This window comes from Rhizobium bangladeshense (assembly GCF_001662075.1).
In the GTDB taxonomy this organism is placed as follows: Bacteria; Pseudomonadota; Alphaproteobacteria; order Rhizobiales; family Rhizobiaceae; genus Rhizobium; species Rhizobium bangladeshense_B.
In genome coordinates this window covers 1-42404 of the sequence record NZ_LYPL01000025.1, presented here as the reverse complement: position 1 = coordinate 42404, position 42404 = coordinate 1, and the positions used below count along the sequence as shown (strand labels likewise).

The 42404-nt window shown below is 61.6% G+C and carries 39 protein-coding genes, 1 tRNA gene and 1 pseudogene; 18 read left to right on the top strand and 23 right to left on the bottom strand.

The window, feature by feature from the left end:
- The first annotated feature begins 478 nt into the window (after positions 1-478).
- Positions 479-2419, top strand: coding sequence for a M23 family metallopeptidase (locus tag A7X77_RS29980; protein WP_064686450.1), 1941 nt, complete (start codon positions 479-481; stop codon positions 2417-2419).
- Between the two features lie 69 nt (positions 2420-2488).
- Here the strand turns inward: A7X77_RS29980 and clpB are convergent, their stop codons facing one another.
- The 6 genes from clpB to A7X77_RS29950 all read right to left on the bottom strand — a co-directional run bounded on the left by clpB (position 2489) and on the right by A7X77_RS29950 (position 11986).
- Positions 2489-5089, bottom strand: a complete 2601-nt coding sequence (gene clpB, locus A7X77_RS29975; RefSeq protein ID WP_064686449.1) for an ATP-dependent chaperone ClpB — start codon at positions 5087-5089, stop codon at positions 2489-2491.
- A gap of 252 nt (positions 5090-5341) precedes the next feature.
- On the bottom strand, positions 5342-6049 hold the full coding sequence (locus A7X77_RS29970; protein ID WP_064686448.1) for a DUF4167 domain-containing protein: 708 nt from the start codon (positions 6047-6049) through the stop codon (positions 5342-5344).
- A 343-nt stretch (positions 6050-6392) separates the two neighbouring features.
- Positions 6393-7253 (bottom strand): peptide chain release factor N(5)-glutamine methyltransferase, encoded by an 861-nt coding sequence (prmC, locus tag A7X77_RS29965; RefSeq protein ID WP_064686447.1) that lies wholly within the window; start codon positions 7251-7253, stop codon positions 6393-6395.
- Complete coding sequence (gene prfA, locus A7X77_RS29960; protein WP_064686446.1) at positions 7250-8329, bottom strand: peptide chain release factor 1; 1080 nt, start codon at positions 8327-8329, stop codon at positions 7250-7252. Before prfA ends, prmC begins: the two co-directional genes overlap by 4 nt.
- A 25-nt stretch (positions 8330-8354) precedes the next feature.
- Positions 8355-10622, bottom strand: a complete 2268-nt coding sequence (gene ptsP / locus A7X77_RS29955) for a phosphoenolpyruvate--protein phosphotransferase (RefSeq protein ID WP_064686445.1) — start codon at positions 10620-10622, stop codon at positions 8355-8357.
- Between the two features lie 89 nt (positions 10623-10711).
- Complete coding sequence (locus A7X77_RS29950) at positions 10712-11986, bottom strand: aspartate kinase (RefSeq protein ID WP_064686444.1); 1275 nt, start codon at positions 11984-11986, stop codon at positions 10712-10714.
- A 295-nt stretch (positions 11987-12281) separates the two neighbouring features.
- Here A7X77_RS29950 and ubiG point away from each other — a divergent pair, with 295 nt between their 5' ends.
- Entirely contained in the window at positions 12282-13028 is a 747-nt protein-coding gene (gene ubiG, locus A7X77_RS29945) for a bifunctional 2-polyprenyl-6-hydroxyphenol methylase/3-demethylubiquinol 3-O-methyltransferase UbiG (protein ID WP_064686443.1), read from the top strand.
- Between the two features lie 57 nt (positions 13029-13085).
- On the opposite strand, the gene A7X77_RS29940 is transcribed toward ubiG, so the two are convergent.
- The 4 genes from A7X77_RS29940 to A7X77_RS29925 are packed head-to-tail and all read right to left on the bottom strand — an operon-like array spanning position 13086 to position 15444.
- A complete protein-coding gene (locus tag A7X77_RS29940; RefSeq protein WP_012485361.1) occupies positions 13086-13514 on the bottom strand; it encodes a DUF1178 family protein in 429 nt (142 codons plus the stop codon).
- Positions 13511-14368, bottom strand: coding sequence for a carbon-nitrogen hydrolase family protein (locus A7X77_RS29935; RefSeq protein WP_064686442.1), 858 nt, complete (start codon positions 14366-14368; stop codon positions 13511-13513). The genes A7X77_RS29940 and A7X77_RS29935 overlap by 4 nt, the downstream gene beginning before the upstream one ends.
- A 10-nt stretch (positions 14369-14378) precedes the next feature.
- Positions 14379-14636: a glutaredoxin 3 gene (grxC, locus tag A7X77_RS29930; protein WP_010002303.1), complete on the bottom strand. Its 258-nt coding sequence runs from the start codon at positions 14634-14636 to the stop codon at positions 14379-14381.
- A 31-nt stretch (positions 14637-14667) separates the two neighbouring features.
- Positions 14668-15444, bottom strand: coding sequence for a ComF family protein (locus A7X77_RS29925; protein WP_064686441.1), 777 nt, complete (start codon positions 15442-15444; stop codon positions 14668-14670).
- A 77-nt stretch (positions 15445-15521) separates the two neighbouring features.
- Here A7X77_RS29925 and A7X77_RS29920 point away from each other — a divergent pair, with 77 nt between their 5' ends.
- Entirely contained in the window at positions 15522-16406 is an 885-nt protein-coding gene (locus tag A7X77_RS29920; protein WP_064686453.1) for a methyltransferase domain-containing protein, read from the top strand.
- Positions 16407-16481: 75 nt separating this feature from the next.
- Here A7X77_RS29920 and A7X77_RS29915 read toward each other — a convergent pair whose 3' ends face one another.
- From A7X77_RS29915 to A7X77_RS29890, 6 genes are all read right to left on the bottom strand, one after another.
- Positions 16482-16649 carry a Flp family type IVb pilin gene (locus A7X77_RS29915; protein WP_004671794.1) on the bottom strand — a complete coding sequence of 56 codons (168 nt, stop codon included), beginning with the start codon at positions 16647-16649 and terminating at the stop codon, positions 16482-16484.
- A 69-nt stretch (positions 16650-16718) separates the two neighbouring features.
- Complete coding sequence (locus A7X77_RS29910) at positions 16719-17036, bottom strand: hypothetical protein (RefSeq protein ID WP_064686440.1); 318 nt, start codon at positions 17034-17036, stop codon at positions 16719-16721.
- Positions 17037-17162: 126 nt separating this feature from the next.
- Positions 17163-17576 carry an 8-oxo-dGTP diphosphatase MutT gene (mutT, locus tag A7X77_RS29905; RefSeq protein ID WP_064686439.1) on the bottom strand — a complete coding sequence of 138 codons (414 nt, stop codon included), beginning with the start codon at positions 17574-17576 and terminating at the stop codon, positions 17163-17165.
- Positions 17573-18379: a GNAT family N-acetyltransferase gene (locus tag A7X77_RS29900; RefSeq protein WP_064686438.1), complete on the bottom strand. Its 807-nt coding sequence runs from the start codon at positions 18377-18379 to the stop codon at positions 17573-17575. Before A7X77_RS29900 ends, mutT begins: the two co-directional genes overlap by 4 nt.
- The gene (gene argJ / locus A7X77_RS29895; RefSeq protein WP_064686452.1) at positions 18360-19601 is read right to left on the bottom strand and encodes a bifunctional glutamate N-acetyltransferase/amino-acid acetyltransferase ArgJ; all 1242 of its coding nucleotides are present in this window, start codon (positions 19599-19601) and stop codon (positions 18360-18362) included. The genes A7X77_RS29900 and argJ overlap by 20 nt, the downstream gene beginning before the upstream one ends.
- A gap of 114 nt (positions 19602-19715) precedes the next feature.
- A complete protein-coding gene (locus A7X77_RS29890; protein WP_064686437.1) occupies positions 19716-20597 on the bottom strand; it encodes a peptidylprolyl isomerase in 882 nt (293 codons plus the stop codon).
- A 246-nt stretch (positions 20598-20843) separates the two neighbouring features.
- Here A7X77_RS29890 and secA point away from each other — a divergent pair, with 246 nt between their 5' ends.
- From secA to A7X77_RS29875, 3 genes are all read left to right on the top strand, one after another.
- Entirely contained in the window at positions 20844-23558 is a 2715-nt protein-coding gene (secA, locus tag A7X77_RS29885) for a preprotein translocase subunit SecA (protein ID WP_064686436.1), read from the top strand.
- Positions 23559-23737: 179 nt separating this feature from the next.
- Positions 23738-25153: a lipopolysaccharide biosynthesis protein gene (locus A7X77_RS29880; protein WP_064686435.1), complete on the top strand. Its 1416-nt coding sequence runs from the start codon at positions 23738-23740 to the stop codon at positions 25151-25153.
- Positions 25154-26431 (top strand): GNAT family N-acetyltransferase, encoded by a 1278-nt coding sequence (locus tag A7X77_RS29875; protein WP_064686434.1) that lies wholly within the window; start codon positions 25154-25156, stop codon positions 26429-26431.
- Here the strand turns inward: A7X77_RS29875 and A7X77_RS29870 are convergent.
- Positions 26428-28056: an AMP-binding protein gene (locus A7X77_RS29870; protein ID WP_064686433.1), complete on the bottom strand. Its 1629-nt coding sequence runs from the start codon at positions 28054-28056 to the stop codon at positions 26428-26430. The two genes, A7X77_RS29875 and A7X77_RS29870, sit on opposite strands and share 4 nt — an antisense overlap.
- Positions 28057-28255: 199 nt before the next feature.
- Between A7X77_RS29870 and A7X77_RS29865 the strand changes: the two genes are divergently transcribed.
- Positions 28256-29236: an aldo/keto reductase gene (locus A7X77_RS29865; RefSeq protein WP_064686432.1), complete on the top strand. Its 981-nt coding sequence runs from the start codon at positions 28256-28258 to the stop codon at positions 29234-29236.
- Positions 29237-29425: 189 nt separating this feature from the next.
- On the opposite strand, the gene A7X77_RS29860 is transcribed toward A7X77_RS29865, so the two are convergent.
- The gene (locus tag A7X77_RS29860) at positions 29426-30004 is read right to left on the bottom strand and encodes a TetR/AcrR family transcriptional regulator (RefSeq protein WP_064686431.1); all 579 of its coding nucleotides are present in this window, start codon (positions 30002-30004) and stop codon (positions 29426-29428) included.
- A 131-nt stretch (positions 30005-30135) separates the two neighbouring features.
- On the opposite strand from A7X77_RS29860, the gene A7X77_RS29855 reads away from it, so the two are divergent.
- Both A7X77_RS29855 and A7X77_RS29850 read left to right on the top strand, forming a co-directional pair.
- On the top strand, positions 30136-31431 hold the full coding sequence (locus tag A7X77_RS29855) for an MFS transporter (protein ID WP_064686430.1): 1296 nt from the start codon (positions 30136-30138) through the stop codon (positions 31429-31431).
- Between the two features lie 128 nt (positions 31432-31559).
- Positions 31560-31644: transfer RNA gene (locus A7X77_RS29850), tRNA-Leu, on the top strand.
- 115 nt (positions 31645-31759) lie between these two features.
- Here the strand turns inward: A7X77_RS29850 and A7X77_RS29845 are convergent.
- Positions 31760-32047, bottom strand: coding sequence for a hypothetical protein (locus A7X77_RS29845; RefSeq protein WP_064686451.1), 288 nt, complete (start codon positions 32045-32047; stop codon positions 31760-31762).
- 422 nt (positions 32048-32469) lie between these two features.
- On the opposite strand from A7X77_RS29845, the gene A7X77_RS29840 reads away from it, so the two are divergent.
- A complete protein-coding gene (locus tag A7X77_RS29840; protein WP_064686429.1) occupies positions 32470-34218 on the top strand; it encodes a cation:proton antiporter in 1749 nt (582 codons plus the stop codon).
- 67 nt (positions 34219-34285) lie between these two features.
- On the opposite strand, the gene A7X77_RS29835 is transcribed toward A7X77_RS29840, so the two are convergent.
- Entirely contained in the window at positions 34286-34576 is a 291-nt protein-coding gene (locus tag A7X77_RS29835) for a hypothetical protein (protein WP_064686428.1), read from the bottom strand.
- 196 nt (positions 34577-34772) lie between these two features.
- Between A7X77_RS29835 and A7X77_RS29830 the strand changes: the two genes are divergently transcribed.
- On the top strand, positions 34773-35363 hold the full coding sequence (locus A7X77_RS29830; RefSeq protein WP_064686427.1) for a YqaA family protein: 591 nt from the start codon (positions 34773-34775) through the stop codon (positions 35361-35363).
- A 24-nt stretch (positions 35364-35387) separates the two neighbouring features.
- Complete coding sequence (locus tag A7X77_RS29825; protein WP_064686426.1) at positions 35388-35903, top strand: disulfide bond formation protein B; 516 nt, start codon at positions 35388-35390, stop codon at positions 35901-35903.
- A gap of 111 nt (positions 35904-36014) precedes the next feature.
- On the opposite strand, the gene A7X77_RS29820 is transcribed toward A7X77_RS29825, so the two are convergent.
- A complete protein-coding gene (locus A7X77_RS29820; protein WP_010031546.1) occupies positions 36015-36572 on the bottom strand; it encodes an HNH endonuclease in 558 nt (185 codons plus the stop codon).
- A gap of 111 nt (positions 36573-36683) precedes the next feature.
- Positions 36684-37328 (bottom strand): DNA-3-methyladenine glycosylase family protein, encoded by a 645-nt coding sequence (locus tag A7X77_RS29815; RefSeq protein WP_064686425.1) that lies wholly within the window; start codon positions 37326-37328, stop codon positions 36684-36686.
- Positions 37329-37375: 47 nt separating this feature from the next.
- On the opposite strand from A7X77_RS29815, the gene gluQRS reads away from it, so the two are divergent.
- Complete coding sequence (gene gluQRS / locus A7X77_RS29810; RefSeq protein WP_064686424.1) at positions 37376-38257, top strand: tRNA glutamyl-Q(34) synthetase GluQRS; 882 nt, start codon at positions 37376-37378, stop codon at positions 38255-38257.
- Here gluQRS and A7X77_RS29805 read toward each other — a convergent pair.
- Positions 38222-39145 carry a YihY/virulence factor BrkB family protein gene (locus A7X77_RS29805; protein WP_064686423.1) on the bottom strand — a complete coding sequence of 308 codons (924 nt, stop codon included), beginning with the start codon at positions 39143-39145 and terminating at the stop codon, positions 38222-38224. The two genes, gluQRS and A7X77_RS29805, sit on opposite strands and share 36 nt — an antisense overlap.
- 76 nt (positions 39146-39221) lie before the next feature.
- Here A7X77_RS29805 and A7X77_RS29800 point away from each other — a divergent pair, with 76 nt between their 5' ends.
- The 5 genes and pseudogenes from A7X77_RS29800 to A7X77_RS33260 all read left to right on the top strand — a co-directional run.
- Positions 39222-40055, top strand: a complete 834-nt coding sequence (locus tag A7X77_RS29800) for an SDR family oxidoreductase (RefSeq protein ID WP_064686422.1) — start codon at positions 39222-39224, stop codon at positions 40053-40055.
- Between the two features lie 18 nt (positions 40056-40073).
- Positions 40074-40277, top strand: coding sequence for a twin transmembrane helix small protein (locus A7X77_RS29795; RefSeq protein ID WP_064686421.1), 204 nt, complete (start codon positions 40074-40076; stop codon positions 40275-40277).
- Between the two features lie 414 nt (positions 40278-40691).
- Entirely contained in the window at positions 40692-41270 is a 579-nt protein-coding gene (locus A7X77_RS29790; RefSeq protein WP_064686420.1) for a cob(I)yrinic acid a,c-diamide adenosyltransferase, read from the top strand.
- A 32-nt stretch (positions 41271-41302) separates the two neighbouring features.
- Positions 41303-42091: a rhomboid family intramembrane serine protease gene (locus tag A7X77_RS29785; RefSeq protein ID WP_064686419.1), complete on the top strand. Its 789-nt coding sequence runs from the start codon at positions 41303-41305 to the stop codon at positions 42089-42091.
- Between the two features lie 186 nt (positions 42092-42277).
- Positions 42278-42404 (top strand): annotated as a pseudogene (locus A7X77_RS33260) (electron transfer flavoprotein subunit beta/FixA family protein); the annotation flags it as partial.

Here is a 42404-nt window from a genome sequence, read left to right as displayed (position 1 = left end):
GAACACAAACCAGCATCAGCCAATCCGCTTGAGTTTCTTTAGAGCGAGAGACTTCGTCGCCAGCAGCGCCGCCGCCCTCGTTCAGTGAGTGGGCTTATAGAACCAACCCCTTTTCCAAGTCAACAGCGCTTTTCGAAAAAAATCATTTTTCTTTCAAGTGATTGTTTTTGCAGATGAAATTTCGAACGTCTCGCAGACGCGGTCGTTTCCCGGATTCCGACCGGCCTCACGGCGCGGGAGAAGTGAACATTCTTCGACTTTTCGCGGGAAAGAACGCTCTTTCGTCTCCCGCGCCCCGACATCATCACAATCTGCTGGTCTTAACAGACACACGATTCATACGGGCAAAGGCGGGCAAACTGCCCCTCACTGCGTGATTTGACTTCCATGCCTAAAATATGCACATCTTTCGCCCAGCCAGGATGGTCAAGAAAATGCTCCCAGAGACGTCAAATGCAAGGACGCGGACCCGACTGCCATGATGACGGAGAAAATGATGATCCGCTCGTTGGGCAACGAGCCTCCGCTTCTGGCCGACGGCAGGCGCGCTCCCGACCGTCGCGAGGTTTCTCTGCGCTGGCTTTCGGGCACGTTTCTCACCGGCATTACCTCTTCCGTCCTGATGGGCGTCGCCCTGTTTGCCGCCCTTGATGGCCGCCAGCAGCTGGCGATCCCCGCCGAAGCCTATGCGAGTGCTGTCGCAGACGCGCATGAGGATACGACCGTCGTCCGCGGCGGCCGGCTGATCGCACCCGCCATCGCCGCAAAACCGTCCGACCGGGCGATCATGGAAGTTTCGACCGTCGTCCACGACGGTGAAAAAGAGGTCGTGCGCCGCCAGCCCTTCGCGCATGTGAAGATGATGTTGGCCGCCAACCATGTCGCGACCGAGGACTATCCCGATTTCGATCCACTGGCGATCTTCTCCGCCGACGAGCCGCAGCCCGCCCCGCAAAGCCGCACCGGCGCGCTTTATGGCTCCGACGTTGAATCCGAAGTCAGCCTGAAAACCATTGCCTTCCCGACCGGCAAGACCGGTATGAAGATGGCCTCCGGCCTGTCACTCGAGGAGGTCGAAGAAAATGTGCGCTCCAACGGTTCCGTGCTGACCGACGGCAATACGCAGCTCGCAGCGCTTTATTACGTCGACCCGCGTCGTTTCTCCAACGAGGATGCCGATGTCGATCTGACCGCGGGTCTCTCCGCCCGTGTGCTTGAGCAGAACATGACGGTCTCCGCACCGGAATCGATCACGCCGCAAACCGAAGAATTCGCCGATGACATCCTGCCGGTGCGCGTCGACGCACCCATCGCCAAGGCGCTGACAGATTCCGGCTATCCGCAGCAATATGCCGATGGCATTGCCGGCATCATTGCCCAGCAGTTGGGAGTCAGCGACCTCGAAAAAGGTGACGTGCTGCGGATCGGCATCATCCAGAAGGGCGAACAGGCAAAGATCATCCGGGCCAGCGTCTATCGCGGCACGCGCCATCTGGTCACCGTGGCTCTCGACGACAAGGGCAAATATGTGTCCGGCAGCGAGCCGCCGATGCTGGATGCTATCGCCACAGCCTTTGATGACAATTCCTTCGCGCCGGCGCCCGGCCAGAACCTGCCGCGCGTCTATGACGGCATCTTTCGCGCCGCCCTTTCCTACGGCATGACCAAGGATATGACCGCGCTGATCATCAAGCTGCTCGCCAGCAATGTCGATTTCCAGGCGCAGCTGAGACCGACGGATACGCTCGAGGCGTTCTTCTCCGTCGCCGACAGTGCCGGCCAGGCAACCGAGGATTCCGAACTTCTCTACGTCAACGCCCGTTTCGGCGATACGCAGACGCGGTTCTACCGCTTCCAGGATCCCGAGGACGGCACGGTCGATTATTTCGACGAGAACGGCAAGAGCATCCGCCAGTTCCTGCTGCGCAACCCGGTTCCGAACGGCATATTCAAATCCGGCTTCGGCATGCGCCGGCACCCAATCCTCGGTTTTGCCCGCATGCATACAGGCGTCGATTGGGCGGCACCCCGCGGTACGGCGATCATCGCTGCCGGTAACGGCACGGTCGAGAAAGCCGGTTGGGATTCCGGCGGCTATGGCAACCAGACGATCATTCGCCATGCCAACGGTTATGAATCCTCCTACAATCACCAAAGCGCCATCGCCAAGGGCGTAGTGCCCGGCGCCAAGATCCGCCAAGGCCAGGTGATCGGCTGGGTTGGCACGACGGGCGAATCCACCGGCCCGCATCTGCATTACGAGCTGATCGTCAACGGCACCAAGGTCGATCCCCTGCGCATCCGCCTGCCCGGCGGCAAATCGCTGCAGGGCGAGCCGCTGGCGAAATTCGAGGATGAGCGCAAGCGCATCGATACGCTGTTGAACAACCAGACACCGGATCAGGTGGCGAGCAAGTAGTCGCCGTGTCCGGGCGCCTACAAAAATGGCGGCCAAGGCCGCCATTTCTCATTCATCCGACAGCTCAAGCTATGCCGCTTCGCTAACAGTCTGCCGTGTCCGGAACTGCAGCCGGTCCGACCCGTTTGTCACCTTCACCGTCGATCCATCCGGCACCTGGCCGGACAGAATCTGCTCGGCCAGCGGATCCTGCACGAATTTCTGGATCACCCGCTTCAGCGGCCTTGCGCCGTAGACCGGGTCATACCCCTTGTTCGCCAGCCAGTGGCGGGCGTCCTCATCGAGATCGATGACGATCTTGCGCTCCGACAGCAGAGCCACCAGCCGCTTCAACTGGATATCGACGATAGCGCCCATTTCCTCGCGCTTCAGGCGGTGGAAGAGGATTATCTCGTCGATACGGTTCAGGAATTCCGGCCGGAAATGCCCGCGCACGACCTCCATCACCTGTTCGCGAACCGTGTCGCTGTCGTCGCCGTCCCTGAGCTGAGTCAGGTATTCGGCACCGAGGTTCGAGGTCATGATGATCATCGTGTTGCGGAAATCGACCGTCCGGCCCTGGCCGTCAGTGAGACGTCCGTCGTCCAGTACCTGCAGCAGGATGTTGAAGACATCAGGGTGCGCCTTCTCGATCTCGTCGAACAGCACGACCTGATAAGGCCTGCGGCGCACGGCTTCCGTCAGCGCTCCACCTTCGTCATAACCGACATAGCCGGGAGGGGCGCCGATCAGCCGGGCAACGGAGTGTTTCTCCATATATTCCGACATGTCCATGCGCACCATCGCCGTTTCGTCGTCAAACAGGAAGCGGGCGAGCGCCTTGGTGAGCTCCGTCTTGCCGACGCCGGTCGGGCCGAGGAAGATGAACGAGCCGATCGGCCGGTTCGGATCCTGCAGACCGGCGCGGGCGCGGCGAACCGCGCGCGACACGGCCTGAACCGCATCGCCCTGGCCGATCACCGATTTCCCCAGCTCGTCTTCCATCCGAAGCAGTTTGTCGCGTTCGCCCTCTAGCATCTTGTCGACCGGGATGCCGGTCCAGCGGGACACGACATGGGCGATGTTGTCGGGGATCACCACCTCCTGGACCATCGCGCCGCGCTCGCCATCCTGCTTCTCGGCTTCGACGAGCTGCTTTTCGAGATCCGGAATGACGCCATAGGTCAGCTCGCCGGCGCGCTGAAACTCACCCTTACGCTGGGCGATCGCCAGTTCGTTGCGGGCATCGTCGAGCTGCTTCTTGAGATCGGCGGCAAGGCCGAGCTTCTGCTTTTCCGCCTGCCAGCGGGCCGTCAGCGCATCGGCTTCCTCTTCAAGAGTGGCAAGTTCGGTCTCCAGCCGCTTCAGCCGATCGGCGGAAGCAACGTCGGTTTCCTTCTTCAGCGCCTCGCGCTCGATTTTCAGCTGGATAATGCGGCGGTCGAGCTCGTCGAGCTCTTCCGGCTTGGAATCCACCTGCATGCGCAACCGCGCTGCCGCCTCATCCATCAGATCGATCGCCTTGTCGGGCAAGAAACGATCGGTGATGTAGCGGTTGGACAGCGTCGCGGCGGCGACAAGCGCCGCATCGGCGATGCGCACCTTGTGATGCTGCTCGTATTTTTCCTTGAGGCCGCGCAGGATCGAGATCGTGTCTTCGACCGTCGGCTCGTCGACGATGACGGGCTGGAAGCGTCGGGCAAGCGCCGGGTCCTTCTCGACATGTTTGCGATATTCGTCGAGCGTGGTCGCGCCGACGCAATGCAGCTCGCCGCGGGCAAGAGCAGGCTTCAGCAGGTTGGAGGCATCCATTGCCCCATCGGCCTTGCCGGCGCCGACGAGCGTGTGCATCTCGTCGATGAACAGGATGATCTCGCCGTTTTCCGCCTGCACTTCGTTGAGCACGGCCTTTAGCCGCTCTTCGAATTCGCCGCGATATTTCGCGCCGGCAATCAGCGCGCCCATGTCGAGCGCCATCAGCTTCTTGTCCTTGAGCGATTCCGGCACGTCGCCGTTGACGATACGCAGCGCCAGCCCTTCTACTATCGCCGTCTTACCGACGCCGGGCTCGCCGATCAGCACGGGGTTGTTCTTGGTGCGGCGGGACAGGACCTGGATAGTGCGGCGGATCTCGTCATCGCGGCCGATGACCGGATCGAGCTTGCCCTCACGAGCCTCGCCGGTCAGGTCACGTGCGAATTTCTTCAGAGAATCGAAGCCCTGCTCGGCGTTGGAAGAATCGGCCGTCCGACCCTTGCGGATATCGTTGATGACCTGGTTGAGGCCCTGGGCCGTGACGCCGGCATTCTTCAGAGTCGAAAAGGTCGACGCCGAGGATTCGATCGCCAGCGCCTGCAGCAGGCGTTCAACGGTGACGAAGCTGTCGCCAGCCTTCTTCGCCGCCTCTTCGGCGGTCGAAAGCACCCTGGCAAGCGGCTGCGCCAGATAAATGTTGCCGTTGCCGCCTGAGATCTTCGGCATTTTGGCAAGGGCGGCGTCATTGGCAAGGCGGGCAGCCTTGGGATCGCCGCCGGCGCGCTCGATCAGCGATGCCGCCATGCCCTGATCATCATCGAGCAGGACTTTCAGCATGTGCTCAGGCGAAAATTGCTGATGACCCTGCGCCAGCGCATAGGTCTGCGCCGACTGGATGAAGCCGCGCACCCGCTCCGAATATTTTTCGATATTCATATTCCACCTCCATGGATCGCCCTGCCCTTACAAGGCGCAGACCGATGATTGAGATCGACCCCCTGAAAAGGCAGGCCGCGCTTGCCCGTCTCTCGGTTTGGGCGAAGCAGTTCGAGGAGAATATGGTAGCCTGTTCCAGCAGTTTAAAGAGCCCGTAAAATGAAAATCCCCGGCACAAGGCCGGGGATTTTCAGGCAAATCCGCGCAGATGGTATGAACGTCCGCCTCTTCTCGAAGGAAAGGCGAAATCCTTCACTCCGATGTGGCGTCCGCCAGAACAGGCGCCTCTGCGGAAGCGCCCTCGCCTTCCGAGGCGGCGTCGCCTTCTGCGCCACGACGCGGGCGACGGGGACGGTTGCCGGCGCTGCGGCGGCGGGGCTGGCGTTCGCGCGGCTGGCCGGCGGAACCTTCCTCGTCCATGGCGACCTCGGCAGGAATGCCTTCGATCTCCGGCTGCGGGCCGGTTCCATCGATGACCTCGGGCTGAGGTGCCGGAGCGGGAGCCGGCTGCGCCTGTGCCTGCGGCTGGTGCTGCCTGCTCTGCGGCGGCTGGACGACAACGACATCATCGCCGTCATTGTCGCTGTTATCAATATCGTCGCTGTCGCGATCCGCCGCATCGCGGTCATTATAGTCGCCACGATCGTCGCGCTGGAAACGCTCCTGCATCTGCGCCTGGGCGCTGGCGATGATCCGATTGTAATGTTCGGCGTGCTGAAGATAGTTCTCGGCCATCACGCGGTCGCCGGAGCTCTGGGCATCACGGGCAAGTTGAGCATACTTCTCGGCGATATGCTGGGCGGTGCCGCGGATCTTCACATCGGGGCCGGAACTGTCATAGGTCCGGGTCAGCGGATTGCCGCCCTTGCGGTTGAAATTGTTGTTGTTATTTCCGCCGCCGCCATTGTTATTGTTGTTACCACGCCCTCGACCGCGCTTGTTTTGCTGTCCTGGCCTCATAGATCGTTCACCTGAATTCTCTGTTTGTGATGGATACATGGCACCAACCGCCATGACCGGAAAACCGGGTCAGGACCTTTGTGCCGCGAGCATACTGCGCCTCTGCGCCGACCTGCCGCTTGGTTCTCAAGTCAGTTTGACTGATTCACGCGTTGGATCGTGTTCAACCGTTGAAACTCTCGTTTAAAAGAGCGGACCCCCGAGGCAAACCAAGTACCGAACGAATCTCGTTCATTCCTATCTGCCCAACACGTGTCCGCAACCTATATTGCTTCCCTGGGAAATCCAAGCCTTTTCTTCGCAATAACAATAATGCCCCGCCCAACGCCGCAATTATCGCCTCTTACGCGAGCGCGAACATGAGCGCCCTGTCATTCTGACCATAATCTTTCACGGATTTGAGGCAGCTGAAGCCTTTCGCTTCGAAGATCGCCGTCACATCGTTTCGCTGATCGTAGCCGATTTCCAGCCCAAGAACCCCGTCGGGTCTCATGAACCTTGCCGCATCCTTGGCTATGGCTTTATAGGCGTCAAGCCCATCGGGGCCGCCATCCAGAGCCGCAACCGGATCAAATTTCGTCACTTCGGGAGCGAGATCGTGAATGACATTGGAGGCAATATAGGGCGGATTTGAGACAATCGCGTGAAAGGAGCCCTGGATATCCTCGAACCATCTCGACTGTACGGCCTGAAAGCGATCCTGCAACCCGTTTCTTTCTGCGTTTGATCTTGCCGTTCCAAGGGCATCCGCCGATATGTCGCTGCCGATGCCTGACGCCTCAGGACACTCGCTCAACAGCGCAAGGCATATCGCCCCCGTCCCGGTTCCGATATCAAGAATATGGAGATGGCCGTGCACCTTTGCAAGATCCTTGAGATAGGGAAGCACCGTATCGACCAGGATTTCCGTATCCGGCCGCGGCTCCAGGGTTTCCGCCGAGAGCTGCAGCGGCAGACCGTAAAATTCCCGCTCGCCAAGAATGCGATGCACCGGCTCATGGCCGAGCCGCCGCTCCAGCGCCTTGGAAATCACCGCGAGCTGATCAGCAGAAAGCTTCTCGGCCGATCGCGTCAACAGTTCGGTCGATGACTGTTTCAGAAGGCCTGCGACAAGCAGACGCGCATCGGTTGCCGGATCGGCGACGCCTGCCTCCGTGAAGCGGCGGCGCGCTTCGGCTAGCATATCGGCGACCGTCTGGCTCATAGCTGCTCGCCGAGCTGCGCCAGCTGGCTTGCCTGATAATCGGCCATCAGCGCATCGACGACCTCCTCGATCTCACCCTCCATCATCCGGTCGAGCTTATAGAGCGTCAGATTGATGCGATGGTCCGTCACCCGCCCCTGCGGGAAATTATAGGTACGGATACGTTCCGAGCGATCGCCGGAGCCGACCTGGCTCTTGCGATCGGCCGAGCGTTCGCTGTCGGCCCGTTGCCGCTCGGCGTCGTAGAGCCTGGAACGCAGCACCTGCATTGCCTTAGCGCGGTTCTGATGCTGCGATTTTTCCGAGCTGGTGACGACGATGCCGCTCGGCAAGTGGGTGATGCGCACCGCCGAGTCCGTCGTATTGACGTGCTGGCCGCCGGCGCCGGAGGAGCGCATCGTGTCGATGCGGATGTCTTCCGGCCGGATTTCGATGTCGATCTCCTCTGCCTCCGGCAGCACCGCCACCGTCGCGGCTGAGGTATGGATGCGCCCGCCCGCCTCGGTTTCCGGCACACGCTGCACCCGGTGGACGCCGGATTCGAATTTCAGCTTGGCAAAGACGCCTCGCCCGGTGATCGTCGCAATGATTTCCTTGTAGCCGCCGGCTTCGCCCTCGCTTGCCGAGAGCACCTCCACCTTCCAGCTCTTTTCGGCCGCGAAACGCTCGTACATGCGAAAGAGATCGCCGGCGAAAAGCGCTGCTTCCGAGCCGCCGGTTCCGGCGCGAATTTCCAGGATCGCGCTTTTTTCGTCCGCCGCATCCTTCGGCAGAAGCAGGATCTGCATTTCCTGCTCCAGCGCCTCGATCCGCTCCTTCACCTCGGGCAGTTCGAGTTCGGCAAGATCACGCATCTCGCGATCCACCGACTTGTCTTCGAGCAGCGTGTCGAGATCGGCAAGCTCGGCGACCGCCTTCTCGTAGGCGCGGATCTTCGTAACGACAGGCTGCAGCTCGGAATATTCGGATGCAAGCTTCACATAGACGTCGGCGGTCGGGCCTGCCGACATGCGCGCTTCGATCTCGTCGAAACGGCGTTCCAGCTCGCGCATCTTTTCAACGGGAAGCTTCGCCACCCTTCACTCCGATTCTTAATATAGGCTAAAGGGGAATATTGTGGCTCTCGGCGAAGCGGGCAAGCACCTCGCGCATCGGCACCGTGGCGCTGTTATCGTCCAGCACGTCATCCATCACCTTGGCCAGCGCGCCGACATCGAGCCCGAGCAGCATCGCTTTGACAGGCCCGATCGAGGCCGGCGACATGGAGATCGAACGGAAGCCGATGCCGAGCAGCGCCATTGCCGAGAGCGGCTTGCCGGCAAGTTCGCCGCACAGCGTCACCGGCGTCCTGTTCCGGTCCGCCCCACGCACGATGTCGCGCAGGATCCGCAAAAACGGCTTGCCCAGCGGATCGAAGCGGTCCGACACACGCGCATTGCCGCGGTCAACGGCCATCGAGAACTGGAAGAGGTCGTTCGAGCCGACCGAAACGAAATCGACCGCCTCCATCAGCTCGTCAAGCTGCCAGAGCAGCGCCGGCACCTCCAGCATCGCACCGAATTGCAGCTTGCGCGGCAGTCCGTGGCCGAAGCGCGAGAGATGCTGCACTTCCTTCTGCAGGAGCTCGCGCACAACCCTCAGCTCGGAAACCTCGGTCACCATCGGCACCATCAGCTTCAACTCGGTATCGGCCGACGCCTTCAGCAGGGCGCGCAGTTGGGTGCGCAACAGTCCCGGCCGGTCGAGCGACAGCCGGATGGCGCGCCAGCCGAGTGCGGGGTTTTCCTCCTCGTGGCCGCGGAAATAGGGCACGACCTTGTCGCCACCGATATCAAGCGTGCGGAAGGTGACGGCGCGGCCGGCCGCCTGTTTGATCACATTGCGGTAGAACTGCTCCTGCTCGTCCGCCTTCGGCATGGTGGAGGCGATCATGAATTGCAGCTCGGTGCGGAAGAGACCGATGCCCTCCGCACCCGATTCCGACAGCTGCGGCAGATCGACCAGCAGGCCGGCATTCATCATCAGGGAGATCCGCTGGCCGTCTTTGGTGACCGGCTCGATGGCGCGCAGTGCCCGGAACTGCTCCTGCCGTCTGGCGCGGAAGCGGACCTTTTCCTCGTAGGAACGGCGATGATCGGCCATCGGCCGCAGGTGCACATGCCCCTCGTCGGCGTCGATGATCACGGCATCGCCATTCTCGGCGAGCGCCACGACACCCGCCGCCTGGCCGATAACAGGAATGCCCATGGCACGCGCGACGATCACCACATGGCTCGTCACCGCCCCTTCCTCCAGCACCAGCCCGCGCACATTGGCGCGCGGATAATCGAGCAGTTCCGCCGCCCCCATGGCACGCGCCAGGATGACCGCGTCGTTGGGGAAACCTTCGGCGGTCGTCCGCCCGGTATAACCGGTCAATTGCCGAAGCAAACGGTTCGCCAGATCCTCGAAATCATGCATGCGTTCGCGCAGATAGGGGTCGGTCAACCGCATCATCCGCGCCTTGGTGTCGCTCTGCACCTTCTCGACCGCCGCTTCCGCCGTCAGGCCGTTGCGGATCGCCTCCTCGAGCTTGCGCACCCAGCCCTGGTCATGTGCGAACATCCGGTAGGTTTCGAGCACCTCACGATGCTCGCCCTCCATCGACACGTCGCGACGCGACAGCATGTCGTCGATCGAGATCCTCAGCGAACCCATGGCTTCAGCCAGCCGCCGGATTTCCTTCTCGGCATCCTCGTTGAGCAGGTTGGTAACGACGATGCGCGGCTCGTGCAGCACGACATAGCCGAGGCCGATGCCGTCATTATAGGTGTCGCCGTCGACAGTCACAGAGCGGGTCAGGTCGAGTTCGAGGCCCGGCTTGGTAATCTTCTTCAGCTCGCCGGTGGCGATCATCTCGGCAAGCACCATTGCCGTCGTCTCGAGCGCTTCCACCTCTTCCTCGCGATAGGTGCGGCTCGCCTTGTTCTGCACGACGAGAACGCCGAGCGAGCGCCCGGTCCTCAAGATCGGCACGCCGAGGAAGGAATGGTAGATTTCTTCACCCGTCTCCGGCAGGTATCGGAACGCCGGATGCGACTGCGCGTCGGAAAGGTTGAGCGGCTGCGCTGAAGCCGCGATCGTACCGACGAGGCCCTGCCCCATCTTCAACTGCGCCAGGTGCACGGCCTCGCGGTTGAGGCCTTCGGTTGCGTAGAGCTCAAGCACGCCGTCGGCACGCAGCACGTAGACGGAGCAAACCTCCGCCACCATGTTGCCGGCGATCTGCCGGACGATCCGGTCAAGACGATCCTGCGGCTCCAGCGGCTCTGCCATCAACTCGCGCAGCCGCCTGAGCAGCACGCGCGGACCGCCGGAAAGGTCTCTCATGACGTCTCAAGCTCCCGAAACAACGCATTCTGTCCCGGCCGGCCTGCCGTCGTCTCCTCAACCTGAAGGAGCAGGCCGCCCGCTGGGAATCAATTCTTATCCAGACCGTAGCAGGAATGCAAAGTCCTGACAGCGAGTTCTGCATAAGGACCGTCGATCAGGATGGAAATCTTGATCTCGGAGGTGGTGATCGCCTTGATGTTGATGCCTTTTTCGGCAAGTGCACGAAATGCGGTAGCAGCAACGCCGGCATGGCTGCGCATGCCGATCCCGATGACCGAGACTTTCACCAGCCCCGATTCGTTCTGCACGACGTCGTAGCCGATCTTCTCCTTATGGTCGCCGAGCACCTTGATCGCCTTCTCGACGTCGCCAGACGGCACGGTGAAGGTCATATCGGTCTTCGATCCGTCCTCGGAAATATTCTGGACGATCATGTCGACATTGATATGGGATTCGGCAAGCGGCCCGAAGATCGCGGCGGAGACGCCCGGCCGGTCGGCAAGACGGCGAAGCGAGATCTGAGCCTCATCCTTGGCATAGGCGATGCCGGTGACTACTTCCTGTTCCACGATTTCATCCTCGTCACAAATCAGCGTTCCGGGCGGGTTCAACAGATCGCCCATGCCCGGAGCATCGGGATCTTCGAAAGACGAGCGCACGAAGGTACGCACCTTGTGCACCATGGCAAGTTCGACCGAGCGCACCTGCAGCACCTTGGCGCCGAGCGAGGCCATCTCAAGCATTTCTTCGAAAGCGATCTTCTTCAGCCTGCGCGCCTGCGGCACGATGCGCGGATCGGTCGTGTAGACGCCGTCGACATCGGTATAGATATCGCAGCGATCCGCTTTGACAGCGGCCGCGATGGCGACGGCCGATGTATCCGATCCGCCGCGTCCGAGTGTGGCGAGGCGGTTGTCCGGTCCCAGCCCCTGGAAGCCGGCGATGACGGCGACCTGCCCCTCGCCCATGCGCTTGATGATGTCGGATCCGTCGATCTCGAGGATGCGCGCCGCGCCATGCGCATTGTCGGTGCGGATCGGGATCTGCCACCCCTGCCAGGAGCGCGCATTGATATCCATCGCCTGCAGCGCAATCGCCAGCAGCCCCGAGGTCACCTGCTCGCCAGAGGCGACGACCGCATCATATTCGCGCGCATCGTAAAACGGAGAGTTGGCGCCGATCACCTTCGGCATGCCCTGCACCCAGCCGACCAGTTCGTTGGTCTTGCCGGACATGGCCGAAACGACCACCGCCACCTCGTGGCCGGCATCGACTTCACGTTTCACATGGCGGGCAACGTTCTTGATACGGTCCAGGTCAGCGACGGACGTGCCGCCGAATTTCATTACGATGCGTGCCATATGCCTCTACCACCACTGGCGCCGGAAAACGGAAACCCGGACCCGGCATCACGAAAGCTCTGGGGCGGACCGCTTGGCGAAAGAGCCGAGTTACAATTTCTGGAACCGCTCTAAAAGCCCAGGCCTTTAAGGCCCCAAGTTGCGGCGTCTCTTAGCGAGTTTGGCGGGGGGAGGCAAGCGCGCGCGATAAAAGCAGTTGCCGGGCGGCTCGACGCCTGTCGGTCTCCTGCTTCGCGCCCCTTGACTTATGCCTGTGATCATCCGACTTCACATCTGACGAACGAAGGAGTGGACGATGACGGAAGGCGCCAGAAGCACGATCGACCAGGGCGAAGTGGACCGCTTCTCGGCGATGGCGGCGGAATGGTGGAGCCCGACCGGCAAGTTCAAACCGCTGCACAAATTCAATCCCGTCCGGCTCGCTTATATAAGAGACAAGGCCTGCGAGAATTTCGGCCGCGATCCGAAAAGCCCTCGGCCGCTCGAGGGTCTGCGCGTCCTCGATATCGGCTGCGGCGGCGGCCTGTTGTCCGAGCCGGTCGCCCGCATGGGTGCCTCCGTCACCGGCGCGGACCCTTCCGAGAAAAATATCGGCATCGCCTCGACCCATGCGAAAGCCTCCGGCGTTTCGGTCGACTACCGCGCCGTCACCGCCGAGGAGCTCGCCGAGGCCGGCGAAACCTTCGATATCGTGTTGAACATGGAAGTGGTCGAACACGTCGCCGACGTCGAGTTCTTCATGACGACCTGCGCGAAAATGGTCCGCCCCGGCGGCCTGATCTTCGTTGCCACCATCAACCGCACGATGAAGGCGGCAGCGCTTGCCATCTTCGCCGCCGAGAACATCCTGCGCTGGCTGCCGCGCGGCACCCACCAGTATGAAAAGCTGGTGCGCCCGGAAGAGCTGGAAAAGCCGCTTGCCGCAAGCGGCCTCGACATCACCGACCGCACTGGCGTCTTCTTCAATCCGCTGTCGAACCAGTGGAATCTGTCGAGAGATATGGACGTGAACTATATGCTGCTGGCGAAACGGCCGGCTTGATCCGACATTCATAGTCCGGCTACATTTCGGCATTGGGGCCAATGCGCCGGCTGAATTTCAGTGCACATCCTCCGGCAGAACCGGAATAGCAGCGATCTCGATGCCTTCTTCCACCAGCGCCTGCGCCTCGTCCAACGTCGCCTGGCCGATGATGCCGCGGGCATCCGCCTCGCCATAATGGATCTTGCGGGCCTCCTCGGGAAACTTCGTGCCGACATCCTCGGAATTGGCTTTGACAGCCGCGACGGCCTCTTTCAGTTTTTGCAGGGCCTCCTGCCGCATCGCATCCATCGCCAGGGTCTGCCTCTCGTCCTTCTTGCGCGCCGTCGAAACGGAAGGCGCCATCAGAAGCTTGGAGACGGCGGCGGAATGGCAGACTGGGCAGGTCAGGAAACCGGTCGCGACCTGACGGTCGAAGTCGGCGCTTTCCGAAAACCAGCCTTCGAATTCATGCGCATTGTCACAGGTGAGAGAATAGCGGATCAAGCGGCGACGCCTCCTGCGACTGCCCCCGCAATCTTTTCGACCGAGTATTCCCGGCCGTTCTTCAGGTTCGGGATCTTGTCATGCGCAGTCTTGACCGCGCCGGGATCGATCTCGGTGAGGATGACCGCCTCGCCGGCGGCGCCGGCCGAGGCCAGCACCGTGCCCCAGGGATCGATAATCATCGAATGGCCGAAAGTCTCGCGCCCATCCTCGTGCCGGCCGGCCTGCGCCGCGGCGATGACGAAGACACCGTTCTCGATCGCGCGGGCGCGCAGCAGGATCTCCCAATGCGCTTCGCCGGTCTGCCGGGTGAAGGCGGCGGGAACCGTCATCACTTCGGCGCCGGCAATCGCCTGGGCACGGAAAAGAGCGGGAAAGCGCACGTCGTAGCAGATCGCAAAACCCATTTCGGCAAAGGGCAGCGACAGGACGCGCGCCTCCGAACCGGCCGTATAGGCGGCACTTTCACGCCAGCTCTCGCCATTGTCGAGATCGACATCGAACATATGGATCTTGTCGTAGCGATTGAGGATCCTGCCGTCGGGACCGAACAGGAAACCGCGATTGGCGAGCTTGCCGTCGGAAAGCGCAATCGCCGTCGAGCCGACATGCATGTAGATGCCAAATTCCCGAGCAAGCTCCGAACCGGTCTTGACGATGATATCATGCGTCTCGTCGGCGAGCGCGGCAAGCGCCGCGGCGCGGTCGCGCTGCAGCATGCCGGTCATCTCGGGCGTCTGCACATAGGTCGCGCCCTGGGCGGCGGCCTCGCGCACCAGCCGCGCCATGGCGGCGGCATTCTTGACCGGATCGACTCCGGAGCACATCTGGATGGCGGCAGCCTTGAAACTCATCGGTTCCTCCTCAGGCCGCCAGCATCGGATCGAGCTTGCCGGCGCGGTCGAGCGCAAAGAGATCGTCGCAGCCGCCGACATGTTCGGCGCCGATGAAGATCTGCGGGAAGGTGGTCCGCCCGTTCGACTTGCCGATCATCTCCTGACGAAGGTCCGGGGAATAGGTCGCGTCGTGCTCGACGTAGTCGACGCCCTTTTCTTCGAGCAGGGACTTGGCGCGGCTGCAATAGCCGCAGAACTGTCGTGTATAGATCGTGACGGGTACCATAATATCTCCAGACGGATGCCGGGTATTTCTGTCATATAGGCTCGGAGAGAGCCCTTGCAAAGGTCAAAACCGTGATCTCGGCCGCACCCGCCTTGCGCAGCGTCCGGCTTGCGGCGGCAACCGTCGCCCCCGTCGTGTAGACGTCGTCGACGAGCACGATACACTTGCCGAAAACCTCGTTCTCGCAGCCTCTGGCAATCGCGAAAGCACCTCTGACATTGTCCTCGCGCGCCTTGGCGCCGAGACCGACCTGCTGGCTGGTGCGCTTGACGCGGATGAGTGTGGCCGCAAGCAGCGGTTTTCCCGATAGGCTCGCCATATGGCGGGCAAGCTCGGCAGCCTGGTTGAACTTGCGGGTCAGCATGCGGGTGCGGTGCAGCGGCACCGGAATCAGCGCATCGCAGCTTTCGACCGTCCCATCGGAAGCGCGCAGCATCCAGCCGGCCATCATCGGCGCCAGATCGGTGCGATCACGATATTTCAACCCATGAACGAGATCCCGCACCGCATGATCGTGCGTTGCCGCCGACCGCAACCGGTCGAAAGGCGGCGGATTGGCGATCGCCTCGGCACTGAGAATGCCGGCGCCGAGATCGTGCGAGAACGGAATGCCGAGCACCTCGCAATAGGGCCGTTCGATGAAGCGGATGCCGGACCAGCATTTCGCGCAAAGCCCGCGATGGCCGCCGGTCGAAATACCGCAGACGGAACAGGCCGGCGGATAGAGAAAATCGACAACCTCCGAAAACGGCCGCAAGAGCCGCGTCCGCAAAAACTCCGCCGGTCTTTCGAAAAGGATCGGTCTCATGCCAACGAGACTAGCCTGTTCTCATCCAAAGGAAAATCGTCTTGCCGCGTCAGCGAGGCGGGACTATGGACATCGCCATGGAAACGATCTTCGACAGAGACCTGATCGCCGCACATCGCCATCGCGCGCTTGTCAACAACGACCCGAAAGCCGCTTTCCTGCTGGACATCGCGGCAGAGGAAATGGCCGAGAGGCTGGCGGTCGTCGAGCGGCGTTTCGAAACCGCCGTCGAATTGCATGGTACGACCGGTGCAGCGGCCCGCGCGGCGATGGCGACGGGCAAGATCGGCACGATGATCCGCGTTGAGAGCGAGAAGGCCTATGCGGGCCTAGGCGAAACCCTGATCGAAGCGCCTTTCGAAGACGTGCCGCTCGAGCCGCAATCGACCAATCTCGTCCTTGCGCCGCTCAGCCTGCATCTGACCAACGACACGCCGGGCGTTTTCATCCAGATTCGCCGTGCCTTGAAACCGGACGGCCTGTTCCTGGCGGCCATTCCCGGCGCCGGCACGCTGCAGGAACTGCGCGACGCCCTCCTGACCGCCGAGGTTGAAATGACCGGCGGCGCCAGCCCGCGCGTGATCCCCTTCGCCGATGTGCGTGATGTCGGCAGTCTCATGCAGCGCGCCGGCTTCACCCTGCCGGTGATCGACGCTGAGACCTATACGGTACGATATGATTCTCCCTTTCCGCTGATGCGCGATCTCCGAGCCATGGGCATGAGCAATCCGCTCGCAGCCCGAGGCCGCATGCCCCTGACCCGCGCCTTCTTCTTGCGCGCCGCAGAGATCTATGCCGAGCGCTATTCCGATCCCGACGGACGCATTCGCGCGACCTTTTCGATCATCTATGTCTCGGGATGGGCGGCTCACGAGAGCCAGCAGAAGCCGCTCCAGCCGGGTTCGGCCAAGGCACGCCTTGCCGATGCGCTGAAAGTGGACGAGCACAAGCTCAGGCAATAACGGATGATATCGAAAAGTGTTAGCTGTTAGTGCAGCTCATCATGCTGCAGCTCGTCAAAAGTAGCGGCCGCCTCTTCAATTGACGGTGATATTGTTGCTGACGACGCTGAAGACGTTCTGAAGGCTGCCGGTAAAGAAGCCGAGGCCCGAGACGAGCGCCGTGCAGATGACGGCGGCGATCAGGCCGTATTCGACCGCCGTCGCACCTGTGCCGTCCGCAAAAAATGCTTTCAAAAGACGCATTACCCCCAACCCTTTGCGTGAATCGACCGCAATAACCAATTGCTGGCCATCAGGCGATGGCCAGCATTTTCAGCAACCGGCACCGACGCCGTATCCCTCGACGACGCAGACCGAGCCGGGCGTCTCCTGCAGGACGCTGCGGCGGATCGTATAACGCTTGCCGCCTTCGTTGTTCGGGATCGATCCGGTGGTGATCGTGTCGAAATCCACCGGCGCGCTGGCAAAGACGCTTTTCTTCGAAGGATCGGCAAGCATCGGCGTCAGGATGAGTGTCAGGGCGACCACCGCCGTACCAAAGAGAAGGGCGATATTGAGCGCACCCGTCCTGCGCGAGGCAGACGAAGCCCGTTCCTTTTCCCGGACTGCTTTCCAGAAATCATCGTCCATGACGTCAAGCCTTTTACTACACGCACGCCAGATGCTTGATTGAGGCCGATCTTTGGCAGAAGGTGTTAAACGATCCATTAATATCCACAGCCGAAAACGCCGCGGCACAATAATAATCAGCTAACGCTAAAGTAAATCCTGCAGCATCGGGATAAGCGGCTCGTCGGCCGGCGGCATAGGGTAATCGCGCAGCGCCTGCGCACGCACCCATTTCAAAGCCTGACCCTCACGGCCCTGGGCAATCCCTTCATAGCGCCGACAGATATAAAGCGGCATCAACAGGTGGAACGTCTCGTAGGAATGGCTGGCAAAGGTGAGCGGCGCCAGGCAGGCGACCTTGGTCTTGACACCAAGCTCTTCCTCGAGCTCGCGCACCAGCGTCTCCTCCGGCGTCTCGCCGGGCTCGACCTTGCCGCCGGGAAACTCCCAGAGCCCGGCAAGCGATTTTCCCTCGGGACGCTGTGCCAATAGAATACGCCCATCGGCATCAATCAGCGCGCAGGCGGCGACCAGCAATATCTTCCGGCCTGCCTCGCTCATCGCGTCTCCCGCTGCCAGTAGCAATAATGATAGGCGTCGCGAAAGCCGAGGCGCTCGTAGAGCGCGATCGCCGGGCGGTTGGAAAGCTTGACCTGCAGCCAGGCCGAGCGGGCGCTGCGCATGCGCGCCCAACGCAGCGCCGAAGTCAGGATTTCGGTGCCTAATCCTTCGCGCCGCCGCGTTTCGCAGACCGAAAGCGACATGATGCCGGCAAGATCATTGTCCTGGACGCAAAGCACGGTCGCGAGCGGTCCCTCTACTGCATTTTCGATCATGAAGAGGCCCGACGGCGGCTTGATCGCTGAAATGATTTCGGCAAGCGCCGGCTTCAAGCTCAGCGGCGCCCTCTCGACCGTCAGATTGGCATCGACGAAACGGCCGACGTCATGGGTCGGCAGATGATCGAGCGTATCCGGCAGTGCAGCCTCGGCGAGATCGCACGTCATGACCACGGTCTCGTCGAACCGCGTCCAGTTCTGGGCGCTGAGAAGCTCGATCAGCACCGGCGAAGCGAGCGGCGTCTGGCGGACGACGGCGGCGCGGCCATAGGCCTCGAACTTGCGGCTCGCCTTTTCCAGGCGGATCTCGACGTCGCGATGGTCCGAGGGATCGAGCGGCACGATGGAATTCAGCCGATTGGACGGGTGACCGGCCGTCAACCGGACCTGCCAGCTGCCGTCATATTGCACGGATGCCGCCGGCCAGGCGCGAAAACCGACAGCCTCCAGCCTGCGGACCAGCGGCAAATTCTGCGAGGAAATAGATGCCTGCTCCAACGAACGATCAGCTCCGATAGTCGCCATTGATCGCAACATATTCCTTGGTGAGGTCGCAGGTCCAGACCGTTGCCGAACCAGAGCCGAGGCCGATATCGACTTTGACGGGGATATCCTGCGCCTTCATCACATTCGAGGCGGCTTCCTCGGAATAAGCGGGATCACGCTCGCCATTGACCGCGACCCTGACGTCGCCGAACCAGATGGCCAGCCGGTCGCGGTCGGCCATCTCGCCGGATTTGCCGACGGCCATGACGATCCGGCCCCAATTGGCGTCTTCGCCGGCGGCCGCCGTCTTGACCAGCGGCGAATTGGCAATCGACATGGCGATGCGCTTGGCGGCGGCGTCGCTCTCGGCACCCGTCACGGTGATTTCGAGCATCTTGGTGGCGCCCTCGCCGTCACGCACCACCTGCAGCGACAGATCCTTCAGCACTTCGTTGAGAGCGGCGCGGAAGGCAGCAAGCCGGGGATCGTCGGCGCGTTCAATGCGGGTCTGGCCGTCTTCGGCCGCCGCACCCGTCGCAAACAGCATCAGCGTGTCGGACGTGGAAGTGTCGCTGTCGACGGTCATGGAGTTGAAGGTCGGGCCGACGCCGTCGGACAGCAGCACCTGCAGCGCGGCCGGCGCGATGTCGGCATCGGTCACGACGAAGGAGAGCATCGTCGCCATGTCGGGCGCAATCATGCCGGCACCCTTGGCGATACCGTTGATCGTGACGGCAACGCCGCCGATCTCGGCGCTGCGGGTCGAAACCTTCGGATAGGTGTCCGTCGTCATGATCGCCTTGGCGGCTTCGAACCAGAAATCGCTGGTGGCCTCGGCCTGCATCTTATCCAGGACGCCGACAAACTTGCTGGCATCGAGCGGTTCGCCGATGACGCCGGTCGAGGCCAGGTAGACCTCGTTCTCGCCGCAGCCGACGGCGGCGGCTGCCGATTTCGCCGTCAGCGCGGTCGCCTGGCGGCCCTTCATGCCGGTAAAGGCATTGGCATTGCCGGAATTGACGACAACGGCCCGGGCGCTGCCATGGGGCAGGTTGGCGCGGCAAAAATCGACCGGCGCCGACGGGCACTTGGAGCGGGTAAACACCCCCGCGACGGCGGCCGGCTTGTCGAAGACCATCATCAGCACGTCGGTACGGTTCTTGTATTTGATGCCGGCGGACGCCGTCGCCATGCGCACGCCGCGCAGCGAAGGCATCTGGACGAAGGATTTCGGTGCGAGCGGAGAAACGGAACCGGACATGATGAAACCTGCCAATGAGCATTTCCCGGCGAAATGGAAACCGGCTCGCCGTCCGGAAATGCAACAACAACAACGATAAGGAAGGGCCCGGAAGAACCGGGCCCGATGCGAATATTACTGCTGCGGCGCCGGCTGGGCGGGCTCACTGCCCGGTTCCGGCTGCTTGTTGGCCTGATCATAACCCTTGCGCAGCGTCTCGTCCGTGATCTCGATCTTGGCGGACGTCTTGGCCTGGTTAAGGAGGGCAAGATACTTGTCGCGCATGACGAGCTGACGAACCTGATCCTGAACCTGATCGAAAGGCGGCGGCGGAGCGTCGCGCTTGTCCTCGACCTTGATGACATGATAGCCGAAGTCGGTCTTCACCGGGGTCTTGGAATAGGCGCCCTTCTCGAGCGCGAAGGCTGCGTCCTCGAATTCCTTGACCATGCGGCCGCGCGAGAAATAGCCGAGATCGCCGCCTTCCGACTTGTTCGGATCAGTCGATTTTTCCTTGGCGAGTTCGGCGAAATCCTTGCCGGCGTCAAGCTGCTTGATGATCTCCTTGGCTTCGTCTTCGGTTTTCACCAGGATGTGGCGGGCGTGGACTTCCTCCTGCTTCGGCAGGGCTGCGACTTCCTTGTCGTAACGAGCCTTGATTTCGTCAGGCGTGACGGTGTCGACGACGTGCTTCTTGAAATAGGCATTGTGAAGCTCGCGATCCGTGAGGTACTGCATGCGCTTCTTGAATCCGTCGGTCTGATCGAGCTTCTCCGTCGTCGCGCCGGCCGCAAGCAGCTTCACATCGATGGCGGCGGACAGGGCTGCAACCTTCTTCTGGTCGTCGGGAAGCTGCGCCAGCTGCGGATCGAGGTTGGCGACGGCGAGATCGAGTTCAGACTGGTGGATCTCGAGATTGCCTACCTTGGCGACGACGGCGTCCTCCGCACGGGCCGGAGCCTGGAATACAACAAAAGTTGCAAAGGCCAGCACGGCGAATTTATTGGTGCTCAACATCAAATAACCCTTCACAGTTACATCGCCGGCTTCGGCATCGCCTATTCCAGCTCAAAATAGCCATCAACACCGGATTGTGGCCTTTCTGTATCCGCCAAATCCGTTGACATCATTCGACCCCCCTCTTATCTGTCACGCAACCTCGCGTCCAGAACAGTTTCCGGGCGTTTCAAGGCGTGCGCCTGATTTTCGGCTGGGCCGCGGACAAGAAACGTGGCGGATGAATATTGAGAAAGGACCAGTCACATGGTCAGCTTTGGCGGTATAGCCCGCAAGTTATTTGGGTCGTCCAATGATCGCCGCGTGCGGTCCTTCCAGCCGAACGTCACCGCGATCAACTCCATTGAAGAGAAGACGAAGGCTCTGACGGACGAGCAGCTCGCGGCAAAGACCGCGGAGTTCCGCGCTCTTCTGGCCGAAGGCAAGACGCTCGACGACATCCTGATTCCCGCCTTTGCAGTCGTGCGTGAGGCTTCGCGCCGCGTTCTCGGCCTGCGACCTTTTGACGTACAGCTGATTGGCGGCATGATCTTGCACTCGAATGCGATCGCCGAGATGAAGACCGGCGAAGGCAAAACCCTCGTCGCCACCCTGCCGGTCTATCTGAACGCGCTTTCCGGCAAAGGCGTGCACGTCGTCACCGTCAACGATTATCTGGCGCAGCGCGACGCCGCGACCATGGGCCGCGTCTACGGCTTCCTCGGCATGACCACGGGCGTCATCGTTCACGGTCTCTCCGACGAAGAGCGCCGCGCCGCCTACGCCTGCGACATCACCTATGCCACCAACAACGAGCTCGGCTTCGATTATCTGCGCGATAATATGAAGTACGAGAAGAACCAGATGGTCCAGCGCGGCCACAACTTCGCGATCGTCGACGAAGTGGACTCGATCCTCGTCGACGAGGCGCGCACGCCGCTGATCATCTCCGGCCCGCTCGACGACCGTTCCGAACTCTACAATACGATCGACGCCTTCATTCCGCTGCTCGCCCCCAGCGATTACGAGATCGACGAGAAGCAGCGCTCGGCCAACTTCTCCGAAGAGGGCACAGAGAAGCTGGAGAACCTGCTCCGCCAGGCCGGCCTCTTGAAGGGCAACGCGCTCTACGACATCGAGAATGTTGCGATCGTCCATCACATCAACAATGCACTGAAGGCCCACAAACTCTTCCAGCGTGACAAGGACTATATCGTCCGCAACGACGAAGTCGTCATCATCGATGAGTTCACCGGCCGCATGATGCCGGGCCGACGTTATTCGGAAGGTCAGCACCAGGCGCTCGAAGCCAAGGAAAAGGTGCAGATCCAGCCGGAAAACCAGACGCTGGCCTCCATCACCTTCCAGAATTATTTCCGCATGTACGACAAGCTCGCCGGCATGACCGGCACGGCGCAGACGGAAGCGGAAGAATTCGGCAATATCTATAATCTCGATGTCATCGAGGTTCCGACCAACCTGCCGATCAAGCGCATTGACGAGGACGACGAGGTCTACCGGACCTTCGACGAAAAGTTCAAGGCAATCATTGATGAAATCCTCGACGCCCACAAGCGCGGCCAGCCGGTGCTCGTCGGCACGACCTCGATCGAGAAGTCGGAACTGCTTGCCGACCGTTTGCGCAAGCAGGGCTTCACCGACTTCCAGGTGCTGAACGCCCGCTACCACGAGCAGGAGGCCTATATCGTCGCCCAGGCCGGCGTGCCGGGCTCCGTCACGATCGCCACCAACATGGCCGGCCGCGGTACCGACATTCAGCTCGGCGGTAACCTGGAAATGCGCATCGAGCGCGAACTCGGCGAGATCGAAGCTGGTCCGGAGCGTGACGCCAAGATCCAGGCGATCGTCGAGGAAATCAAAAGCCTCAAGGAAAAGGCACTGGCCGCCGGCGGTCTCTACGTCATCGCCACCGAACGCCATGAAAGCCGCCGCATCGACAACCAGCTGCGCGGCCGCTCCGGCCGTCAGGGCGACCCCGGCCGTTCGAAATTCTACCTTTCGCTTCAGGATGACCTGATGCGCATCTTCGGCTCCGACCGCATGGACAGCATGCTGACCAAGCTCGGCCTCAAGGAGGGCGAGGCGATCGTCCATCCCTGGATCAACAAGGCGCTGGAGCGCGCGCAGAAGAAGGTCGAAGCTCGCAACTTCGACATCCGCAAGAACCTCTTGAAGTACGACGACGTTCTCAACGATCAGCGCAAGGTGATCTTCGAGCAGCGTCTCGAACTGATGGAATCGACCAACATTTCGGAGACCGTCTCCGACATGCGCCGCGAAGTGATCGAGGATCTGGTCGCAAAGCATATCCCCGAACGCGCCTATGCCGAACAATGGGATGCGGTCGGCCTGAAGACCGGAGTCACCAATATCCTCAACCTCGATCTGCCGATCGAGGATTGGGTCAAGGAGGAAGGTATCGGCGAGGACGACATTCGCGAGCGCCTGACGGAAGCCGCCAATGCCGCCTTTACGGAGAAGGCCGAGCGTTTCGGCGCCGACATCATGCATTATGTCGAGCGCTCGATCGTCATGCAGACGCTTGATCATCTTTGGCGCGAGCATATCGTCAACCTCGATCACCTGCGCTCGGTCATCGGTTTCCGCGGTTACGCCCAGCGTGACCCGCTGCAGGAATACAAGTCTGAAGCCTTCGAACTCTTCACCGGCCTCCTCAACAATCTGCGCGAGGCCGTCACCGCCCAGCTGATGCGCGTCGAACTGGTGCAGCAGGCACCGGCCGAACCCGAACCGCCGCTGATGCAGGCCCATCATCTCGATCCGATGACGGGCGAGGACGATTTCGCTCCGATCTACCAGGCCTCCGAAGTGATGGTGGCGCCCGAGAACCGCAATCCCGAGGACCCCGCCACCTGGGGCAAGGTCGGCCGCAACGAGGCCTGCCCCTGCGGCTCCGGCAAGAAATACAAGCATTGCCACGGCGCCTTCGAACAGGTCTGAGGCAAATACGACAAGTCTGAAAATGCCGCCTTCGGGCGGCATTTGCATTTCAGCGGCAACGCCGGCCAGCTAGAGTTCCAGGTCCGCGGGCCAAGGGCCGATCCGGAACCGTTTCTTAACCCTGCTCTGTCAAGACTTCGGGGACGATTTGCCTGACCTCAGAGTTTTGCGTGTCCATCATGGCGGTCATAGAAACAGCGGAGAAGATGCTGCCGGCGGGCCTGCGCCCGATCGGCGGCCGTACGCTGCGCATGCTCGCGGCCGTGCTGACCGAAGGCGGCGAGAAGGCCGCCGCCCAGCGCATGGCGCTGACGGCCTTTTCGATCCGCATCCTCAGCGCCGCACTCGCCTTCGTCTCCCAGATCGTGCTCGCCCGGCTGATGGGCGAATATGAATATGGCATATTCGTTTTCGTCTGGGTGCTGATCGTCGTCTTCGGCGACCTCTCCTGCCTTGGCTTCCACACCGCGATCATCCGCTTTCTGCCGCAGTACAAGGCGGCGGGCGCTTTCGAGGAAATCCGCGGCCTGACGGGTACGGCGCGCATTTTCGCGCTGCTGTCCGGCACGGCGATGCTTGCCGCCGGCATGCTCGGGCTGCATTTCTTCGGTGATCTGATCGAGCCCTATTATCTTGTCCCGATCTTCCTCGGCCTGTTTGCCATGCCGATGATAGCGCTTGGCGATATTCTGGAAGGCACGTCGCGGGCGAACCACTGGCCGGTGATGGCGCTGGGCCCGGTCTACATTATCCGGCCGATCCTCATCATCGCCTGCATGCTGATTGCGATTGCGTTGGGCGCGGAGCATACGGCCGTCACCGCCATGCAGGCGGCGCTCGTGGCCACCTTCGTCACCGCACTCGGACAATATGGCGCGACGCTTTACCGCCTACGCCGGCACTATGAGGACGGTCCGCACAAGGTCGATTTTCTCGCTTGGCTCACTGTCGCCTTCCCGATCTTCGTGATCGAGGGCGTCAGCTTCCTGCTGACCAATTCCGACGTCGTCGTCGTCGGCATCTTCCTCGAGCCGCACGACGTCGCCATTTATTTCGCCGCCGCCAAGACCATGGCGCTGGTGCATTTCATCAATTTTTCCGTCAAGGCCGCTTCCGGCCCGCGCTTTTCCTCGATCATCGCCGAAGGCGACCACGCTCAGCTGGCGAGCGCCGCCACCGATGCCGCCCGCTGGACCTTTTGGCCGGCGCTCGGCGTCGGTCTTGCCGTTCTCGCGGCCGGCCACCTGCTGCTGTCACTGTTCGGCGGCGCCTTCACCGCGGGTTATCTTGTCATGGCGATCCTGCTTGCCGGCATCCTCGCCAAATCGCTGGTCGGCCCGGCCGAAACGCTGCTGATGATGGCCGGCAAGCAAAACCTCTGCGTCGCGCTCTATGCCGGCGCATTGGCCGCCAATGTCGGTCTCAACCTCGCTTTGATCCCGCATTACGGCATCGAAGGCACCGCGATTGCCACAGCCTCGGCCATGGCGGTCGAGGCCGTCCTTCTGCATGTCGCCGTGCGCCGCACGCTCGGCATCGTCCTCTTCGCCTTCGCCAGCCCCTCCGCCGCAACGCCAGAAATGAGAGTTCGATAGATGGTGCGTCCGCCCCCCGTTACCGCAAGCACCGACAGCATCACCAACCGCATGATCCATGATCTCGCGTCGCTGCATTTCGAGGCACCACAGGCCGAGGCCCGTGCCGAGATCGGCCGGCCCGGACGTGAACTTTGCCTCTATCCCGGCAAGCTCGGCTACGAACTTCAGGATGAGCTCGACTTCCTCTCCAACCGGGCGATGGAGCCGAACGTCTTTTTCTCCGGCCGCTTCCTCGCGCCCGCCATGCCGCGGCTCGAAGACAGGCAGGTGAATTTCGCCCTGATCCGCGACCACAATGCCGGCCGCAGCCGCATGCGTTTCCTGCTGCCGTTTTCGGTCGACAAGCCGGGCTTTGCCGTTGGTCCTTCGATCATCCGCGGCTGGTCGAACAGCTTCGGCCCACTCGGCACGCCGCTCGTCGACAGCGAGGATGCGGCCGAAACCCTCGACAATTTCTTCGAAGGGCTGACCGTCCCCGATCTCAACCTGCCCAGTACCCTGGTTCTGCCGGATCTCAGATTGAACGGAATTTTCGTGCGTATGCTCAAGGCCGTGGCACTCAGCCGCAATCTGCCGCTCACCGTGACCAATCCCTATCTGCGCCCGATGCTGCAGAGCGAGGAAGAGGCGGCTGCCTATCTCAGCAAGACCATTTCCTCCTCGCATATGCGCGAGATGCGCCGCCAGTGGCGTCAGCTGGAAGAACTCGGGACGGCGGTCTATGCCGTCGCCCGCCAGCCGCGCGAAATCCACGTCCGCTTCGAAGAGTTCCTGGCAATGGAAGCCGGTGGCTGGAAGGGCAAGCGGCGAAGCGCTCTCGTCACCGACCGCTATCACACCGCCTTCGCCCGCGAGGCCGTGTCGAACCTTGCCGCCGTCGACGCCGTGCGCATTCATACGATCGATCTCAACGGCAAGGCGATCGCCGCCATCGTGGTGTTGATGATGGGCGGAGAGGCCTATACGTGGAAGACGGCCTATGACGAAAACTATGCCCGCTATTCTCCGGGCAAGCTTTTGATGAGCGAACTCACCGAGTGGCATCTCGACGACGCCAATATCGTCCGCTCCGATTCCTGCGCCGTCTCCGACCATCCGATCATGAGCCGCTTCTGGCAGGAGCGCGAGGAGATGGGAACTCTGGTGATCGGCCTGACGCAGAATGGCGACCGCGATATGCGCCAGGTCGCCGCCCAGCTTCACATGTATCGCAGCACCCGCAACATGGCGAAGATGCTGCGCGAGAAAATCATGTCGCTCGCCGGCCGGGGCTAACCTTCCGTCGCAGCTTTCTCTCGCAGCAGCCGGCGGATCACCTTGCCGGTGGTCGTCAGCGGCAATGATTCGACGAATTCCACCTCGCGCGGATATTCGTGCATCGAAAGCCGCATCTTCACCCAGTCCCTGATATCGACGGCCAGCACCTCGCTCGGGGCATGGCCCGGCGCAAGCACGATATAGGCTTTGACAATCTCGGTGCGCAGTGCATCGGGCTTGCCGACGGCGGCGGCAAGCTGCACGGCGGGATGACCGATCAGGCAATCTTCGATTTCAGCCGGGCCGATGCGATATCCCGACGACGTGATGACGTCGTCGTCACGGCCTTCGAAGGTGACGTAGCCGTCCGCGTCCTGCCGGCCGATATCACCGGTGAGCAGCCAGTCCTTGACGAATTTTCGCGTCGTCGCCGCCGCGTCATTCCAATAGCCGAGGAACATGACGGGATCGGGACTGGCGATGGCGATCTGGCCCGGCTCGCCCGCCGGCAGTTCATCCCCCTCATCGTTGACGATCGCGACGCGGTGTCCCGGCACCGCCCGGCCGATAGCACCGGCCCTGCTGACACCATAGGCGGCGGCAGACGAGAGCACGAAATTGCATTCGGTCTGGCCGTAAAATTCATTGACGGTAATGCCGAGCGTGCGCCGCGCCCATTCATAGGTCTCGCGGCCGAGCGCCTCCCCGGCAGAGCCGATTGTGCGCAGCACGAGATCATATTTCGAACGGGGATCGGAAACCGAGCGCATCAGCCTCAGCGCCGTCGGCGGGATGAAGGCATTGCGCACATCCATCTCCGCCATGATCCGGTAGGCCATGTCGGCATCGAATTTCTGCGCCGGCGACGAGACGACGGGAACGCCGAGCATCAGGCTCGGTAACAGCGCATTGAGCAGACCGCCCGCCCAGGCCCAGTCGGACGGAGTCCAGACCTTGTCGCCCACCTTTGGAAAGCCCTCATGGGCGAACTGCATGCCGGGAATATGGCCGGGCAAAACACGGTGACCATGCAACGCGCCTTTCGGCGGCCCTGTTGTGCCCGAGGTGAAGATCATCAGCGCCGGATCGTCGGGCGTTGTCTTCTCTCCCTCGAAGACGGGCGCATAGGATACGATGAGATCGGCAAAGGAGAGAGCGTCCGGAGCGCCATCAACGCTGATCACATGCCGCAACTCCGGCAAACGATCGCGGATTTGCCGGATCCGATTGAGGCCGAAATCATTGGTGACGATTGCCGCCGCACCCGAAATCCTCAGCCGATATTCCAGCGCCTCGACGCCAAACAGCAACGCCAGCGGCAAGGCGATCGCGCCCATCTTATAGATCGCGACATGCGCAACCACGGTCTCGAAGGACTGGGGCATCAGCAGAGCGACGCGATCACCGCGCTTGATGCCGAGCGATGCCAGGGCATTGGCGAACATCGAAGACTGGCCGGAGAGCTCGCCATAGGTCAGCGAAAGATGGTCGCCGTCCGGACTGAAATGTTCGAGACAGACACGCTCCGGATCTCGCGCCGCCCAATCGTCGCTGACGGCGCGGCCGATATTAAAGTTTTCCGGAATCCGCCAGGAGAAATCACGATAGAGATCGTCGTAACGATCATGGGAGGGCAGTCGCATAGTCTGGCTTCCGGTGAAATGCTGCAGCAGCTAACACCTTGCGGCGCAGATGCGCAAGCCGGCGACGGACCGACGGCCTTATCACGTATCATTGTACGCATCGCCGCGCCGATTCCGCGTGCGCCTCCCTGCGACTTTGACGGTTTCGCACTAGATCATGAAACGCCGAACGGGGTGTCTCAATTTACGGAGTCGTTTCATGGAATACGTCAAATTCGGAAAGACCGGTCTCGAAGTGTCGAAAATCTGCCTGGGCTGCATGACGTTCGGCGATCCGGGCCGCGGCAACCATGCCTGGAGCCTGCGGGAAGAGGAAAGCCGGGCAATGATCAAGCAGGCGATCGACCTCGGCATCAATTTTCTCGATACGGCCAACACCTATTCCAACGGTTCCTCGGAAGAGATCGTCGGGCGCGCCATCAAAGACTTCGCCAAGCGCGAGGATATCGTTCTGGCGACCAAGGTGTTCAATCGCATGCGGCCGGGCCCGAACGGCGCCGGCTTGTCACGCAAGGCGATCTTCGACGAGATCGACAATAGCCTGCGCCGCCTCGGCACCGACTATGTCGACCTCTACCAGATCCACCGTTTCGACTACACGACGCCGATCGAGGAAACGCTGGAAGCACTGCATGACGTGGTCAAGTCGGGCAAGGCGCGTTATATCGGCGCCTCCTCGATGTATGCCTGGCAATTCGCCAAGGCGCTCTACGTCTCCCGGCTGAACGGCTGGACGGAATTCGTCAGCATGCAGAACCATCTGAACCTGCTCTACCGCGAGGAGGAGCGCGAAATGCTGCCGCTCTGCGAAGACCAGAAGATCGCCGTCATCCCCTGGAGCCCGCTCGCCCGTGGCCGCCTGACGCGCGACTGGGACGAGACGACGGCGCGCAGCGAGACCGACGAATTTGGCAAGACGCTCTACACGCAATCGATCGATGCCGACCGGAGGATCGTCGAGGCCGTTGCCGACATCGCCCGAACTCGCGGCATTTCGCGCGCCCAAGTCGCCACCGCCTGGATCCTGCAGAAGAGCGTGGTGACCGCGCCGATCATCGGAGCGTCCAAACCGAACCACTTGGCAGATGCAGTCGCTTCGCTCACCGTCAAGCTCACTGCCGAGGAAATCGCCGTGCTGGAAGCACCCTATATCCCGCATGCCGTCGCCGGCTTCAAATAGCTGCATCCTCTTCTCGGCGCCCTCATAAAGGCAGATCCTCTCCCGGCCGCGGGAGAGGATCAGTCCTAGCGGTTACCTGAATATCGAGGAATCGGCTGTCATGACCGCCGTTTCTCGCCGCCCTGTCGCCGGATGGTAAATTCACCGAGATCGTTGAGGCCAATGCCCTCATCGCCTTGCGCGACCAAATTATTTCCGGCTACCGGGATCGAGTTGCCGGCGCATCGTCACTAGAAACTGCTCGGCAAGCGCCCGGTCCTCGACCGCACGGGCCAGAATGACCGCGCCCATCATCGAGGAGAGCGTGGTGGCGGCATTGGCGCGGCGCTCCTCGGCGGTCTCGCCGGGAACGATATCGGCAAGCATCTCGACCAGCACCGACAGCCCGTCGCTGAAGACGGCGCGGACAGCGCCGCGGCTGCGGCTGACCTCCTGGATCAGCGTTGCGAAGACGCAGCTGCCGCCCGGATCGTCGACCGTACGCCAATGGATATAATGGTCGAGAAGCGTTTCGAGCGGCCGGTCCGGCGAACTGGCGATATGCTCCTTCCAACGCGTTTCGACCTTGTCGATCAGCTTGCGGCTGACCTCCAGCGCCAGTTCGTCCTTCGAAGCGAAATGACCGTAGAAACCGCCATGCGTCAGCCCCGCCGCCTTCATGATGTCGGCGACGCCAACCCCGTCGAAACCGTTCTCGCGGAAAAGCACGCCGGCAACGCTCAGGATCTTTTCGCGGTTTTCGGCAAATTTTTCGCGGCTGACCCGCATTCTTATCTCCAGAAATAGTCGCTTGACAAAATATATGACGCCCATCATGAATACGCAAGAAATATGATGATCATCATGTAAATCGGCAGTCCCGCAGCGCCCTCAAATTGAATTCGAACGGAATCTTGCCTATGGTTTCCACCGTCCTTGCCTCCACCCTTGCCCGGCGCAACATTCATTACGGTTGGGTCGTCGTTGCCGCCACCTTCCTCACCATGCTGGTGACGGCGGGCGCCATGGGTGCCCCCGGCGTGCTGATCAAGCCGCTGCAGGACGAATTCGGCTGGGAAACCTCGCAGATTTCCTCCGCACTGGCGATCCGCCTGATCCTTTTCGGCGTCATGGGGCCGTTTGCCGCCGCCTTCATGAACTATTTCGGTGTACGCAAGGTCATCGTCTTTGCACTGGCGCTGATCGGCATGGGCTTCGTCGGCTCGCTGTTCATGACGACGTTGTGGCAGCTCCTGCTGCTCTGGGGCATCGTCGTCGGCTTCGGCACCGGATTGACGGCCATGGTGCTCGCCGCGACGGTGTCGACGCGCTGGTTCACCAGGCATCGCGGCCTTGTCGTCGGCATGCTTTCGGCGAGTTCGGCCACCGGCCAGCTCGTTTTTCTGCCGCTAATGGCGGAGCTGACAGAGCGTTACGGCTGGCGCTCGACGGTGTTTTTCGTCTGCGCCATGATCATGGTCGCCGCCCTTGCCGTTCTCGCCTTCATGCGCGACCGGCCGGCTGACGTCAATTTGCCCTCTCTCGGCGAGACGCATGTGACGCCGGCACCGGCCAGGCCGACCCTCGGTGCTGCCCTGATGACGCCGATTGCCACGCTGCGCGAGATTTCGACGACCTCGACCTTCTGGATCCTCTTTGTCACCTTCTTCATCTGCGGTCTCAGCACTAATGGCCTGATCCAAACCCATTTCGTCACCCTCTGCGGCGATTTCGGCATCGTGCCGGTGGCCGCCGCCAGCGTGCTTGCCGTCATGGGCATCTTCGATTTCTTCGGCACCATCGGCTCCGGCTGGCTGTCTGACCGGTTCGACAATCGCTGGCTGCTGTTCTGGTACTACGGCCTGCGTGGCCTCTCGCTGCTCTATCTGCCCTTCAGCGATTTCAGCTTCTACGGCCTTTCGATCTTTGCCATCTTCTATGGCCTCGACTGGATCGCCACCGTGCCGCCGACCGTCAAGATCGCCGCCGACCGCTTCGGCCGTGAAAAGGCCGGCCTCGTCTTCGGCTGGGTGTTTGCCGGCCATCAGCTGGGCGCCGCAACCGCCGCCTATGGCGCCGGCCTCTCGCGCACGGAACTGTCGAGCTATCTGCCCGCCTTCTTCGTCGCCGGCGCCTTCTGCCTGCTGGCCTCGATCCTGGCAATCACGCTGAAGAAGTCGGGCCTGCCGAGTGCCGCCCCTGCCGCAGCCCACTGATCTAAGAGAGGACCCCGGTTTCGAAACAAGGCCCGAGTCTCTCCACCGGATTGCGGTGATAACTTCGTTCGTCCGTCTTGCATGCGCAGGCGCACACATGTTAGACACCCGCCTCGTCGGTATCCGTTGCCCCATTGGCGGAATTGGTAGACGCGCTCGACTCAAAATCGAGTTTCGAAAGAAGTGCTGGTTCGACCCCGGCATGGGGCACCAGCCTCCGCTCGGTGAGCTTGGGCTCGACGAGCCGGAGTTCCGTCAGGAACGAAGGCTGCCTGGTTTCAACGCGCAGCGCCTCGATCCCGACGGAACAATTCGCATCCAACCGAAACTATTTGTTCTTCAACAGCCACATTTTGCCGGCCATGGTGATGCCGTAGACGTCCTTTGATGCGTCGTCGTCCAGATGCCGTCGCACGAGGAAACCCGGCTCTTTCAGTTCACCCAGCGTTTTTGCCGTGACCGATTTCACCTTCTGAGGCCGCTCTTTCCACCGATCGGATTTTGCGTAGGTTACGGTCGCGTTCTGATGCGTCCATTTATTGGCCGGCTGAGGATAAAGGTCTCCATCCTTGGCGAGTTTGAGTCCTGCGATCTGGGACGGGGTAAGCTCAATCATACTGAAAATCCTGTGCGGGTCCTTGCGCTGGGAATGCGCTTCGACCGAAGGCGTGCTCATAACATCGACGGAGGTTTTCCACCACTACATTGCGACAGCACCGCCACGAAAGGTGAGAACCCCTGCTCACGCAGGAACCGGGCCTCGCCCTTCTCTGAGATTTTCATCAGTAACAGCGCCGCCATAGTAACAGTTCAGGATGATCTTCCGCATCTCGTTTCCCCTTCTCGTGATGAAGGCCAAAGACGCAAGCTAAAACCGGTTCCAACTCGGCGGCGCGCCAAGCGTGGCGGGCCTTTGCCGACGACATCTATTTCCGACTGGCCGGTGTCGCGAACGAGGCCCCTAAAACGCAAATCAACTATTTAACTTTGCTTGCGCTTCGTCCAAGGTGGCGGCCGTTACCATCGGCGAGGGCGGACGTGCATCAGGAAGTAGGACTCATCGCGACGGTCGCCGTCAGTTTTGTTTTCGCGGCGGTCCTCGGTTATGGCGCCGACCGGCTCCGGCTGCCGCCGCTCGTCGGCTATCTGATGGCCGGCATCCTGATGGGACCGTTTACGCCCGGCTTCGTCGCCGACACCGCGCTTGCCGGCCAGCTTGCCGAGATGGGTGTCATCCTCCTCATGTTCGGCGTCGGCCTGCATTTTTCCGCCTCCGACCTGCTCGCCGTGCGCGGGCTCGCCGTGCCCGGCGCGATCGGGCGCATCATCGTCGCCACCCTTCTGGGTATTGGTCTCTGCAAACTCTGGGGCTGGAGCCTCGGCGCTGGCCTGGTCTTCGGCCTCAGCCTGTCGGTTGCGAGTACCGTAGTTCTTCTGAAAGCGCTGGAGGAGCGCAATCTCGTCAACGCGGCAAGCGGCCGCGTCGCCGTCGGCTGGCTAATCGTCGAGGATCTGGCGATGGTGCTGGCCTTGGTGCTGCTGCCGGCGCTGGCGGAGCTTCTCGGCGGCCACGCGGTCGATACGACCAATCACGGCCTCGGCGAACTGCCGCTGGCGCTGACGATCGGGCTGACCCTGTTGAAGGTGGCGGCCTTCACCGCCATGGCGATCTTCCTCGGCCCCCGGATCGTGCCCTGGCTGCTGACGATGATCGCCCGCACCGGCTCGCGCGAACTCTTCACGCTGACGGTGCTGGCAATCGCGCTCGGCATTGCCTTCGGCTCAGCGGCGATCTTCGGTGTCTCCTTTGCGCTCGGCGCCTTCTTCGCCGGCGTCATCATGAGCGAATCCCAGCTCAGCCACAGAGCCGCCGCCGATTCGCTGCCGTTGCAGAACGCCTTCTCCGTGCTGTTCTTCGTCTCTGTCGGCATGCTCTTCGACCCCTCGGTCCTGGTGCGCGAGCCGCTGGCGGTAATCGGGGCGCTGGCGCTCGTCATTCTCGGCAAGGCCATCATCACCTTCGCGATCGTCATGCTGCTGCGCTATCCGATCAGTATGGGCCTGACCTTGGCCGGCGGACTTGCTCAGATCGGCGAATTTTCCTTCATCCTCGCCGGCCTCGGCGTCTCGCTCGGGCTTCTGCCGCATGAGGGCCAGGATCTGATCCTTGCCGCCGCAATCCTCTCGATCACACTCAACCCGATCGTGATCTTCGCGAGCGACGGCCTGAAGAAATATATGCATGCGAAATGGCCCCTCCTCTTCGAAAGCTACGGCAGAAAGAAGCAGAAGACGCTCGGCAAGGAACTCGAAAAGATCAGGGCGCTCGGCGAGGAGCGCGAACGCCAGCACCAGCTGAAGATGCAGCAGCTGATCGAAACTTTCCCTCTGTTCTCCCAGGTCGGCGAGGACGCGCAGGAGGAGCTTCTACTGCTCTTCAAGGCAAAGGCCGCCCCGCCTGGAGAACGCGTCATTCGCCGCGGCGATCGCGGCGACAGCATGTATTTCATCTCCTCGGGCGCCGTCGAAGTGCGGCTCGCCAGCGGCGCGATCCGCCTCGAACCGGGCGCCTTCTTCGGCGAGATGGCGCTGTTGAGCGGCGGACGGCGCACGGCCGATGTCATCGCCGTCGACTTTTGCCAGTTCGAAGTTCTCGAGCGGCGCGACTTCAACATGTTCATGTCGCACCATCCCAACCTGCGGGCGATCGTCAGCGAAATGGCCCAGAAGCGCACGGAAATGAACGTGCTGCGCCAGCAATGGGAAAAGTCGATGGATCTGTCCTGACCCGTGGACACCGGAGTTCAGGCGCCAAACAGACCTATCTGCAAACCCGTTGCGTTGTGCGATGCTGTCAGCCTGCCGGCCAATAGCCGTCGGAACGGAAATCCTCCGGGATCGGATCGAGCCGCGACAGCGTTTCGGCTGCGAAATCGATCTGCAGCGACAGGTATTTCAGAGACGCCAGCATCGGCACGCCGGTCGCGAATTCCCGAACGCGGGACAGATGATAACCGCTTTCGTTCAGCCTTCGGGCCGCTTCCCCAAGCACATCGTCTCTGCTCGGTCCCTGTCCCGCTCCGAGCCCGTCATCCATCTGCACGGCCTGAGCGCGGCCGCCTTCGATCACTTTGAACATCCTCATGCCACCCTGCACATCGCCCTCAAACCAGCCTGCCTCACAATGGCCGATTCGCCATCCCATGAAATCTTGGGAGAGGCATCGATGCCCGCATCACGAAATTTTTAGGCGGCGGGTGGCACGAAGGACACGGCCAAGCATTTACAGGGCCGCGCACGGCCCCTAAAGCTCTTTTGCACCGCAACAGGAAGGGAACGGAATGCTCCGCAGACTTTACGACTGGACCATGTCTCTGGCCGCGCGCAAATCGGCCGAAGTCTGGCTCGCCGTCATCGCCTTCGTCGAAAGCTCCGTCTTTCTCGTCCCCGCCGATGTGCTTTTCCTGCCGATGGCGCTCGCCAAACCGGAACGCTCCTATCGCTACGCGCTGGTTGCGACCGTCGCCTCCGTGCTCGGCGGCATCGCCGGCTGGGCGCTCGGCTTTTACGCCTATGAGACGGTGGCGCGGCCAGTTCTCGAATTCTACGGCAAACTTGATGCCTTCGAGCAGATGAAGGCCTATGTCACCTACGAGTGGATCCTGCTGCTGCTCGTCACGTCAGGTCTTGCGCATCTGCCGCCGATCAAGATCGTCACCATCCTGTCCGGCGTCATTCACGTCAATCTGGGCCTTTTCATCGTTTCGGCGATTATTGCCCGCGGCGCGCGTTTCCTCTTCCTCGCCTGGCTGCTGCGCCGCTACGGCGAGCCGATCCGTGACTTCATCGAGAAGCGCCTCGGCCAGCTCGTGGGCATCGGTGCCGCTGCGGCAATTGTGCTATATTTCGGCTACCGCTCTTTCGCTCACTAGACCAAACTTTCGCGGAGCTCCGCCATGACTGCCACCGCCTCGCCGCTCGCCCGTCCCGGCTTCATCTATTCCATATTGCTCGCTATCGGCATGGCGACGGCGGTCGGCGCCGCCCTCGGCTTCCAGTATATCGGCGGCTATATTCCCTGCGCACTGTGCCTGCTGCAGCGCCAGCCCTATTACTACGCAATTCCGATCGCCATTCTCGCTGCGATCTGCGAGCTCGCGGGTCTGCCGAACTGGATTTCCCGCGCAATGATTCTTGCAGCCGGTATGCTGATGCTGGTCACCGCAGGCATGGGCGTCTATCACGCCGGCGTCGAATGGCACTTCTGGCCAGGCCCTGCCACCTGCTCGACCACAGCAAGCAGCATGACCACCAATGCCGGCGATCTGCTCAGCGAACTCAATACGATCAAGGGTCCATCCTGCACCGATGCGGCGCTCAGGGTGTTCGGCCTGTCTTTTGCCGGCTGGAACGTGATTGCCGGGATCCTGCTTGCGGCCCTCGCCTTCACCGGCGTTCGCAAAGCCGCTTGACGCATGTCGCCGCGCCCATGCGCGACGCGCCGCTGATAACGACATGAAAGCAAAGAGCCGAACCGCGGCCTGGGGACCCCAATCGATGCGACGCGCTGTAAACGGGCGCGGTCAGGGCTGCAGTTCGGTATCCCAGTAGAGATAGTCGAGCCAGCTGTCATGCAGGTAATTCGGCGGGAACAGCCGACCGTTGTTGTGCAGGTCCTGCACCGTCGGCTGATAGGGCTTCTGCGCCGGGAACATGCCTGCCTGCTTCGGCAGCTTGCTGCCCTTGCGCAGATTGCAGGGCGAGCAGGCCGCCACGACATTCTCCCAGGTCGTCTCGCCGCCATGGGCGCGCGGGATGACGTGGTCGAAGGTCAGGTCGTCATGAGAGCCGCAATACTGGCACTCGAACCGATCGCGCAGGAAGACGTTGAACCGGGTGAAAGCAGGATTGCGGGATGGCTGAACGTAAGTCTTCAGGCACACGACACTCGGAAGCCGCATCGAAAAGCTCGGCGAGGAAACCGAGTGTTCATACTCTGCGATGATATTCACACGGTCGAGAAATACCGCCTTGATCGCGTCCTGCCAGGACCAAAGCGACAAGGGGTAATAACTCAGCGGCCGGTAGTCAGCGTTCAGAACGAGCGCCGGCAGGGCCTGCGGGGAGACTGCAATCGTCAAGGGACTCTCCTGATCGATTCGGCATCTGCACCTGTATATTAGGCCGGTTGTTACAGGATTGTGAAGTCCAATAAATTCAGAGGATAAAGGCAATTTAAAGAGTGTGGCCGATCAGCCGACCGGCACCATGTCACGTCGCATCTTCGTGGCGTAATAGGCCCAGAAAAGCCGGGCTGCCACCGAGCGCCACGGCGACCAGACCTGCGAAAGCTTGGCAAGCGCCTTCGCTTGCGGCCGCGCTGCAAGTCCGAACGCGGCGCCGACGGCATTCTGCAGCGCGACATCGCCGGCCGGAAAGACATCGGCATGGCCGCCGCAGAACATCAGATAGACCTCCGCCGTCCACGGACCGACGCCCTTCAGCCCCGTCAGTTCGCCAAGCGCTTCGCCCGGCGGCTTCAGGCAGAGCCCGGAAAGATCGAGGCGGCCGGAGGCAACCGCTTCAGCGATCCGCGTCAGCGTTTCGGCCTTGGCGCGCGACAGGCCGAATTCCCGCCATGCGTCGGGGTGAAGCAGCAGGTAAGCTTCCGCCGTCAGCGGGCCATCCGCCGGGAGCATGCGCCGCCAGATCGCCTCGGCGCTGGCGCGCGAGACCATTTGCGATACGATGATATGGGCAAGGCCGGCAAAACCGGCTTCGCGCAGCCGCAGCGGAAGGGGGCCCACATCCGCGGCGATCGGTGCAAGGCGCGGATCGAGGCGAAGCAGCGCTTCGAGCCCCAGGCTGACGTCATCGTCGTTGCGAATGATCTGCACCGCGTCCTCCCAGTGGTTCAAAACCAAAATCCGTGGCAGAAGAAAGCATGACCACGAGCGAGCGTCAAAAACCTGTCTTTCGTTTTGCGCCGAGCCCTAACGGATCGCTGCATCTCGGCCATGCACTTTCGGCCTTTTTGAACCGCGACATGGCCGAAGCCTTGCATGGCCGCCTGCTGCTGCGCATTGAGGATATCGACCAGGCCCGCTGCACCCCTGAATTCGAGGCCGGCATCCTCCGGGACCTCGACTGGCTTGGAATCGACTGGGAAAGTCCGGTGCGGCGCCAGTCGGAGCATTTTCCGGAGTACCAGGCGGCGCTGCATGCGCTGATCGAAGGTAGCCTGGTCTATCCGGCCTTCCTGACGCGCGGCGAAGTGAAGGCGCGTGTCGCCGCCTATGAGGCAACGGGCCAATCCTGGCCGCGTGATCCCGATGGCACGCCGCATTATCCGCCGATTGATCGCGAGCGGCCGGAAACCGAATGGCGGGAGATCCTTTCCTCCGGGAAAAAACATGCCTGGCGGCTCGACATGCGCAAGGCGCTCGACCTGATCGGCGAACTGCTGTTCTGGACGGAAACCGGCGACGGCAGGACAGGCGAGATCGCCGCCGAACCTGGCGTCTGGGGAGATGTCATCCTGTCCCGCTCGGATGCTCCTTCGAGCTACCATCTGTCGGTAGTCGTCGATGATGCCCTGCAGGGCGTCACCCATGTCGTGCGTGGGCTCGACCTTTTCCACGCCACGTCAGTGCACCGGCTGCTGCAGGTGCTGCTCGGCCTGCCACAGCCCCTCTATCACCATCATCGTCTCATTCTTGACGCCGATGGCCGCAAGCTTTCGAAAAGCGAAGGTGACAGCGGGCTTGCCGAATTACGTGCCCGGGGCATGTCAGGGGCCGACATTCGCCGCCTTGTCAGGCTTTGAGCGCCGTTCGACACGCTCTCGACCGACGACGGAAAGCGTATGCGAGAACATCCGGAAGACGCGGAACTTGATCAGCGCCGCATTGATCTCGGCGCCGATAATGAAGATGGCGCCGACCATGTAGAGAAAGATCAGCACGATCATCACCGAGGCGAGACCGGCATAAGTTGCGGTATAATTGGCGAAGGTCGCCAGATAATAGGCAAAGATCAGCGCGCCGGCGAGCCAGAGAAGCAGCGTCAGCAAGACCCCCGGAATAACGTCGAAAACCCGCCGCTTGCCGGCCGGCAGCCAGAGATGCATGACCAGCAGGCCGACGGTCAGCACGACAAGCGTGCCGTAAATGCGCCAGCTGAAGACGATGCCGAGCGTATCGGCAAACAGCGGAAACCAATTCCTGGCGTAATCGAGCGCCAACGGCACCGCCACCAGCAGAATGCTGATCGCGGCGAAGATGATCACCGCGATCAGCACGTAGCCAAGGCTGGCCAGGCGGGTGAAATACCACGCCCGGGTTTCCTGCACCCGGTAGGCACGATTGAGCGAGATGCGCAGCGCTTCCACGCCGTTCGATGCGAAATAGGCGGCCGCCAGCACCGAGATCGTCAGCAGCCCGCCGCGCTGAATGGTCAGGACCTGCAGCACCTGGTCGGCCAGCGGCTTGGCGATCGCTTCTGGCCAGGTGTCGAAGATCAGATGGATGGCGGTGGAGGAAAACTGATCGGCGCCGAGGAAGCTCGCAAGCGCGGTACCGAAGATCAGGAACGGGAAAACCGCAAGCAGGCTCGACAGCGCGACGTGGCTTGCCATCGCAAATCCGTCGTCCTCGACCATGTGACAGATCGCGTCATAGACCACGTCGTAGATCGTGCGCAGCACCTTCCGCATTCCGTCTCCGGCTTTCCACATTGTATCCTCTGGCCGAATATGGGAAACGAGGCCCATTTTGTACAGGAATCATTCCATGGCGGGAGAGCGCACAATCGTCGTCACCGGCTGCTCCTCCGGCATCGGCGCGCATTGCGCCCGGGCGCTGAAAGCCGATGGCTGGCACGTCTTTGCGACGGTGCGCAAAACGGATGATCTGCCGGGTCTGGAAGCCGACGGCATTGAAGCCTTCTTGATGGACTATGCCAGGATCGAGACGATCTCCGAGCTGGTCGATACCGTCTTGAAACGCAGCGGCGGCCGTATCGACGCGCTCTTCAACAACGGCGCCTATGGCCAGCCAGGCGCCGTCGAGGATCTTTCGACGGCAGCGCTGCGCGCCCAGTTCGAAGCGAATTTCTTCGGCTGGCACGAACTGACGCGGCAGGTCATCCCCACGATGCGCAAACATGGGCAGGGCCGGATCGTCCAATGTTCGTCCATTCTCGGCGTCGTCCCCTATCGCTATCGCGGCGCCTACACCGCCTCCAAATTCGCGCTCGAGGGCCTCAGCATCACCTTGCGCATGGAGCTGCACGGCAGCGGCATCCATGTGAGCCTGATCGAGCCCGGGCCGATCGCCACGCGTTTTACCGCCAATGCGCTCGCAAAGATCAAGGAAAACATCGATGTCGAGAACTCGCCGCACGCGGCCGATTATATCAGGCAATTGGCGAGACTCGACGGTTCGGGGCCGGTCAATCGTCATAAACTTGGCCCCGAGGCGGTCTATTCGGTATTGAAACACGCATTGAACTCGAAAAATCCAAGGCCACATTATCCCGTAACGATTCCGGCTAAACAGGGCATGTTCCTGAAGCGGCTGCTTCCGGCGGACCTCTTCTACCGCCTGATGCGCTGGACGGACTGACTGAGAAAGCTGAATGCCATGTCCACAATCACCTATATCCTTGCGGTCATCGTCATGGGCGTCGTCGCGCTCGTGCTGATCCGCGGCCTCTTCAACATGATGAAGGGCGGCGACGCCAATCTTTCAAACAAACTGATGCAGCTTCGCGTCCTGCTGCAGGCAGTCGCCGTCATCCTGATCATGCTGACGCTCTGGATCACCGGCGGCGGCCGCCCGACCTGAGGACTGACCTAACGATAGAGGAGTAAATATGGGTACTTTCGCCTCCTCGAACTCCCTCATTCCTGTGCTCGTCACAGCAATCCAGCCACCGCGCGTCCGCGCGGTGAATAACAAAATCCGACGTACTCCCGCGCCCAAGGACTTGGGCGCAGAAGCCCAACCCCACCCTCCGTCATCCTCGGGCTTGACCCGAGGATCCATCCCCGTAGCTGCTGATGGATGCGGTGTGGATGCTTGGGTCAAGCCCGAGCATGACGGAGGGTGGGGTGGGTTGAAGAAACCACTCACGGCGTATACACCCGTGTCAGGGACGCTGTCCGCCAGCGCAATCAACGATGTCGGCACCGGCCTGAACCGACTTGATGAGGCAAAACCAGTGAGCGCGACCGCCCTCCCGCCAACGGGCGGTGCAGCATGGTGAAACTCAACAAGATCTACACGAAGACCGGCGACGACGGCACGACAGGCCTGGCTTCCGGCCCGCGCCGCCGGAAGGACGATCTGCGCGTCGAAGCCTATGGCACGATCGACGAGGCCAATTCCGCGATCGGCCTGGCGCGGCTTTACACGACAGACTTGGTCGACCTCGACACGATGCTGATGTCGATCCAGAACGATCTCTTCGACCTCGGCGCCGATCTCGCCACGCCCGACACTGGCGAACCGCCGGCCTGCGAGCCGCTGCGGATCGTCGAGACGCAGGTCGAGCGTATCGAGCGCGATATCGATCGACTAAACGCCCACCTCCGTCCGCTGACGTCATTCATCCTGCCGGGCGGCAGCCCGGCCGCCGCGTATCTGCATCTGGCCCGCACGATTGCGCGGCGGGCCGAGCGGCTGATGGTGACGCTGGCGCGCATGGAAGGCGAAATCGTCGGCGGGGCCGCGATGAAATATATCAACCGGCTTTCGGATTTCCTTTTCGTCGCGGCCCGCCATGCAAATGACCAAGGTCGTGCGGATGTGCTTTGGGTTCCGGGAAAAAACAGATAGGTTTGCCGCGATCAGATTGCCGGGGGGCCTTGATGTTCATACCACTTCACGACGCCAATACGCTGAAACATATCAAGGTCCAGTGGGTGACGCTGGCCTTGATGGCGCTGAATGTTGCAGTTTGGCTCTTTACCAGCCTCGAGAGCGAACAGGCTGCCCAGGCAACGACGGTCGGCCTCGGCTACATCCCGGCGATCGCCTTCGGGCAGGCGCAGTTGGCTGAGGGATTGGACATCGTGCCGGAGCCGTTGACCTATCTCACCTATGCCTTCGTGCATTCGGGCTTCTGGCATCTGGCCTCCAACATGGTCTTCCTCTGGGTCTTCGGCGACAATGTCGAGGATGCGATGGGGCATATGCGCTTCCTGGTCTTCTACCTCCTCTGCTCGGCCGCCGGCGCGCTTTGCCACGGCTTGCTGACGACGACGCCGGAAGCGCCGCTGGTCGGCGCCTCGGGTGCGATCTCCGGGGTGGTTGCCGCTTATGTCATGCTCCATCCGCGCGTCAGGGTCTGGGTGCTGGTGTTCTTCCGTGTGCCCTTGCCCCTGCCGGCCTTCGTGCCGCTGCTTTTGTGGATCGGCCAGCAGTTCTTCATGCTGGCGTTTGCGCCCGATGCCGACGTCTCCTGGGGCGCCCATGTCGGCGGCATTCTTGCTGGCGCTGTTTTAATCCTGGCGCTGCGTCGTCGCGGCGTACCGCTCTTCGATCGGGAAATCGTCACGCCGCGCGCCGTGAGGAACGAAACCGGCATCGGTACGGCCGTTGCGGCCGGCACGGACGGGCGGATCGAGCGTCTTCCCTGGGGCCGTGACCGGCGTTGACAGATATATTGACGTGCACGTAAACGTCCATATATTGCCGAAGCAATCCCCTGCCTGCGTCATGCAAGCGTTGTATTTGGGGGAAAAACGCGTATCCATGTCGCCATTCGACAATCGAAGCGGCGTGTGAGCGCGCATTTTCCTTAAAAGCTCGCTGAAGCCAGTTTTCTTGAAGGAAGGACCCCCATGAAGATTCTCGTGCCCGTCAAACGGGTTGTCGACTACAACGTGAAGATCCGTGTGAAGCCGGATGGTTCGGGTGTCGAGCTTGCCAATGTGAAGATGTCGATGAACCCGTTCGACGAGATCTCGG

Coding starts and splice junctions, on each gene's coding strand:
- A7X77_RS29980 (WP_064686450.1), top strand. CDS start 479: ATGATGACGGAGAAAATGATGATCCGCTCGTTGGGCAACGAGCCTCCG.
- clpB (WP_064686449.1), bottom strand. CDS start 5,089: ATGAATATCGAAAAATATTCGGAGCGGGTGCGCGGCTTCATCCAGTCG.
- A7X77_RS29970 (WP_064686448.1), bottom strand. CDS start 6,049: ATGAGGCCAGGACAGCAAAACAAGCGCGGTCGAGGGCGTGGTAACAAC.
- prmC (WP_064686447.1), bottom strand. CDS start 7,253: ATGAGCCAGACGGTCGCCGATATGCTAGCCGAAGCGCGCCGCCGCTTC.
- ptsP (WP_064686445.1), bottom strand. CDS start 10,622: ATGAGAGACCTTTCCGGCGGTCCGCGCGTGCTGCTCAGGCGGCTGCGC.
- A7X77_RS29950 (WP_064686444.1), bottom strand. CDS start 11,986: ATGGCACGCATCGTAATGAAATTCGGCGGCACGTCCGTCGCTGACCTG.
- ubiG (WP_064686443.1), top strand. CDS start 12,282: ATGACGGAAGGCGCCAGAAGCACGATCGACCAGGGCGAAGTGGACCGC.
- A7X77_RS29935 (WP_064686442.1), bottom strand. CDS start 14,368: ATGAGTTTCAAGGCTGCCGCCATCCAGATGTGCTCCGGAGTCGATCCG.
- grxC (WP_010002303.1), bottom strand. CDS start 14,636: ATGGTACCCGTCACGATCTATACACGACAGTTCTGCGGCTATTGCAGC.
- A7X77_RS29925 (WP_064686441.1), bottom strand. CDS start 15,444: ATGAGACCGATCCTTTTCGAAAGACCGGCGGAGTTTTTGCGGACGCGG.
- A7X77_RS29920 (WP_064686453.1), top strand. CDS start 15,522: ATGGAAACGATCTTCGACAGAGACCTGATCGCCGCACATCGCCATCGC.
- A7X77_RS29915 (WP_004671794.1), bottom strand. CDS start 16,649: ATGCGTCTTTTGAAAGCATTTTTTGCGGACGGCACAGGTGCGACGGCG.
- A7X77_RS29910 (WP_064686440.1), bottom strand. CDS start 17,036: ATGGACGATGATTTCTGGAAAGCAGTCCGGGAAAAGGAACGGGCTTCG.
- mutT (WP_064686439.1), bottom strand. CDS start 17,576: ATGAGCGAGGCAGGCCGGAAGATATTGCTGGTCGCCGCCTGCGCGCTG.
- A7X77_RS29900 (WP_064686438.1), bottom strand. CDS start 18,379: ATGGCGACTATCGGAGCTGATCGTTCGTTGGAGCAGGCATCTATTTCC.
- argJ (WP_064686452.1), bottom strand. CDS start 19,601: ATGTCCGGTTCCGTTTCTCCGCTCGCACCGAAATCCTTCGTCCAGATG.
- A7X77_RS29890 (WP_064686437.1), bottom strand. CDS start 20,597: ATGTTGAGCACCAATAAATTCGCCGTGCTGGCCTTTGCAACTTTTGTT.
- secA (WP_064686436.1), top strand. CDS start 20,844: ATGGTCAGCTTTGGCGGTATAGCCCGCAAGTTATTTGGGTCGTCCAAT.
- A7X77_RS29880 (WP_064686435.1), top strand. CDS start 23,738: ATGGCGGTCATAGAAACAGCGGAGAAGATGCTGCCGGCGGGCCTGCGC.
- A7X77_RS29875 (WP_064686434.1), top strand. CDS start 25,154: ATGGTGCGTCCGCCCCCCGTTACCGCAAGCACCGACAGCATCACCAAC.
- A7X77_RS29870 (WP_064686433.1), bottom strand. CDS start 28,056: ATGCGACTGCCCTCCCATGATCGTTACGACGATCTCTATCGTGATTTC.
- A7X77_RS29865 (WP_064686432.1), top strand. CDS start 28,256: ATGGAATACGTCAAATTCGGAAAGACCGGTCTCGAAGTGTCGAAAATC.
- A7X77_RS29860 (WP_064686431.1), bottom strand. CDS start 30,004: ATGCGGGTCAGCCGCGAAAAATTTGCCGAAAACCGCGAAAAGATCCTG.
- A7X77_RS29855 (WP_064686430.1), top strand. CDS start 30,136: ATGGTTTCCACCGTCCTTGCCTCCACCCTTGCCCGGCGCAACATTCAT.
- A7X77_RS29845 (WP_064686451.1), bottom strand. CDS start 32,047: ATGATTGAGCTTACCCCGTCCCAGATCGCAGGACTCAAACTCGCCAAG.
- A7X77_RS29835 (WP_064686428.1), bottom strand. CDS start 34,576: ATGAGGATGTTCAAAGTGATCGAAGGCGGCCGCGCTCAGGCCGTGCAG.
- A7X77_RS29830 (WP_064686427.1), top strand. CDS start 34,773: ATGCTCCGCAGACTTTACGACTGGACCATGTCTCTGGCCGCGCGCAAA.
- A7X77_RS29825 (WP_064686426.1), top strand. CDS start 35,388: ATGACTGCCACCGCCTCGCCGCTCGCCCGTCCCGGCTTCATCTATTCC.
- gluQRS (WP_064686424.1), top strand. CDS start 37,376: ATGACCACGAGCGAGCGTCAAAAACCTGTCTTTCGTTTTGCGCCGAGC.
- A7X77_RS29805 (WP_064686423.1), bottom strand. CDS start 39,145: ATGCGGAAGGTGCTGCGCACGATCTACGACGTGGTCTATGACGCGATC.
- A7X77_RS29800 (WP_064686422.1), top strand. CDS start 39,222: ATGGCGGGAGAGCGCACAATCGTCGTCACCGGCTGCTCCTCCGGCATC.
- A7X77_RS29795 (WP_064686421.1), top strand. CDS start 40,074: ATGTCCACAATCACCTATATCCTTGCGGTCATCGTCATGGGCGTCGTC.
- A7X77_RS29790 (WP_064686420.1), top strand. CDS start 40,692: ATGGTGAAACTCAACAAGATCTACACGAAGACCGGCGACGACGGCACG.
- A7X77_RS29785 (WP_064686419.1), top strand. CDS start 41,303: ATGTTCATACCACTTCACGACGCCAATACGCTGAAACATATCAAGGTC.